The organism is Paenibacillus sp. FSL K6-1122 (genome assembly GCF_037977015.1).
GTDB classification, from domain to species: domain Bacteria; phylum Bacillota; class Bacilli; order Paenibacillales; family Paenibacillaceae; genus Paenibacillus; species Paenibacillus amylolyticus.
Window position 1 is genome coordinate 692056 of sequence record NZ_CP150272.1, and the last position, 57671, is coordinate 749726.

At 44.6% G+C, this 57671-nt stretch carries 56 protein-coding genes (1 of these 56 running past the window's edge); 44 read left to right on the top strand and 12 right to left on the bottom strand.

The genetic code is table 11. From position 1 onward, the window contains the following. The first annotated feature begins 184 nt into the window (after window positions 1–184). From NSQ20_RS03195 to NSQ20_RS03225, 7 genes are all read left to right on the top strand, one after another. Complete coding sequence (locus NSQ20_RS03195) at window positions 185–1930, top strand: methyl-accepting chemotaxis protein (RefSeq protein ID WP_340031797.1); 1746 nt, start codon at window positions 185–187, stop codon at window positions 1928–1930. 211 nt (window positions 1931–2141) lie between these two features. Next, complete coding sequence (locus NSQ20_RS03200) at window positions 2142–2819, top strand: NAD(P)H-dependent oxidoreductase (protein ID WP_036614223.1); 678 nt, start codon at window positions 2142–2144, stop codon at window positions 2817–2819. Between the two features lie 166 nt (window positions 2820–2985). Beyond that, window positions 2986–3429, top strand: a complete 444-nt coding sequence (locus tag NSQ20_RS03205) for a MarR family transcriptional regulator (protein WP_340031798.1) — start codon at window positions 2986–2988, stop codon at window positions 3427–3429. Window positions 3430–3595: 166 nt separating this feature from the next. Further along, window positions 3596–4177: an NAD(P)H-dependent oxidoreductase gene (locus NSQ20_RS03210; RefSeq protein WP_036614218.1), complete on the top strand. Its 582-nt coding sequence runs from the start codon at window positions 3596–3598 to the stop codon at window positions 4175–4177. 114 nt (window positions 4178–4291) lie between these two features. Next, the gene (locus NSQ20_RS03215; protein ID WP_017690814.1) at window positions 4292–4603 is read left to right on the top strand and encodes a helix-turn-helix transcriptional regulator; all 312 of its coding nucleotides are present in this window, start codon (window positions 4292–4294) and stop codon (window positions 4601–4603) included. Window positions 4604–4762: 159 nt separating this feature from the next. Then, window positions 4763–5797 carry an LLM class flavin-dependent oxidoreductase gene (locus tag NSQ20_RS03220; RefSeq protein ID WP_340031799.1) on the top strand — a complete coding sequence of 345 codons (1035 nt, stop codon included), beginning with the start codon at window positions 4763–4765 and terminating at the stop codon, window positions 5795–5797. 309 nt (window positions 5798–6106) lie between these two features. Continuing rightward, the gene (locus NSQ20_RS03225; protein WP_036614215.1) at window positions 6107–7267 is read left to right on the top strand and encodes an AI-2E family transporter; all 1161 of its coding nucleotides are present in this window, start codon (window positions 6107–6109) and stop codon (window positions 7265–7267) included. Between the two features lie 151 nt (window positions 7268–7418). Here the strand turns inward: NSQ20_RS03225 and NSQ20_RS03230 are convergent, their stop codons facing one another. Then, window positions 7419–7790 carry a metalloregulator ArsR/SmtB family transcription factor gene (locus tag NSQ20_RS03230; protein WP_036614212.1) on the bottom strand — a complete coding sequence of 124 codons (372 nt, stop codon included), beginning with the start codon at window positions 7788–7790 and terminating at the stop codon, window positions 7419–7421. A gap of 227 nt (window positions 7791–8017) precedes the next feature. On the opposite strand from NSQ20_RS03230, the gene NSQ20_RS03235 reads away from it, so the two are divergent. Together NSQ20_RS03235 and NSQ20_RS03240 are read left to right on the top strand one after the other, a co-directional pair. Then, on the top strand, window positions 8018–10360 hold the full coding sequence (locus NSQ20_RS03235) for a heavy metal translocating P-type ATPase (RefSeq protein ID WP_340031801.1): 2343 nt from the start codon (window positions 8018–8020) through the stop codon (window positions 10358–10360). 205 nt (window positions 10361–10565) lie between these two features. Next, complete coding sequence (locus NSQ20_RS03240) at window positions 10566–10922, top strand: SdpI family protein (RefSeq protein ID WP_076254810.1); 357 nt, start codon at window positions 10566–10568, stop codon at window positions 10920–10922. Between the two features lie 926 nt (window positions 10923–11848). On the opposite strand, the gene NSQ20_RS03245 is transcribed toward NSQ20_RS03240, so the two are convergent. From NSQ20_RS03245 to NSQ20_RS03260, 4 genes are all read right to left on the bottom strand, one after another. After that, window positions 11849–12853 (bottom strand): LCP family protein, encoded by a 1005-nt coding sequence (locus tag NSQ20_RS03245; RefSeq protein WP_036614202.1) that lies wholly within the window; start codon window positions 12851–12853, stop codon window positions 11849–11851. A gap of 103 nt (window positions 12854–12956) precedes the next feature. Then, window positions 12957–13394 carry a hypothetical protein gene (locus NSQ20_RS03250; protein ID WP_036614199.1) on the bottom strand — a complete coding sequence of 146 codons (438 nt, stop codon included), beginning with the start codon at window positions 13392–13394 and terminating at the stop codon, window positions 12957–12959. Then, on the bottom strand, window positions 13369–15069 hold the full coding sequence (locus tag NSQ20_RS03255) for an ABC transporter ATP-binding protein (protein WP_340031802.1): 1701 nt from the start codon (window positions 15067–15069) through the stop codon (window positions 13369–13371). Before NSQ20_RS03255 ends, NSQ20_RS03250 begins: the two co-directional genes overlap by 26 nt. Window positions 15070–15126: 57 nt before the next feature. After that, a complete protein-coding gene (locus tag NSQ20_RS03260) occupies window positions 15127–15576 on the bottom strand; it encodes a hypothetical protein (RefSeq protein WP_036614193.1) in 450 nt (149 codons plus the stop codon). Window positions 15577–15935: 359 nt separating this feature from the next. Between NSQ20_RS03260 and NSQ20_RS03265 the strand changes: the two genes are divergently transcribed. The 10 genes from NSQ20_RS03265 (at window position 15936) to NSQ20_RS03310 (ending at window position 25753) form a co-directional block, all read left to right on the top strand. Further along, on the top strand, window positions 15936–16565 hold the full coding sequence (locus NSQ20_RS03265; RefSeq protein ID WP_051447352.1) for a winged helix-turn-helix domain-containing protein: 630 nt from the start codon (window positions 15936–15938) through the stop codon (window positions 16563–16565). 385 nt (window positions 16566–16950) lie between these two features. Further along, window positions 16951–17559, top strand: a complete 609-nt coding sequence (locus tag NSQ20_RS03270; protein WP_162158989.1) for a winged helix-turn-helix domain-containing protein — start codon at window positions 16951–16953, stop codon at window positions 17557–17559. Window positions 17560–17585: 26 nt separating this feature from the next. Further along, entirely contained in the window at window positions 17586–18029 is a 444-nt protein-coding gene (locus NSQ20_RS03275; RefSeq protein ID WP_036614191.1) for a hypothetical protein, read from the top strand. A gap of 256 nt (window positions 18030–18285) precedes the next feature. Continuing rightward, window positions 18286–18795: a MauE/DoxX family redox-associated membrane protein gene (locus NSQ20_RS03280; RefSeq protein ID WP_036614188.1), complete on the top strand. Its 510-nt coding sequence runs from the start codon at window positions 18286–18288 to the stop codon at window positions 18793–18795. Beyond that, window positions 18792–19193: a hypothetical protein gene (locus NSQ20_RS03285; RefSeq protein WP_076320219.1), complete on the top strand. Its 402-nt coding sequence runs from the start codon at window positions 18792–18794 to the stop codon at window positions 19191–19193. Before NSQ20_RS03280 ends, NSQ20_RS03285 begins: the two co-directional genes overlap by 4 nt. Before the next feature lie 1444 nt (window positions 19194–20637). Next, window positions 20638–21090: a MerR family transcriptional regulator gene (locus tag NSQ20_RS03290; RefSeq protein ID WP_076329968.1), complete on the top strand. Its 453-nt coding sequence runs from the start codon at window positions 20638–20640 to the stop codon at window positions 21088–21090. Between the two features lie 230 nt (window positions 21091–21320). Beyond that, on the top strand, window positions 21321–22541 hold the full coding sequence (locus tag NSQ20_RS03295; RefSeq protein WP_062837652.1) for an MFS transporter: 1221 nt from the start codon (window positions 21321–21323) through the stop codon (window positions 22539–22541). Between the two features lie 18 nt (window positions 22542–22559). Continuing rightward, window positions 22560–22982 carry a universal stress protein gene (locus tag NSQ20_RS03300; RefSeq protein WP_340031804.1) on the top strand — a complete coding sequence of 141 codons (423 nt, stop codon included), beginning with the start codon at window positions 22560–22562 and terminating at the stop codon, window positions 22980–22982. Between the two features lie 163 nt (window positions 22983–23145). Further along, window positions 23146–24570, top strand: coding sequence for an aldehyde dehydrogenase family protein (locus NSQ20_RS03305; RefSeq protein WP_340031805.1), 1425 nt, complete (start codon window positions 23146–23148; stop codon window positions 24568–24570). A 370-nt stretch (window positions 24571–24940) separates the two neighbouring features. Continuing rightward, on the top strand, window positions 24941–25753 hold the full coding sequence (locus tag NSQ20_RS03310) for a TipAS antibiotic-recognition domain-containing protein (RefSeq protein ID WP_340031807.1): 813 nt from the start codon (window positions 24941–24943) through the stop codon (window positions 25751–25753). A gap of 151 nt (window positions 25754–25904) precedes the next feature. On the opposite strand, the gene NSQ20_RS03315 is transcribed toward NSQ20_RS03310, so the two are convergent. After that, window positions 25905–26402 (bottom strand): GAF domain-containing protein, encoded by a 498-nt coding sequence (locus tag NSQ20_RS03315; RefSeq protein ID WP_076320214.1) that lies wholly within the window; start codon window positions 26400–26402, stop codon window positions 25905–25907. Window positions 26403–26587: 185 nt separating this feature from the next. On the opposite strand from NSQ20_RS03315, the gene NSQ20_RS03320 reads away from it, so the two are divergent. The 3 genes from NSQ20_RS03320 (at window position 26588) to NSQ20_RS03330 (ending at window position 29395) form a co-directional block, all read left to right on the top strand. Beyond that, a complete protein-coding gene (locus NSQ20_RS03320; protein WP_076254765.1) occupies window positions 26588–26884 on the top strand; it encodes a hypothetical protein in 297 nt (98 codons plus the stop codon). Between the two features lie 199 nt (window positions 26885–27083). After that, on the top strand, window positions 27084–27656 hold the full coding sequence (locus NSQ20_RS03325) for a GNAT family protein (protein ID WP_340031808.1): 573 nt from the start codon (window positions 27084–27086) through the stop codon (window positions 27654–27656). Window positions 27657–27889: 233 nt separating this feature from the next. Next, entirely contained in the window at window positions 27890–29395 is a 1506-nt protein-coding gene (locus NSQ20_RS03330) for an MDR family MFS transporter (protein ID WP_340032986.1), read from the top strand. Between the two features lie 412 nt (window positions 29396–29807). Here the strand turns inward: NSQ20_RS03330 and NSQ20_RS03335 are convergent, their stop codons facing one another. Beyond that, window positions 29808–30269 carry a MarR family transcriptional regulator gene (locus tag NSQ20_RS03335; RefSeq protein ID WP_338590645.1) on the bottom strand — a complete coding sequence of 154 codons (462 nt, stop codon included), beginning with the start codon at window positions 30267–30269 and terminating at the stop codon, window positions 29808–29810. 347 nt (window positions 30270–30616) lie between these two features. Here NSQ20_RS03335 and NSQ20_RS03340 point away from each other — a divergent pair, with 347 nt between their 5' ends. From NSQ20_RS03340 to NSQ20_RS03375, 8 genes are all read left to right on the top strand, one after another. After that, entirely contained in the window at window positions 30617–31948 is a 1332-nt protein-coding gene (locus NSQ20_RS03340) for an MFS transporter (protein ID WP_340031809.1), read from the top strand. A gap of 207 nt (window positions 31949–32155) precedes the next feature. After that, entirely contained in the window at window positions 32156–33505 is a 1350-nt protein-coding gene (locus tag NSQ20_RS03345; protein WP_340031810.1) for a hypothetical protein, read from the top strand. Between the two features lie 49 nt (window positions 33506–33554). After that, entirely contained in the window at window positions 33555–34856 is a 1302-nt protein-coding gene (locus NSQ20_RS03350; RefSeq protein ID WP_340031811.1) for a hypothetical protein, read from the top strand. A gap of 148 nt (window positions 34857–35004) precedes the next feature. Continuing rightward, entirely contained in the window at window positions 35005–35268 is a 264-nt protein-coding gene (locus NSQ20_RS03355; RefSeq protein ID WP_315373177.1) for an AbrB family transcriptional regulator, read from the top strand. Window positions 35269–35270: 2 nt separating this feature from the next. Further along, window positions 35271–35438: a hypothetical protein gene (locus NSQ20_RS03360; protein WP_315373176.1), complete on the top strand. Its 168-nt coding sequence runs from the start codon at window positions 35271–35273 to the stop codon at window positions 35436–35438. 96 nt (window positions 35439–35534) lie between these two features. Continuing rightward, entirely contained in the window at window positions 35535–36266 is a 732-nt protein-coding gene (locus tag NSQ20_RS03365) for an ABC transporter ATP-binding protein (protein ID WP_340031812.1), read from the top strand. A gap of 21 nt (window positions 36267–36287) precedes the next feature. Next, the gene (locus NSQ20_RS03370; protein ID WP_340031813.1) at window positions 36288–37535 is read left to right on the top strand and encodes an ABC transporter permease; all 1248 of its coding nucleotides are present in this window, start codon (window positions 36288–36290) and stop codon (window positions 37533–37535) included. A gap of 112 nt (window positions 37536–37647) precedes the next feature. Then, a complete protein-coding gene (locus tag NSQ20_RS03375) occupies window positions 37648–38031 on the top strand; it encodes a hypothetical protein (protein WP_053061432.1) in 384 nt (127 codons plus the stop codon). Between the two features lie 364 nt (window positions 38032–38395). On the opposite strand, the gene NSQ20_RS03380 is transcribed toward NSQ20_RS03375, so the two are convergent. Further along, window positions 38396–39664 (bottom strand): NAD(P)/FAD-dependent oxidoreductase, encoded by a 1269-nt coding sequence (locus NSQ20_RS03380; RefSeq protein WP_338707706.1) that lies wholly within the window; start codon window positions 39662–39664, stop codon window positions 38396–38398. 195 nt (window positions 39665–39859) lie between these two features. On the opposite strand from NSQ20_RS03380, the gene NSQ20_RS03385 reads away from it, so the two are divergent. From NSQ20_RS03385 to nadE, 3 genes are all read left to right on the top strand, one after another. Beyond that, window positions 39860–41554 carry an ATP-binding protein gene (locus NSQ20_RS03385; RefSeq protein ID WP_340031815.1) on the top strand — a complete coding sequence of 565 codons (1695 nt, stop codon included), beginning with the start codon at window positions 39860–39862 and terminating at the stop codon, window positions 41552–41554. Window positions 41555–41776: 222 nt separating this feature from the next. Next, complete coding sequence (locus NSQ20_RS03390) at window positions 41777–42211, top strand: BrxA/BrxB family bacilliredoxin (RefSeq protein ID WP_017690788.1); 435 nt, start codon at window positions 41777–41779, stop codon at window positions 42209–42211. Between the two features lie 139 nt (window positions 42212–42350). Continuing rightward, window positions 42351–43160: an ammonia-dependent NAD(+) synthetase gene (gene nadE, locus NSQ20_RS03395; RefSeq protein WP_036614145.1), complete on the top strand. Its 810-nt coding sequence runs from the start codon at window positions 42351–42353 to the stop codon at window positions 43158–43160. A gap of 162 nt (window positions 43161–43322) precedes the next feature. Here nadE and NSQ20_RS03400 read toward each other — a convergent pair whose 3' ends face one another. Continuing rightward, window positions 43323–44138, bottom strand: coding sequence for an alpha/beta fold hydrolase (locus NSQ20_RS03400; protein ID WP_340031817.1), 816 nt, complete (start codon window positions 44136–44138; stop codon window positions 43323–43325). A 250-nt stretch (window positions 44139–44388) separates the two neighbouring features. Between NSQ20_RS03400 and acpS the strand changes: the two genes are divergently transcribed. Then, window positions 44389–44787, top strand: coding sequence for a holo-ACP synthase (gene acpS, locus NSQ20_RS03405; RefSeq protein WP_340031819.1), 399 nt, complete (start codon window positions 44389–44391; stop codon window positions 44785–44787). A gap of 29 nt (window positions 44788–44816) precedes the next feature. Further along, window positions 44817–46184, top strand: a complete 1368-nt coding sequence (mutY, locus tag NSQ20_RS03410) for an A/G-specific adenine glycosylase (protein WP_340031820.1) — start codon at window positions 44817–44819, stop codon at window positions 46182–46184. Window positions 46185–46494: 310 nt separating this feature from the next. Here the strand turns inward: mutY and NSQ20_RS03415 are convergent, their stop codons facing one another. Beyond that, window positions 46495–47106: a superoxide dismutase gene (locus tag NSQ20_RS03415; protein WP_036614138.1), complete on the bottom strand. Its 612-nt coding sequence runs from the start codon at window positions 47104–47106 to the stop codon at window positions 46495–46497. 420 nt (window positions 47107–47526) lie between these two features. On the opposite strand from NSQ20_RS03415, the gene NSQ20_RS03420 reads away from it, so the two are divergent. The 8 genes from NSQ20_RS03420 (at window position 47527) to NSQ20_RS03455 (ending at window position 54403) form a co-directional block, all read left to right on the top strand. Continuing rightward, window positions 47527–47952, top strand: a complete 426-nt coding sequence (locus NSQ20_RS03420; RefSeq protein ID WP_017690782.1) for a GNAT family N-acetyltransferase — start codon at window positions 47527–47529, stop codon at window positions 47950–47952. A 326-nt stretch (window positions 47953–48278) separates the two neighbouring features. After that, window positions 48279–48884 carry a signal peptidase I gene (lepB, locus tag NSQ20_RS03425; RefSeq protein ID WP_245838469.1) on the top strand — a complete coding sequence of 202 codons (606 nt, stop codon included), beginning with the start codon at window positions 48279–48281 and terminating at the stop codon, window positions 48882–48884. A gap of 171 nt (window positions 48885–49055) precedes the next feature. Next, complete coding sequence (gene queG / locus NSQ20_RS03430; RefSeq protein ID WP_076329857.1) at window positions 49056–50936, top strand: tRNA epoxyqueuosine(34) reductase QueG; 1881 nt, start codon at window positions 49056–49058, stop codon at window positions 50934–50936. A gap of 15 nt (window positions 50937–50951) precedes the next feature. Then, window positions 50952–51983, top strand: a complete 1032-nt coding sequence (locus NSQ20_RS03435) for an HD domain-containing phosphohydrolase (RefSeq protein WP_017690779.1) — start codon at window positions 50952–50954, stop codon at window positions 51981–51983. 165 nt (window positions 51984–52148) lie between these two features. Then, the gene (locus tag NSQ20_RS03440; RefSeq protein WP_017690778.1) at window positions 52149–52412 is read left to right on the top strand and encodes a YneF family protein; all 264 of its coding nucleotides are present in this window, start codon (window positions 52149–52151) and stop codon (window positions 52410–52412) included. A gap of 58 nt (window positions 52413–52470) precedes the next feature. Continuing rightward, window positions 52471–53064, top strand: coding sequence for a GTP cyclohydrolase I FolE (folE, locus tag NSQ20_RS03445; protein WP_036668229.1), 594 nt, complete (start codon window positions 52471–52473; stop codon window positions 53062–53064). Window positions 53065–53253: 189 nt separating this feature from the next. Beyond that, window positions 53254–54108: a lipoate--protein ligase family protein gene (locus tag NSQ20_RS03450; protein ID WP_282319484.1), complete on the top strand. Its 855-nt coding sequence runs from the start codon at window positions 53254–53256 to the stop codon at window positions 54106–54108. A 70-nt stretch (window positions 54109–54178) separates the two neighbouring features. After that, on the top strand, window positions 54179–54403 hold the full coding sequence (locus tag NSQ20_RS03455) for a hypothetical protein (RefSeq protein ID WP_036614132.1): 225 nt from the start codon (window positions 54179–54181) through the stop codon (window positions 54401–54403). A gap of 148 nt (window positions 54404–54551) precedes the next feature. On the opposite strand, the gene NSQ20_RS03460 is transcribed toward NSQ20_RS03455, so the two are convergent. Together NSQ20_RS03460 and NSQ20_RS03465 are read right to left on the bottom strand one after the other, a co-directional pair. Next, window positions 54552–55832, bottom strand: a complete 1281-nt coding sequence (locus NSQ20_RS03460; protein WP_340031823.1) for a Fe-Mn family superoxide dismutase — start codon at window positions 55830–55832, stop codon at window positions 54552–54554. A gap of 148 nt (window positions 55833–55980) precedes the next feature. Then, window positions 55981–57006: an alpha/beta hydrolase gene (locus NSQ20_RS03465; RefSeq protein WP_074093397.1), complete on the bottom strand. Its 1026-nt coding sequence runs from the start codon at window positions 57004–57006 to the stop codon at window positions 55981–55983. Window positions 57007–57365: 359 nt separating this feature from the next. Here NSQ20_RS03465 and NSQ20_RS03470 point away from each other — a divergent pair, with 359 nt between their 5' ends. After that, window positions 57366–57671, top strand: the beginning of a protein-coding gene (locus tag NSQ20_RS03470) for an IclR family transcriptional regulator (protein WP_017690772.1). Its footprint extends 438 nt past the window's final position; the window shows 306 of its 744 coding nt (coding positions 1–306); its start codon is at window positions 57366–57368; its stop codon lies beyond the right edge, outside the window.

A 57671-nucleotide genomic window follows, 5' to 3' on the forward strand; every position in this document is an offset into this window, starting at 1 on the left:
ATCGTTTCATATTCACAGAAAAGCCGCTGGATTATATCCTGGCGGCTTTTCTGTTGTCTCCCATTACTTTTCTCATCAAATGAATAAAGTCGATTTTCCTGAAATGCTAACAAACAATATGGATACATACGATATAGATATAAGATATATAAGGCTATCTACTATTTAAAGTGGGGGAATAATCATGTCAATTCAGTCTAAGCCAAAAAATAAGAAAGGAAATAAACTCAAAAATATGAAATTAACAACAACGATGGTCATCATGACTGTAATTAGTCTAATCGGTTTGTTTACTGTTTTTCTGATTGGGATTTTCGGAATGAACGAAGCAAAAACGGGACAAGGTATCCTCTACAATGACCGCTTCCAGCATCAAACCAATGTTCTTGAATTGAAAAGTAATTTCTATAATATGCGCGCCAATTATACAAAGGTTCTTGATAATGCAGAGTATACCGACAAACAGTACGATCAGGTTCAGAAAGGTAAGAAGAGTATCACGGATGGTTTGAATGAATTTTCAGCAAGAACATTGGATACCAAAGAAAAAGAGATATTTGCAGATTTGGTAGCAAAGATGGATACATATTATCAGGATATTGAGCAAATCATGGATACCAAAAAGATGTCGGGCACCTACGATAGTGAAGAGAGAGGAAGAATTAACAAAAGCAGTACAGCGATTGTGGAGACGATCACCCTTTTGAGTGCGCATAACGAAGAAGAGTCAGCCAAGCTCTATGCGGATACACAGGAAGTAATTCAGCAACGAGCATTGGTACTCGGTTCGGTTCTTTTGTTTTCACTTGCAGCACTCATTCTTATTTCATTTGTAGTGATTCGCAGTATACGTCAACGAATGAAAGCTATCACCCGTTATTGTGAAGAAATAACACAAGGCAACTTAACGGCATCCTTAGATCCGCATCTAACACAGGGAAATAATGAGATAAGTGTCATCGCACGAGCTATTCGTACAATGACCGATTCCACAACAAATGTCATTCGTGGTGTAGTTCAGGAATCTCATCATATCAACCAGGTTAGCGATCTTACCAACCAGAACATGGCTGGTCTGAATGAACGAATTCGTGAAGTATCAGCTACAGTTGAAGAGCTCTCGGCTGCAATGGAAGAGGCTTCAGCCCATACGGAAAATATGAATCATTCGGCTGCGGAGATGAAACAGGGAGCTGAATATATATCGGAACAGACATCTAAACAAGCAGAGTCCGCCTATGTGACCAGCACGAAGGCTGAAAAGTTGAAGCAGGAAGCCCGCGAATCGAGCCGAGCAGCCATAGACATGTATGATCATACGAGTCAGAAGATGTCAGAAGCGCTGGAACGTGCAACAGCTGTAGATCAGATTGGTATATTATCTCAATCCATTTTGGATGTTACGGCGCAGACTAATCTGCTTGCACTCAATGCATCCATTGAAGCTGCAAGGGCTGGAGAAGCAGGTAGAGGTTTTGCGGTTGTTGCAAGCGAGATTCGAAAGTTGGCTGATGATTCCAGACAGGCTGCCGATCAAATTCAGCAGGTCACGGAAGAAGTTATGCAGTCTGTGACCAATCTGTCCTCGAATGCTAAAGAGTTGCTATCCTTTATGTTCAATCAGGTTGGCAAAGATTATAAATTATTGGAGGATACAGCTGAACAGTATTATGTCGATTCCCTTGATCATGCCAATGCAGTTAAAGATCTCAATGCAACCTCACAACAAGTGACTGCAAATATCAAAATACTAGTGGGCTCCATTCACGAAATTGCATCAGCCAGTGAACAATCAGCCGCATCCAGTCAGGAAATTGCAGGACATATGGTTGCCTCTGCTGCGCAATCTGTGGAAGTAGTTAAACAATCTGATCAAGTCAAGGATAGTGCATTAAATTTGAATAAGCTGGTTCAAGATTTCAAGATTTAAAAGGAAAAAGAGTCATAGATAATCCACTAGGGCCATGTATGCCCAGTGGATTATTGCTGTCTTTCATCCAATACTTACTTTTATAAACCAAGAAACAATAATGTGCGTACTTTTAATTTATACATATAGAGCCTAAAATAATACTTGAGATGAAACCACTTAAACATTATTGTTCAACATAAAAAAAGTTATAAAAAGGACGTGGAGCTCCATGGAAGTTACAGCAAAGTCAAAGACAAAGGAAGACATCTTAAAGGCGTATCATTTCCGGCATGCAACAAAGATATTTGATGATACCCGCAAAATCTCGGATGAGGATTTCCAATTTATATTGGAAACAGGCAGATTATCTCCAAGTTCCATTGGCCTTGAACCGTGGAAGTTTCTGATTGTACAAAATCCAAACCTGCGTAAGCGTCTGTCCGAAGTCTCTTCCGGCGCTCAAAAGCAATTGGCTACAGCAAGCCATTTTGTTGTTATTTTGGCCCGATCAGATGCCAGTTATAATTCTCCCTATGCGGAGTACATGTTGAAGGAAACAAAGGGAATGCCTAATAACGTATTTGAGCTAACAAGTGAGGCTTATGGAAAGTTTCAAAATAACCAGAAAATTCTGGATAATCCACGATCATTATTTGACTGGGCATCTAAACAGACTTATATTGCACTTGGCAACATGATGACGGCGGCAGCTCAGATCGAGATTGATTCTTGTCCAATCGAAGGTTTCAGCCGTGAGGGCGTCCACCGTATTATGGAAGAAGAGGGCTTGCTGGAAAATGGCGCATGGGGCGTCTCCATGATGGCAGCCTTCGGTTATCGGGCAGAGGAGCCCCAGCGTGAGAAGTCCCGACAATCCGTTGAGAAAATCACGCAATGGATTAACTGAATTCAGCATGAATCCAACATGAATTCAAAAAACGATTAGCTAAGATCTAACATTATAGATCAGGATCAAAGTAGAATCGAAACAGCCCGATATTTTCCACATGTTAGCAGGATGGAAAATATCGGGCTGTTTTTCTTGTTTATAAAAAGAACTTGAAATTACATAGATGTCTATGTATAATGAGGTCATGCCTAAATACAACGCAATTGCACTGATTGCAAGAATCAGAGACCATGTCAACAAACGGATTGTACACGAATTGGAACAGCATGAGGTAACAGGGATTGTTCCTTCTCATGGAGATGTATTGATGTTCTTGTACCGGGAAGAGACGCTGTCGATCAAGATGTTGGCTGAACGTGTTCAACGCACGCAACCAACGGTAACGGTACTGGTCAACAAGCTGGAGAAGCTTGGCTATGTTGAACGCAGCAAGAGTGCCGAAGATAGCCGAGTGACGATGATTCGCCTAACCGAACAGGGGAAGCGACTCGAACCGATCTTCCATCAGGTATCAGAGCAGATTAATGACATCATCTATAGTGGTTTGTCCAACGAACAGTCGGAGCAATTGGAGAGCTTGCTATCCATTATTGTCCGAAAGTTATAATGAATGAACTCTTCTGTCTGCAACCCTTCCAGATTTGACTGGGGTGGAGGCAGAGGAGCCCAAATATTTTTTACCCATATACATAGATATCTATGTATATGGGAGCGTATCAATGTAACCCCATTTTCGCAACCTAACTTAAACCAAACCTGGAGGGATTCACACTATGAAACATCTTATCGTATATGCTCACCCGCACACAGACAGCTTGAATAACGCAATCCTCAATACTGCTGTAGAAGCTCTCAAAGCTCAAGGCCATGAAGTAGTCGTTCGTGACTTGTACAAACTTGGATTCCAACCCGTACTGACTGAAGCTGACACAGCTTCCATGCGTGCAGGACAGACACCACAGGATATCGCAACAGAGCAACAGTTTGTTACAGATGCAGAAATTATCACATTCATCTATCCGATCTGGTGGACAGGTCTTCCTGCCATTATGAAAGGATATGTTGACCGTGTATTCGCTAATGGTTTTGCATATGCAGCGGGTGAAGCGGGAATCGAGAAATTGCTGACAGGCAAAAAAGGACTCATCATCAACACACATGGTACACCAAGTGAAATTTATGATCAGATTGGCATGACTGCTGGACTGAAATTAACTTCAGACGTAGGTATCTTCGATTTTGTAGGTATTGAAGCCGTAGATCATCTGCTCTTCGGTAGTATTGGATACCTGGATGCACCCGCATATCAAGCCATGTTGGATCAGGTTAAACAGACGATTACAACCAATTTCTAATATGGATGTTGAATCCAGATGAGGATTCCATATAATACCAGACCGACTCGATCATGAGTCGGTTTGTTTGTTCATGTGTTTGCAAAATGGATGAAAGGGGGTATAATCGTACCCATGGAACCTATACTTATATTTAAAGCATTATCGAACGAGACACGTAGACAAATCCTGTTGTGGCTCAAAAACCCGGAGCAACACTTCCCACCGCTGGAACTATCTCAGCATCCGGATGGTGGCAAGAACGGAATCTGTGTTGGCACGATTCAACTGAAGGCTGGACTGGCTCAGTCGGTTATATCCAGTTATCTGCTGACTATGCTCAAGGCAGGGTTGCTGCTCTCCGAGCGCAGAGGACAATGGACGTATTATCGGCGCAACGAGGAGACGATCCGTCAGTTTGCCGAGTACGTACAGAACGAGTTATAAGCCGGATGCCGGAACGGAAGCTAGGATGCATATGCAGGCAGGGATTCCGTCCGGATGTAAACGGCTAGTTTATGAACACATCACCATATCCAGTTGTGATTTAATTAATCTATATATCTGGATATACAAAAATATAATCATCGAGGAGATTAAACGATAATGACTACAGAAAATACGGCTTCATCCCATAAAGAACATATTAATGACGTTAAGCTTTCCATCCTGGATCTGGCTCCCGTCGTTGTGGGTGCAACACCTGCTGATGCTTTGCGCAACAGTCTCGATCTGGCACAGCATGCAGAGCGTTGGGGATATCACCGTTACTGGGTAGCTGAACATCACAACATGCCGGGTATTGCTTCTTCCGCAACTTCGGTTGTTATTGGATATCTGGCTGGTGAAACCAAAACGATTCGTCTGGGTTCAGGAGGCATCATGTTGCCTAACCATGCACCGCTTGTCATCGCTGAGCAGTTTGGTACTCTGGAATCCTTGTATCCTGGCAGAATTGATCTGGGACTGGGTCGCGCACCAGGTAGTGACCGCCGTACATCGCTTGCACTACGCAAAGATCTGAACAGTGGGGAAGATTTCCCTGAACTTTTGGCAGAACTTAGAGCATACTTTGATGCTTCGGCGACGTCTTATCATGCACCTGTTCGCGCAGTTCCTGGAGAAGGGTTGAATATTCCAATTTACCTCTTGGGGTCCAGTGATTTCAGTGCACGTCTGGCAGGTCAGCTGGGATTGCCGTTTGCTTTTGCCAGCCACTTCTCGCCCGATTACACCCGGATTGCATTAGAGACGTATCGAAACAACTTCCAACCATCTGAAAGCTTGAAGGAGCCACATGTGATTGTTGGTGTCAATGCTGTTGTTGCGGATACAGACGAGGAAGCAGCATGGCTGGGTACAACGATGCAACAGCAGTTCCTGAACATTATTCGCGGCACAACGGGATTAGTACAGCCTCCGGCAGAGATGGAAGGCAAATGGACGGATCGTGAGAAAGCTGGTGTTGAGCAGACGCTGAAGGCAGCTGTTAATGGTTCACCAGAAACCGTACGTGGACAGTTGGAATCTTTCATTCGGCAGACGCAGGCAGATGAGCTGATTATTACGTCGATGATCTATGATCATAAGGCACGTCTGCATTCCTATGAGTTAATCGCACAATTAGCGGGGAAAGCTTAATCTTCATTTTTCAGCGTAAAAGCTGGATTAATAGTAGGGTATAGTTACAAATTTACGGTTCGTCTCCCAGTGAGGCGAGCCGTTTTTGAATAGGGAGAATTTGCAAATGATTCGTGTGGGGCAGAAGACTCATTTTGGGGTAAAATGACTTTACCGGTTTAATTTGAAACGGTTAAACAGCACCATACGTATAAATCCAGAGTGTTATACATATGTTGGCTTGTACAAGGTATTTTTTTCGTGTGTGGGCATTTATTTAGCTTTATAGTTTAGTTTTGATTAAGGGTCATAAGAGAGGACGACACGCCTATGGAGCAACCTGAGCAACCCCGCGTTTGGCCGGAGCGGTTCAAACGATTTTTTCTTAACAACAAATTTGTCCTATTTCTACTGATTCTGCTGTTGGTGGGACTGAACGTGATGGTTCTGACCAAAGTATCCTTTGTTCTTCATCCGCTCGCAGTACTCATCAAAACCATTGTCCTACCTATTATTCTGTCAGGCATACTCTATTATCTGCTTAATCCGATTGTGGATGTGATGGAAAGGTGGAAAATCAAGCGCGGCTGGTCCATTCTGATCCTGTATCTTGCGATTGGAGGCATTCTGACCGTCGTAGTGCTGGCAGTCATTCCGGTTGTGCGTAACCAGATTGTGGGGCTGATTGAAAATTTCCCAACCTACAGTGAGACGGTAAAACAGCAGTTTGAGGAGCTTACGGGCAGTAAATTGTTCGGTCAGTTCCAGGAAACGGTGAATCTGAATTCGCAGGACTGGTGGGGAACAATCTCCCAAAAGGCTACTGAAATTCTGAACTCGACCTGGACCAAATTGGGCGGATTCCTCGGAGCTTTCACTGAGACCGTGCTGTCTATCGTAACGGTTCCATTCATTCTGTTCTATCTGCTGAAAGACGGCAAGAAGCTGCCAGCGAAAATTCTGTCTTTCCTGCCGATCAAGAGCCGTACGGGCGCAATGCATGTGCTGGAAGACATCAATCACCAGATCAGTTCATTCATTCGTGGACAGATTATCGTCAGCTTCTGCATCGGTATTCTGCTCTACATCGGTTATATGGTCATTGGTCTGGATTATGCATTGATTCTTGCCATTATCGCATCGTTCACAAGTGTTGTTCCGTATCTGGGACCTGCAATTGCGATTACACCAGCATTGATCGTGGCACTCGTCACTTCTCCGGTGATGCTGCTGAAAATGGTTGCCGTATGGACGATCGTACAGTTAATTGAAGGTAAATTCATCTCACCACAGATCATGGGTAAAACGCTGAAAATCCATCCTATCACGATTATCTTTGTCATTCTGACTTCGGGTAATCTGTTTGGAGTCGTGGGCATTCTGCTCGCTGTTCCAGGATACGCGGTGCTCAAAGTATGTGTATCACATATCTTCAACTGGTTTAAGGACAGATCGGGCCTGTACGACCCGAACAAGAACAATCTTTTATAACCGAAGTGGCAAGCTCCAAGAGATAGTTAATCAGAAGATATAGTCACTTTGTATCCTGTATAAAACGGTACCCTTACCAAGAAGAACCCCCGTCCATCGGCATACAGCCGAGAGGCGGGGGTTCTTCTGCATGAACAAGCTTGGCTGCTGCCTAGCTGTGTTTGATATGCTGGAGCGTTTGCAGGAAAATCTGCTCAATATGAGCATCATCCAGAGAGTAGTACACCGTCTTACCTTCCTTGCGCCGCTTGACGATCCGCATGTTACGGAGTGAACGCAGCTGGTGTGAAATGGCCGACTGTCCCATGTCGAGCAGAACCGTCAGGTCATGAACACATAATTCCTTCTGTAACAGCGCATCAATAATACGTAGACGTGTGGGGTCGCTGAATGCCTTGAACCAATCTGCCATCTCGGAAGAGGTCTCCCGATCTATGAGTGAAGTACGAATCGTCTGCACGTCGGCTTCAGTACCTGAGCAGGCTGCATCACATTCACTTGGTGCTTTAACCGGTTGTTCCATTTCCTATCACCGCCTATGTTAACAACTATAGCTCTATTATATCCAAAACCCGCCTAAAGCGAAATGATTACTATTAGCATAATCTGTATGAAAAATCAACAACGATTGTTGACACTCATGTTTAGGCGTGCATATAATAGGGGTAACCAAACATATGAATGAGTGCTCATATATTGAATACAATTGAAATATAACATCGTTTTTGTACTGCAAAGGGGAGAATTCACATGGGAACCGGACAGGAACAGGTGAAAAGGGAACTGCTACTTGATGGATTGGATTGTGCGAACTGCGCATTAAAGATCGAGAATGGCGTCAAAAAAATTAAGGGCATTAACGAATGCTCTGTCAATTTTGTTACCAAAACATTATCGCTACACACCACTTCCGACATGGATGAACAGGTAGTGGAAGAAGCAAAGCGCAAAGTGCTTCGGCTGGAGCCGCATATTCGCATTTCGGAAAAAGGAAAACACGTGAACGGACATGTGCACACCCATACAGGGAGTGCAGCTGGTGCGCATAACCACAGTCATGACCATGTCGGACATAATCATGGACACTCACATAACAAACACTCGCATACTCAAGATCATGGACATTCGCAGGGCCACGCACATGGTCATGTGCATGAGCACGGAGGTCATGCTGGACATGATCACATCCATACCCATGATGATACCCATGCAGGCCACTCGCATGAACATGGTGCAGGACAGACAAAAGTGTTGCTTGCTCGTCTTGCTGCAGGTTCTGTGCTGCTCGCAGCTGCAATCTGGTCGCCGCTGGAGGGCTGGGCACAGTTTACTCTATATGCGCTTGCTTATCTGATTGCCGGGGGAGATATCGTGCTCCAGGCATCCAAAAACATCATCCGCGGTCAGGTGTTCGATGAATACTTCCTGATGTCCGTCGCTACCTTGGGTGCTTTTGCCATTGGAGAGTATCCGGAAGGGGTAGCGGTTATGCTGTTCTATCAGCTCGGGGAGCTGTTTCAGGGCATGGCGGTTAATCGGTCACGTAAGTCGATTCAGTCACTGATGGACATTCGCCCGGACTATGCGAATATCCTGACGGGTTCGGGTGAAGAGACCCGACGGGTTTCTCCAGAAGACGTACGGATTGGTGATCGAATTGTAGTGAAAGCGGGCGAGCGAGTACCGCTGGACGGTATCGTAAGAATTGGGCGTTCCATGGTGGACACTTCTGCTCTGACAGGGGAATCGGTACCTCGTGAGCTGGAGCCCGGAAGTGATGTACTGAGTGGATTTGTGAACAAAAATGGTATGTTGACGATTGAAGTTACCAAAACGTTTGGTGAATCAACGGTATCCAAGATTTTGGACCTGGTGCAGAACGCGAGCAGCCGGAAAGCGAAAACAGAACATTTTATTAGTAAATTCGCTCGTTATTACACACCGGTTGTTGTTATCCTTGCAGCCTTGATTGCATTTGTTCCCCCATTGATACTTAGTGGTGCAACATTTGCTGACTGGATCTATCGTGCATTGGTCTTCCTGGTTATCTCATGCCCTTGTGCGCTCGTGGTCTCTATTCCACTTGGTTTCTTTGGTGGTATCGGAGCAGCTTCACGTAACGGGATTCTTGTCAAAGGCAGTAACTACCTTGAAGCGTTGAACGATGTGAAAGTTGTTGTTTTTGATAAAACGGGTACACTAACCAAAGGTGTATTCAAAGTAACAGCCATTCGTCCCGAAGGTGGACGCACGGAAGAAGAACTGATGGAGCTTGCAGCCATTGCCGAAGCCAATTCCAATCATCCGATTGCTGAATCCATTCGCGTAGCTTGGGCCAAAGCCATTCCCACGCAAGGTGTTGAAGGTTATGACGAAGTTGCCGGACATGGGATTAAGGTGAGCGTCGATGGTCGGGAAGTGCTGGCAGGCAACGCCAAATTAATGAAGCAGGCGGGTATATCCTATACCACACCAGAGACGGCTGGAACGATAGTCCACGTGGCTGAAGCTGGCACATATGTTGGTCATCTGATCATTGCCGATGAAGTGAAGGATGACGCAGCCGCGGCCATCCAGGCGCTGAAGAAACTCGGCATCCGCAAAACGGTCATGCTGACAGGTGATGCTAAAGCCGTAGGTGAAGCGGTAGGACGTGAGCTGGGTGTGGATGAGGTCTACGCTGAATTGTTACCACAGGACAAAGTCGAGCGACTGGAACAACTGGAAGCTGCCAAATCTCCGAAGGAGAAAATGGTGTTTGTCGGTGACGGTATCAACGATACACCTGTGCTGGCACGCGCCGATGTGGGTGTGGCCATGGGTGGACTTGGTTCAGATGCCGCGATTGAAGCGGCAGATGTGGTCATCATGACCGATGAACCGTCGAAACTAGCGAGTGCAATCCGCATTGCTAAGCGTACACGAATGATTGTGTGGCAAAATATCGCGTTTGCTCTGGGAGTTAAAGCGATCTTCCTGTTACTCGGTGTGTTTGGCGTAGCTACCATGTGGGAAGCGGTATTCTCGGATGTCGGTGTCACGGTGCTAGCTGTCCTGAACGCCATGCGTGTACTTCGTGTGAAGAATATCTAAGTTTACGAAACGATCCAGGCGGCTCTTCGTATATACGTAGAGCCGTTTTTATATTTTTATGTAGATAAGTCTAACCAGACATTTACACGAGAACGGAGAGGACAGAGATGACCTGAAGAAGCGAAGCTACCATCGCAGGTTATTCTGTCATCGGAGTGTCAATGTGAGCAGGTCTATGGAAGACAACAGTGAAGGGGAGAACGTTTTGACAGGAGCAGTAGTAGGGATCATCATTGGAGTGTGTTATTTCATTCTGGGGTTGATGGTGTTCAAAAAACCACCGAAAATGATTAACGGAATATATGGTTATCGGACCCCGCGTGCAATGAGTAATCCCGAGTTATGGGACGAAGCGCAAAGTTATAGCGCCAATCTGATGATGCAATTTGGTGTGATTATTACGATATTCGGCATTATCGGTTTCTGGCTTACAGATGTACGAGCTTTGGTTCTGAGTCTGGTTGCTACAGGATTCTATACGTTCAGATTGTTTACCAGAGTTGAAGGCCGGTTGAAGCAAATGCAGCGTGCTCAACAGCAACAGAATGAGCAGAACGTTTAAGGTAAAGTGAATGAATAGTGTACAGAGGAAGACCTGCGTGTGAAGCGGGTCTTTTTTGTATGTACCAATCACGGGGACTAGTTAAGTGGTGAAAGTTCGCTGTTGGGGGAGTTAAGAACCCATAGGCAAAGAGCAAGGGTATCCATCGCGAGTTGGTATCCGTCGATGAAAGTTTCTAAAACAGTAGGAAGCACAGCTAAACTTCGGAAAGGAGGGATTAACGCAAAAGAAGAGTGCGGAACGCGAAGGATATGGTGGAACGTGCAGTCATGTAAAGATAACCGAAACGGACAGCACCAACGTAAACGATTCATAGGAAAGGCTGCTTGAGAAAATGTTAAAGCAAACACGGCGGAATTCTGTTTGAAGCGTAGAAATACCCAGTCCAAAAATGAACTTTGTACAGCCTATTTTCAGTCCTTATGCGAATGAACGCTAATCTAACTTGGCTAACCATGAAGAGGAAGAGAGTAGGGCTTATTAATAATATAAAGTTCCCATTAGTAACATTATCTCAATCAAATAATAATCAAACAGGATTGCATAAAGTATTGTTTATACAAAAAAAGAATTTATTGTATTATTTAGTATTTTTTTATATATAATTTATGTTATTTTGTATTATGTGGATATATAATACATATTAGAAAGGAGCTGATTTATATGGCGGGATGTCCATCAGGTTGGACTTATACTAGTCAATGTAACGATCAATGGTCTTGTAACCTTAATCAAGTGTGCAGCACCGTACCAGTATTAGAATATACTTGGTACAGACACGAGTATCACAGATGCAGAAATAACAAAACAGGAGCAACTGACTGCTATTGGGCAGATAGTCATTATTCACAATGTTGCTAACGTGAATTAAACTAGTAGGGCTTATGCTCCTACTAGTTTTTTTGCTATTTCAACTAAAAACTCTATTAATCCATATTTTTAGGATGTAGAAGTCCCTCTTCATCAGAACTACCCAGCCAACTTGCAATAAGATCTTGGGCGTATTCTAAATCTTCAGAATCAATGTCATAATACCAAGTCGTTCCTCTCATTTTCCCATTACCTTGAAGCATATAATTTTCAAAGTTAGGAGAGGAATCCTTTAAGTAAACAGTTTCTGCTAAGTTCAGAATAAAATCAGAGTCCATATTAGTTGTGAAATTAGAACCAGCAATATCTATTAATTCTGGAATTTTAGAAATGTTTTTCAATTCCAAAGCTTTATCCATCAAAGCGCTGATAAAAATACGTTGACGTTCGGTACGTTTAAAATCAGAATCTTCACGGTAACGGACATAGGCTAAAGCATCTTGACCATAATAAATTGGCTTATGGGGTTCTATTCTTAATTTTTCATGAATAGGATTTTTGTTTTCAATTAATTCAGTTATCGGTAATTTAACTCCACCTATTGCATCAACAATGTCTTTCATCCCATTGAAATTTACAGCAGCATAGTAATTTACTTTATTTTTCAGAAGATTCTCCACGGTATCTATGGTCATTTTTGCTCCACCATGGGCATATGCAGAGTTTATTTTGGATGTTACATCTCTTCCGATAATATCGGTGTAAGTATCCCTAGGAATGGAGAGTAGTAGTATTTTATCCTCTTTAGGCCGTATTACAGAGTATATTATTGTATCTGACCGACTAGGTTCACCTTCACGTTGGTCGATACCAAGCAACAGTAAGGAAAAAGGTTCGCTCACTTCTACTTTAGGACTTTTGCTTTCATATCCCACGGGTTTGTATGATTTATCTAGCGTTTTTTTTACATCTTTCTTTAACACTGTATTAAACCCAAATACAGATAATTCTTTTCTAAATAAATAGGTTGAACCAGCGAGAAGAATAAGTGCTGTAAGAGTCAGTATAGCCCATTTTTTTTTATTAAATTTTTTATGTTTTTTTTGTTTCCTGGATACCATCAATTATGCCACTCCTTTAATAATGAATACAAATGGAAAGCGGGCTCTAGGAGAAAAATATATTTTCTCAAAGAAAACCCCGCTAAATTATAGATGAGAACAATCAAAAGTCAAAAGCAGTTATCATTTTCATAAATGAATTCACATCGTCAAATTCAGTTGTGCTGATTACTTGATGATTTTGATCAGTGTGATAACAGTAGGGCGTGCTAGGAACTTTATACTTCTCTACGAGCTCTTTTTTTGTAATCGCATATATGGTGAAACTCGAATTATAGTAAGTATCAAGTTCTTTGACTTCTTCAACCGTAGCAACGATATATAGGACTAGATTAATCTTTTCTTTATTGTGCTCTGCTGTACTAGCCTTTTGTATGGCTGTGATGACCTCAATACAATCTTGGCAAGTTAAGGATAAAAAAACAACATTGCTTTTTGGCTGACGGTCATGGTGAGGGAACATTTCTCCTGGTCGAAATGACTCTATTACATTTTCGCTTCCGTGTTGAGCATCCTTAAATAGTTGTTTGAACAAGCCCATTATATTCTTCCTCCATTTTTTGACTCTGATATAAGTTGTAATATGTTCCTCTTGAATTCATGAGTTGATGATGTGTACCAACTTCTACTATTCTCCCATTATCCATAACAATAATTCGATCAAAAAGTTTGCATAAATTTAAACGGTGAGTGATAAAAATTAAATTTTTTCTTCGTTCTTCTTGAATATACGTATTAATAAATTTGAATTCTGACTCCGGATCCAACGCGGAAGTGGCTTCATCTAGGATCATAAATTCGCAATCTTTATATAATGCTCGTGCTAAAGCAACCTTTTGCCACTGACCACCTGAAAGTTGTCTAGAACCTTCATATTCGTATCCCAATACAGTATTCAAATCAATATCAGGAATGAGGTTTGAATATGTTCTTTTAATGCTGAGAATCTTTTCAATATTAGGTTTATCAGAAAGAGAGATATTTTCTTTTAATGTAAAAGGGTATTTCATAAAATCCTGAGTTACCATAGAAAAATTGCTAAAATATGAGGTTGAATCTAACAATTTTATATCTATTCCACCAATAAAGACAGTTTGAGCTTCAATATCGTGTAATCCAGCAATAATTTTAGATAAAGTCGATTTTCCAGATCCATTACTGCCTACAATAGAGATTTTTTCTCCACTTTTAATATTTAGATGAATTCCATTAAGAGTTTTAAATTTTTGGTTAGGATACTGGAAGTTAAGGTTTTGTATGGATAAATCTTTTGATCTTATACTTACACTATCTTTACTTTCTATACCTATATTAGAATATTTTCCAAAAAAATCAACCAATTTCTTAGTTGATATATGATATTGCTTAATTTGTCTGTAATAACTTGCAACACCATAGAATGAGGATTCGATCATTGTAATTGCTGCTAAAAGTGAAATGTAATCTCCGAATGATATTATTTTATTCATTAATGCAAAGACTAGAACAGACTGATTTAACAGCAGGCCCAAGTTAGATTGAAGGCCAAGGATGAGTTTTTTTACAGACTCATGTCTTTTGTATTTTAATGTTTGTATAATTTCTTCTCTATACGATTGATCCCAATGGTTCAGTATAAAAGGCTTAGCAGAAAATATCAGTATTTCTTTAATAGCTAATGGTGTTAAGAGGAGGCTTTGAAGGATTGAACGTTTTCTAGAAACTTCTGTAGTTTGTTCGACAAATTGATAATCTTTCACTGCCAATTTAGATTCAGTGAGCAATTTAGGTAAGTTGAGCAATAATATTATAAAGGGAAGAAACCAAATTTTCTGAAATATAACAACGAAATAGAAAGTTATGGAGAATAAAAGACTAACAAATTGTAGAAAAGATAAAGTTAAACCTGATATAGAATCGAATCCATACTTTGCGATGTTCAATTCATTTTGATACTTAGGCGTTTCTACATTTGTAATAGTTTGTGGATTAATTTTATTTAAGAATATGGTGTCCAGATTAAAGCTCATTTGAATACGTACTTTATCTTGAAAGTATGTATTAATGACTTTGATTAAATTCATGCCAATATACACTGAAAAAAGAAGACCCATCCATAGAACAACTTGTTGGGAATTAATTGAATTACTTACTAACGTATCTGTTAAATGTTTTGTTACTTCTATCTGACTTGTAGAAAGCAATGCAGTTAACAAGCCTAACACAAGAATTGTCACGTACAATCTCCAAGAATTATGATGGATTTCTTTTTTTAATAAATTAAACTTCATAATCTACCTCATAATTTCCAATTGCAAAGGTTCTATCAGATCCTGAAATGAATTCATATCTTGAACAGAATGTGTAGTGACAATTTTCATATTACAATCAATTGCGAAACCAACAGGTAAAAATCTCATTTTCAAGTATTTATTCATGATATGAGGTGGAACTAAATAGAATTGAGCCCTTTCTTTAAAGTGATTGATTAACATTCCGATGCTAGATGGATCGGAGTCTAAAAGAACTACGATATTTAGATCATGATTCTTCTCAGTATACTTATCAATAACTTCTAATGTTTGTTCACACAAGTCGCAATGAGTGCTTGCTAAAAATAGTATTAAATGATCTTCAATTAAGTCATGTAAGTTGGTGTGGTCAGAGAGAGGCATGTTTGGTAAAAAATCATCAATTTTGAGAATATCTAAGTCATATTTTTTCAAGAATTCAGGCTTTTCCATTTAATATCGCTCCTAAGTTTTTAATTATCATCATAAGGAGAAACCAAACATTCTTACATAAATAAGCCCTAAATTTTATATAATATTAATTATTTTGTTGAAAATATAGACTTTATTGTTAATTATGTGTTAATTATTATATATTGATAGAGTATAAACCAGGATTTAGTATATAGCTTCATAATATATGCTAGTACTGATTCCTAAACTTAATCTCTTTGTATGAATTAAAGATAAATATAAAATTTAATTTTTATCCATAAGATAAACAATGTCATCATTGCTGCCTTTCTCTCTTCAAACAAAGAATTGCAGAATCCGCACAGAGTGTCGTGACTACAATCAAAGGAGGGATTTTATTGTCGACACTTATATGGAAGGATTATTCAGTTATATACACCGCACAAATTAACACACTACTATTAGAGACGGGAGGATTCATTATTGTTTCTGATGTTCATTCGTTTCTAAGTGTTGATCAGAACTACATTAGGTGCATCATCCTTGATTGTCCAAATTTCTCAATTAATGATTTCATTTTTCTAAGAAGAAAAGTGAAACAAGGTATAGATATAATTGTTATTGATCAAGACTGGAATAAGGAATTACATAATTTCTTGAAGAATCAGCGTTACCAATTAAAAAAAAGAGAAGCTGCATTTAATGAATTTAATTCTTCATCGTTTTGTTGTGAAGAAATGATTCAAATAAACAAAATGAATAGATCAGTGATTATTCAAGGAAACATCGAAGTTGAAATGACTAAAAAGGAATTTAATCTATTTTATTTTCTATTTGAAAATAAAGGACAGATTATTAATACAGAGGAAATAATAAAAAGAGTTTGGTCAGGGCTAACTTCCGAAGCAAATGTATACATGACTATTCAAAAGATCAGAAACAAGGTCGAAATCAATCCTAAGTCTCCTGAACTATTAGTCACTAAAAAAGGAGGGGGATACATTTTTAATTATCCAAATCAAATTTAGGATAAATTTATAGATTTATACAATTGTTTTTTTATAAACTTATGAATGTAAATGACAGAATAAATGAGAGGAGGTAATAGAATGGCATGTCCTTCTGGATGGACTCGTATTGGAACATGTACTGACTATTCTTGTAGTACATCTTCTTGTGACAATCCCGCTTATGCTGGATTTGTAATCCAATATAAGCATACTTATGACCGTTGCTCTCAAAGTGGAACAACGAAATGCTACTATGTGACTAGTACTTTTGAAGATTGCGAGTGTAGATAATAAAAATTAAGAAAGAACGCCTGCAATATACCGCAGGTGTTCTTTAATTACTAGGATTTTTGGAATGCATGTAAAGCTAATGACTATGTACCAACCGAGAAATGGAGTTCATATGAAAATTTTATTGTGGACCGATAACCTAAGTTTCCTAGCATATGTACAATCATTATTTAATGGAGCGTCTATTATTACTGTTAGTAGCAAAGATGATTTGCAAAAAATTCATTTAGGTGAAATAGAGAAAATAATTCTTCATTTATCAATGGTTAGGAAAGAACATGAATTGCAATATTTAATAAATTTATACTTAGGGGCTATAGCGGATATTTATCTGTATTATGATTCGACTAATTGTGTTGATAAGACATTTAGAATTCTTGGTAAAATTGGAATAAATGTTCAAAAAAATGTTTTGCTGAATACAAAAAAAAGTATTTATGCTTCAAAATTACATTTAGATTTTGACAGAAAAGCTGTCTTAAAAAATAATAAATGTATTGATTTAAGTTCTAGGGAATATCAAGTTCTTCAATTTCTCATTAATCATTGTAATAGTGTTGTTTATACAACCGAACTCTTGAAATCTGTTTGGAAAGGCTTTGGTTGTGAAGCTAATGTTTATATGACTATACAAAAAATAAGAAAAAAAATAGAGGAAAATCCAAAAAAACCTAAATATTTATTAACCAGAAATGGTGGCGGTTATATTCTGAAATTATAAAAATTGAAATAAAGGAAGGATTAATCATGAATTTACCATTTAAAAAAATGAATTATAGACCCTCAGTACTTCAAGTTGGTGAACTGCTGCCTAATGTACTAATTCATGAGAAAACAACATATCTATATGACTTTATTAAAGATGAGTATCTAATGATACTATTATTAAGTGTGTCTTGTAGATCTTGTGAGAGTGCACTCGAGTCTTTGGTTGAATTCAGTAAAGAACATACAGATGCTAACGTCCTTATTTTAATTGATGCTCCAGAACGAGAGAAAGAACTTTTAGAAACCATTTTCAAAAGTTATCAAATCTGTTCCTTCAGCTCAGAAGCAATGAAAGAACAACTTAATACAGGTACCATACCATGGTTATACAGTATTGATAAAGAAGGCTTTATCATAAAAAGCTACGTTTGTGGTCTGGATTATTACAATTTAGCAATACCACCATACTTTGATTATTCATAAACGTAAGGCCTACTTACTGTAACAACGCTCAGTTAATTGGAGTGTTAGTAGAAACAGCTATCTTCATACAATCGTAATACGTATGCTAACAGTAGAGTTTTCCTCTGATTAGCGAAGATTTTTATGATTAGACGCAAAGGCGACTGAATTTCAAGATAAATTGTTTTTTGAAATTTTTCACGTTACAAAATAGAGAATTTTTATGGTGGAACCTAAAATGTATGTTTGTCTTTCGATCTGATTACAGGAGGTCATAATGGGATTAACATTGATTCTTATAGATTATTTTTTTTCTTTTATCTTTTTCGTTTCCTTTTATTTCAAAGCAAGAAATATTTTTAACTTTTCATATGAAATCAAGAGTTACAACATTGTTCCGTCATCTTTAGCTCAAGTGGCTGCTGTCACTGTAATTATATTGGAGTTCCTGTTAGCAATCCTATATGCATTTCACGTTCTTAATCCATATAAAGAAGTTGCAACAATATGTTTATTCATATTTTTCACAATTATTACTTACAGGAAGAAACGTGAAAGCGGAATAGAATCATGTAATTGTTTTGGGAAAGTGAGCTTTCTAAATAAAAACCCAATTTTGCGAAATATATTTTTTATTGTTCTATCGTTAGTTCAAATCATTATTTCAAATCAACAAAGAGACATCAGACATTCACTATATTTATTATTGGCGTACAGTATTTTTATTGTGATTTTTGATATTTGGGATACTTTGAAAAAAATCAAGAAACTGGGGCCAAGTTTATGAAAATTCTAATAATAGGTATTGTTCTAGTTGCATTAATTATTGTTTTGATTTTGATTAATCAAAACTTAAAAGATATGCAGAAGGCGTTATTGTCCAAATGTGTTTCTCAACTTAACCTAAGTAGTACTGATTCTTATAACTTCATTTTTTTAAACTATCGAGCGCAGGAATTCCAAAGTATTGAAGAAAAGTTGGCTATTGGAACATTTCAAAACACAATAGTTATCTTTGATGGTCCTGAATGGTTATTTAAAACAAAACAGAAAAAATTTAAACATATTAATTTATTACATGCCTCTACTGTTATGGTTGAACCGTCAATCTATAAAACTAACGTTGCTTACATTCTAAATGGAAGAAAATTAAAAATAATTGAAAATGCAAATAATTACTTATAAAAGATTTAGATATTATTTATTTCCAAATCTTAAATGTGGAATATAATAGGAATATCCCTAGTATAAGTTTTATATTATTATGATTGGAATACAGGGATATCGTTTCTTTGAATTAATTAAACTATTATTAAGAGGAGGAAATAGAATGGCTGGGTGTCCGAGTGGTTGGTCTTATGTAGGGAAATGTAACCAAAATAGAACATGTGAAGACGGTTGTGATATCTGGGGAATAGGGTATGTTCATAATTATGACCGCTGCAAGAATTCATCCGGAACTACAAATTGTTTTTATGTGAGTTCAGATTATGAAGGCTGTGACTGTAAACATCCTTAAGTCTAGTTTACAAGTTTCGTCGAAATGATCGTTATAAGAGTAGTAGGAGACCTTTTCATCAAGATATAAATCATCTAAATTCTCTTCTCAAGTCAAGTTCTTTTCGAAAGTAAAGGACTTGACTTGCTCTTTGAATCATATAGTAAGTTTCGTCATTTGGAAGTACTACTGATTCCGTCCTTATCTGTTCCATATGTAAATACATACGAATGAGTGTTACAGATTTATAAAGAGTAGTCTATGTTAGAAGATAAATCGTATGGGGCAGTTTTGGGAAGTATGAACAATAGTTAAAAAGCTTTTTGTTATCTAATTATATATTTAAATTATTGAAAGATGAGTAGGAGGTTTAACTATAGAATATTATTATGAAAATTATAGAAATAATTGAAGTTCTCTCGATAAGCGACGAACCTTTTTGTGATTCACCACGAAGCCTTCCTTTCCTAACGCGTTTCGCATACGTCAGTAGCCAGAATAAGGACGAAGCTGGTGAATACCTAAAAAAATATGTGCTTTTATATGTGCATCCCAATCTACTTGTTTTTCTCTTAGGACAACACTCTTCATCCGTTTGTAGTGACCTGCGCGATGAATTTAAGCAATTTTACACACCCAACCACAGTGCCCACTTGTTTATTCCTTGAACGGGCTGGCATTGGGCTTCAAAATCCAGCTTCCCTCTCCGTGCAAATTCGTGTTGAGCTTTTTAGAAATATTCTACCTGCGCTTTCAGATAAGCCGTTTCTTCTTCTGCACTAAAAAGGTTCTTCGTCCAACGTCCACGATAGTTCTCAGAACCCTCTCTGTTTTGGTTATTGCGAACCTAACCTCAGAAAATCTGATTCATATTCTTTTCTGTGTATTTACTGACAACTCAAGACGTAAATTTAAATACGGCCATATGCTGAACAACACGTAGGGTGTTGTGAGAGGTCGGCTATTCAACGAATGGGTAACCTCCTATTCAATTGAAGATAGAGAAGCGAAGAGGATGTTAAACTTGCTAAGACTTCATAACTGAAATCTAACGTTGACGTTAACGTTAATAATATATATAATTATGTACATAACATTGTAGACATATAAAAAGAAGTAGAGGTGAGGGAAATGAGTTTATATAAAATTGACGACGTAGCCAAGGAGTGCGGTTTGACCAAGCGAACCATTCGGTATTATGAAGAGATTGGTGTCATGCCTTCACCTAAGCGGACAGATGGCGGTACGCGGTTGTACACTCGGGAGGATATCGATTATCTGAAAAAGGTGGTTCGCGCCAAAGAGGTACTTGGATTCTCCCTTCAGGAGTTACATACCTATGTGGCAACAGCAGATGCCTTGAACGAACAACGTTTTGACTACCAGCAGACGACCGAAGTAAGAGAACGGATCGAGAAGCTTACCGCGATGGAAACAACGCTGGATGGTCAGCTGCAACTGATTGAGCAGAAACTTCAGAGCATACTTGCCGTACAGACTGAACTGGAAGAGCTGCGTGAACGCGTTCGGAGCGGTATTCAGAAGTTACAGGCACATGATCCGCAGGGTGATGAAGACGGCTAACCGAATTAGCATCTAAAGTTTAATAAACAAAACTGTATACACATAATCGCTACATGGAGTGAGCACCATAGTACCTGTGGCGATCCTGTACAAACACCGGATGTTTCGGTGTCATTTGTGCCGTTTTGTTACCTCTAATTCTGAAAATGTATAGAATGTTTTCATTATTTTCACGGTCGTTTTCAAATATAAAGCTTAACCACATAAATTATTCACAGGAGGAATTACGTATGAAAAGAGAGCCATCATTACCGGATGAATTGCCGTCATCACGTGGGGGCCTGTTATCCCAGCCGCGAGCAGTATGGGCGGTTGCCTTTGCATGTATCATATCCTTTATGGGTCTGGGTCTGGTTGACCCGATCCTGCCCGCGATTGCAGATCAGCTACATGCTTCGAAAAGCCAGGTGTCGCTGCTATTTACCAGTTATAACGCTGTAACCGGTGTAGCGATGCTGATTACGGGTGTCGTATCCAGCCGGATTGGTGTGAAGTGGACGCTGCTCAGCGGCATATTGTTGATTATTATCTTCTCATTCCTCGGCGGTACCTCAGACACGGTAGGTGCACTGGTCGGTTACCGTGGCGGTTGGGGACTAGGGAATGCCTTGTTCATCGCAACGGCGTTATCTGCCATTGTGGGACTGTCCACGTCAGGGACAGCCAAGGCAATTATTTTGTACGAAGCAGCGCTTGGTCTCGGGATTGCGGTTGGACCGCTGCTTGGTGGTGAGCTAGGTTCCATCTCTTGGCGTGGCCCGTTTTATGGGGTGGCTGTTCTGATGGCGATTGCCTTTATAAGCATTACATTTATGTTGCCCAAGATGGCCAAACCGAAAACACGCAGTTCTTTGTCCGATCCGTTTAAAGCATTAAGTTATCCTTCACTGAAAACATTGGCGATTACCGCCTTCCTGTATAACTTTGGTTTCTTTACCTTGATGGCTTATTCACCATATGTCATGAATCTGGATGAGCACGGCTTGGGTTATGTATTCTTTGGCTGGGGACTGATGCTGGCGATTACGTCGGTATTCGTGGCACCAAGATTACAACGCCGATTCGGATCGGTTCCGTCCATGAGTGTCATGCTTACATTGTTCGCGATTGATCTGGTTGTTATGGCAGTAGGTACGGTGATGGGTTCACCAACTACCGTAATTGTTGCAGTCATTGTAGCGGGGATTTTCCTTGGGATTAACAACACATTGATTACAACGGCTGTTATGGAAGCTGCACCTGTGGAGCGTTCTGTTGCTTCTGCTGCATACAGCTTCGTTCGTTTCCTGGGTGGTGCACTTGCTCCATGGCTTGCGGGTAAATTGTCCGAGTGGTTCCTGCCAGAAACACCATTTTATTTTGGCGCATTAATGGTACTGATTGGAGTCGTGGTACTGCTGGTACGCCGTCATCATCTGCGGGATATCGATTCCGCCATTACATCTCATTAATTCACAGGAGGAATTGCAATGCTGAAACGTATATTGGTTGCTGTTGATGGTTCGGATCATGCGCATAAGGCTTTGGAGCAAGCACTGATCCTAGCTGAAAATATGAAACAACCCGCAAGTCTGTTGATCGTGCATGTGAATCCGGCTATCTCTATCAATGAACCTGCATTGGGTGTTGATCTGGAAGCTCGGATTGCCGAAGAAGGGCAACATATTATAGAACCGGTGACTAATCAGTTGTCTGGACGGGACGTTGCGTATGAAACACTGCTGATTGCAGGTGATCCCGTTAATGAGATCTGCCGTGTGGCGCGTAAACGAGATTGTGGAATGATTGTGATGGGTACAGGCGGGAAAGGCATGCTCGCAGAGATGATTGTGGGCAGTGTCAGTCATGGCGTGTTAAAACATGCAGAATGCCCCGTCCTGACGGTTAAATAGGTTGTGAAATCCCTTTATAATGCAATAGCTCAAGATCGCCACAATGGCTCATCAGGTACGTTACAAGCTATGATTGCCGAATACCGTAGTGGGTTGATGGCACGGAAATAGTGTATAAATAGATTAAGTTCAATAGGTTCTAAAAGGATGGAGGATGCAGCATATGAAAAAACAACATCTGTTTATCGGTGGCAAACCCACCGAATCCGTAGATTATAAAACACTTCAAGCACCATACTCCGGGGAAACGCTCGCAGAAGTCTCGTCGGCTTCAGCCGAGGAAGCGGAGGCTGCTATTGCAGCTGCCGTTCAGGCTGGGAAGGCAATGCGCCAGATGCCTGCACATCAGCGTGCAGATATTCTGTACAAGTTGTCCTTCATGCTCGAAGAACGCAAGGAAGAAGCAGCGCGAATCATAGCGCTTGAAGCGGCGAAGCCGATTACCGCAGCACTGGCAGAGGTTGACCGGACGGTGGAAACGTATCGTTTTGCCGCCGAAGAAGCCAAACGACTGACTGGAGAGACGGTTCCGATGGATGCAGCCAAAGGTGGAGAAGGACGTATCGGTTATACGATGCGGCAACCTCTAGGTGTCATCGGTGCGATTACGCCGTTTAATTTTCCAATGAATCTGGTAGCCCACAAGGTAGGTCCAGCGCTGGCAGCGGGCAATACGATCGTACTCAAACCTGCGGAACAGACGCCTCTGTCTTCCTATTACATCGCTAATCTGCTTCAGGAAGCCGGACTGCCGGATGGTGCACTGAACGTGGTGAGTGGTGATGGCAAAACCATTGGTGATGTGCTTGTGGAGCACCCCCGTGTTGCTCATATTACGTTTACAGGCAGTCCAGCGGTAGGGACGAGCATTCGTAGCAAAGCAGGACTAAAACGCGTGACATTGGAGCTAGGGTCGAATGCAGCGGTGATTGTGGATAAGGACGCAGATCTGGACAAAGTGGTTCCTCGATGTGTGACCGGTGCTTTCACGTATCAGGGACAGGTATGTATCTCGCTACAGCGAATCTACGTACAGCGTGACATCTCGGAAGAATTCATCCGGCGTTTCGCTGAAGCGGCTAAACAAGTGGTGGTCGGAGACCCGCTGAGCCCGGATACGGTGGTCTCTGCGCTGATTACCTCCAAGGATGTACAGCGTACACTCGACTGGATTGAAGAAGCCAAACAGGCAGGGGCTGAGGTGGCAGCAGGCGGTCAAGCTGAAGGAGGCATTCTTCGTCCAACGGTATTGATTAACGTTCCGCGTGATGCCAAGGTATCCTGTCAGGAAGTGTTTGCACCCATCGTTGTGATCAATACGGTAGATTCCGTTGAAGAGGGTATTGAACATGTTAACGATTCGATATACGGGCTTCAGGCAGGCGTATTTACAAACGATATCCATACCGCCCTCCAAGCTGTCGATCAGATTGAAGCAGGCGGAGTTATGATTAATGATATTCCGACGTTCCGAGTGGATCACATGCCCTATGGTGGGGTGAAACAGAGTGGTATCGGACGTGAAGGTGTAAAATATGCTGTAGAGGAAATGACGGAATTGAAATTTGTTATGTTTAACAAAGGGTGATTCTCTTCCATTATTTTACTCAATATACCGTATGCCAATGAAAACATAACCACACACTCCTGTGCGAGAATAATGGCACAGGTTTTTTTATATGAAGATCATGGAAAAAGTTTTCAAAAAATACATGCGGATTCTTCGCCGACTGCGGGTTCACATCTGATGAGACGGGTATAACATAGTTAACATACCGCAACATAACTGACCAAACGCCGCTCATATCACTGAAGCATGATGTACCCATCCAGAGCACGAGCGGAATGAAGCGGTACAGCATTGCCGAAAGTCTTATATTCTCTCATTATTCAAATAAAATGCAGTATGAATTAAGCCTGAACTCTGGAGTTGCAGGACAGGCAGGAGGTGTATTCAAATGGCATATTCCATGGTTGACGTATCGGGAATGTCAGGCGTAAGTCTGAACGAGCTGAGCCAGTATGCGGAGACAGGTCTTCTGAATCCGGCATTTGGGGATGTAGATGAGGACATCTATTATGAAAAACAGGAATTGTTGAGACTCCAGCAAATCCTTTTCTGTAAGGAAGTAGGTATGAAGGAGAATGAGATTGCCCCGATGCTCCGGGATAATCCTCAGGATGTCATACGCATCATGAAGCAGCATCGCATTGATATTCTGGAGAAGGCATTGCGTCTGCATGGATTGATTCAGACACTGGACAAAACGATCTCTCATTTGCAAGGTGAACAGGAAATTGATGAACATGATCTTTATATCGGTTTTGTAAATAAGGGGCGTCACCAGTTGCTGAATGAATCGGGTTCTGAAGCTGTAGTCACTAATAATATGAACCATGTGCAGACAGACGGTGCTCAGAGGTCCGACATCCAATCTTCCAATTCATCCACATTACCTGAAAATCAGGAGTTGAAGTCAAAAGAAGATTATCTGGATTCCCAGGCGAAAATTGATCAAGTTCATCTGGACTTGCAACAGGCCATTGAGGACGGATTGGAGCCCGGTAGTGCAAAAGTACAACAGATTATTGGCAGGCATCTTGAATGGATCAAAGGTTATTATACACCCACCGCTGAGATCTATCGGGATTTGGCCAATCTGTATGTAGAGCATAAAAATTTCCGTCAGATGTATGATGGTTACCACCCGAGGCTGGCTGAATTCCTGCGGGATGGGATGATGATTAAAGCGGAACATGAATTATCCTAGATGCATAAAGTAACATGGGCGAGCAAGAACATGGGTGTGAATCATAATGGATAACAAAGAGCGCAGACCTCTGAGAGGACTGCGCTCTTTGTTATTACTGGTTCTTCATCATCGTGTGTGATGAGACTCCGATCACCTTATTCATCATTTCCTAAAGGGGTATGGTTGCTTCCAACTGCTCTGTGAGCAGGCTTACGGCTTTCTCCAGGAAGACGCGGTCTTCGTCGTCAAAACGGTTTTTGATCGGGCTGTCGATATCCAGCACCCCGTACAGCTCGCCGTTTTTGATAATCGGTACGACAATCTCACTGTTCGATGCTGCATCGCAGGCAATGTGGCCTGGGAAGGCATGAACATCATCAACGACCATGGTACGTTTTTCGGCAGCAGATGTGCCGCATACACCACGTCCCAATGGAATTCGGATACAGGCAGGCAGTCCTTGGAATGGCCCGAGGACCAGTTCTTTTCCATCATACAGATAGAAGCCGACCCAATTGGTGTCGGTCATAAATACATTGAGCAGCGCAGCAGCGTTCGCCAGATTGGCAATCGCACTAGGTTCATCGCGGATCAGAGCACTTAACTGTCCCAGGACGGCGGTGTGCTGCTCACTTCGTGTTCCTTCATAGGAAACAGCTTGAAACATGGTAAATCACCCTCCCGAGCAAAATGGTACTTATTTTCAAGATAGTGCAGAGGATGCGGTTAGTCAAGCGGAGGATTTCGGAAAGGGAAGGGAATACCTGAAGAATCCTCCTGTTTCTCAGCTTCTTACGTGGGGTAATTACTTAGCAACCACGGAGGGCTATAACCCGGGAAGGAGCTTGGCTTATGCATGCAGAGGTACAGAATCTTTTTGTACGGATTCATCTACTACATTTCGCGCAAAATCAGGATTTGAACGTTAGCGAGGCACTACCCCTATTGGAAGAACGGGGATATCGCGTTGGAGAGCGGGAGATCAAGCAGGAGCTTGAACACCTGACACAGGAGAACTTCCTGACCGCCCACGGGGACCAATGGAGCCTGACCGGGACTGGCATCGAAGAATTCAAGGAAATCACGGCTGTGTTTGGCCGGGTTAGCGATGAATTACTGGGGAAGGGCAAGAAAACGTCCAAAGCTTAAAATTTATTTGGACAAGGCATGATTCCGTAATTCACTCAAACTTGAATGGATCCATACGTACAACAAGACCGGGAGCGAAATTGGCCCGGTTTTTTGACGTATGTGCATGACTGAACAGTTGCCATTCGGCGCAGGTTATGATTAGATGACTAGTGAATATTATGGTCTGCGGAGATAGATCGGATCGGGGTGTCTTTATATGTATAAATGCAAAGGAAGAATTCCCGAAATGGAGACTGCGCGGCTTCGTCTGCGTAAAATGCGTCGCCGGGATGCGGCCCAGATGTTCGCATGTTGGTCAGATCGCGAGGTGACCCGTTACATGAATCTTGCACCCATGATTGGGACAAGCGAAGCGGCGGACATGATTGGACTGCTCAACCAAATGGCAGGAGAAGAGGATGCGATCCGCTGGGGGATCGAACTTAAAGAAACAGGCAAGCTCATCGGTAGCTGTGGCTTTAACACATGGCAGCTTGAAGGCGCATTCCGGGGTGAGATCGGTTATGAGCTGGGACGTAATTATTGGCGCCATGGTTATATGACGGAGGCTTTCTCCGCATTGCTGCCCTTTGGATATGAGACCATGGGTCTTAATCGAATTGAAGCGCTGGTTGATCCACGTAATCTGGCTTCCGGCGAGTTCCTGACAAACCGCGGTTTCACGCGGGAAGGATTGCTGCGACAGGTGCAACATACGTCCACTGGATACAAGGATATGGTGATGTATTCCATGTTGTATGATGAGTTTCTTCGTAAGAAAGGTAAATAAAAGAGACAATATATAATTGCTTTTAAATTTACACGTAAACGAAGAAACAGAACAAAGCTGGAGAAGCGAAGCGATCGCCTTTATCAACGGATTTCTCCTTTAGAGAGGAGAAGAAAAAATCTGGGGATAACAGCGATTGGAAGCTTGTTCTGGTTCGTAGTAGAGGTGTAAATTAACGTACCAATTATATAGAGAATGAAGAGAGAAGGGTTTGTGTGAATGCAACCGGAGGTTTGAAGCGCAGTTTCATCTTGACAGGGCTGTTGCTCGCGACATTTCTGTCAGCGATTGAAGGCACCGTAATTGGTCCGGCAGGGCCGACCATTGTCAGTGAGCTGGGGAGTGTACAGCTGCTGAGCTGGATTTTCACCGCATACCTGTTGACGATGGCTGTGAGTACGCCCATTTTCGGTAAAATCAGTGACCTGTATGGACGAAAGCCTGTATTTCTGATTGGCTGTGCCTTATTTTTACTGGGTTCACTCTTGTGCTGTCTGTCGCAGAACATGGAGCAATTGATTATTTTCCGTGCTATTCAAGGGATTGGTGCGGGTGCGGTAGTTCCTGTTACATTTACGATTATTGGGGACATTTATGCCATTGAAGAACGTGGCAAAATCCAGGGCTGGATTAGCTCCGTGTGGGGCATTTCATCTCTGGCGGGACCGCTGCTTGGCGGTTATTTTGTAGATAATCTGGGCTGGCAGTGGATCTTTGGTTTTAATGTGCCATTTGGTTTGCTTGCGATGTGGTTTGTATTTCGTTATCTGAAGGAAGATATCTCGCCGCGTACAGCCAAAATTGACTATGTCGGTGCGCTGACCTTCACGGTGGGCATTACTGCATTGTTATTTGTCCTGTCGGCGGGTGGGCAGTATTATGCCTGGAGTTCTCCGTTGATTGTTGTGCTGAGTGTGGTCGCCGCTCTGTTTATTATATTATTTTTTGTGGTGGAAAAAAGAGCTCAGGCCCCCATGGTTCCACTACATTTGTTCCGAATTCGGGACATCCGTGTGGCGAATATCGCCGGACTCCTGACCAGTACTTTGATGATCGGCCTGACCAGTTATTTGCCGCTCTGGGTGCAGGGGGTTCGGGGAGGTAATGCGACGGAATCCGGGCTGTTGCTCGCGCCGATGTCGGTGGGTTGGCTCATTGGTAGTGTGATGGCAGGCCGCCTGTTGATGAAAATTGGATCACGTATGACTGCATTGATTGGGTTAACCGGTATTGCGATTGGATCGGGTGGACTCTTTCTGGTGGGCGGGACATCCCCGCAGGCTGTGCTATTTATACTGACCTTTATATATGGTCTCGGTTTCGGGTTTGCGTTTACGATCTTCACCATTATTGCGCAGTCTTCAGTAGGGTATAAGGAGCGTGGCTCCTCTACGGCACTGCACACATTCATGCGTACGTTGGGACAGACGATTGGTGCAGCGGCTTTTGGCACGTGGTTGAACTATCGGATCTCCACGTTATCCAGTGAACAGAATCTGGCGGAGGCTGGAATTTCGGAGAATGATCTGAATGAACTGCTCGCACCACATACGGATGCAGCGCTATCTGATGACAAATGGGCGCTACTGCGTAACGTGCTGGAAGGAAGCCTGCATTCCCTGTTTGTCATTATGTTTGTCATTGCACTGGTCTCGTGGGTAACGACGCTTGCTCTACGCAAACGTTTAATTGTACCCGAAGATGCAGATGCTCCCCCGCAGCCACAAGGCTCAAAGTAAAAGTGGATGTATACGAAAAACCGGATTCGCCGATGTCAGGCAAATCCGGTTATTTTTGTTGGCACATGTGCGTGGACTAGAGTGTATCTTCAAACTCAGGCAAGCGATACGTTGGGGGATGTCCGGGTCTAAAGCATTTTGAAGTACAGGCTGGCTGATCCTGGTGAATCGTCCAGACGAATTTCTAAGGAACGGAGGACGTCTTATTTGACCTTCTGCTCCTCTTTCTCAATTGTAAGGAACATGAGACAACTTATTTCCCGAAATCACCTGAAAAACACGTTGTAAACGGCTGTTTATTCAAAGATAGCGTGTGTCAGATTCCTTAAAATGCTGCAAGCGCTTCAAACCCCTGAATAAGACGTCAAAGGTTCGTTAGCGCTCCCGCTTTCGACAGGTTTAAAGATACGCTCTAGTTGCTCGCTGATAAACGGTCTGCGGAATGTGCAAGCCTTCCCAAGAGTTCGGACAGCAATTCCTTGTCTTCCTCACTTAGTCCACTTACCGCCCGATCAATCTTCAACGCATAGCCTGGATAGATGTCATCCATGGTGCGCTGTCCTTCTTCGGTCAGTTCCACAAAGATGATACGTCTGTCTTGCGGACAATGTTTGCGGTGTAACAATCCTTTTTGCTCCAGCTTATCGATCACATAGGTCACATTACCACTTTGCAGCAGAAGTTGTGCGCCAACCTGTTGAATCGGCTGAGCTCCTTTCATATATAACACTTCGAGCACCCCGTATGCGGTGGGGTTGAAGCCATGCACTTTGCTTCCGGATACAGCGTGTTCATTCACGCTCTTGAATGTCTGGGCCAAGGTGCGGTACAGATGAAGTGAACGTTCGGTTCCGATTTCTTGTAATTCCAGCATGCTGATCCCGCCTTTTCAGATTAGTTTTATAAGTTGAAATGATGAAGAGGGGTCCTCTCCGTTATGCTGTTCATGTAAAAGATAATTTCAACTTATATGAGTTGGTTAGTTATGTTTGACGATTCAGGTTGTCGCCATGGTTTAATTGTAAACTTCTATTTCTACGAAAAACATGCGATATGTCACAAGATTTGCATTTTTAGCATTTAAAATTTGATCATTCATCATGCTGAAAAATCATCCTTCAGATGTCGCTTTTTCTCCGCCTCTGGCAGGAGGTCGAGTTAAGGGCTGCTCTATATAATGAGTTCATACTATGAATTGGAATATAATGGAGGAGAAGAAGGATGACAAGTGATTTAACGTTTGAAGGACAACGACCGCTGAAGAATAACCGATCTTTTGTAACATTGATGGTGGCACAGGCTATTTCCAATCTGGGTGATTGGCTGCATCTGCTCGCAATTCTGACCCTCGTGGGTATCCGCTGGAATGCAACGCCTTGGGAGATTACATTTGTCACACTTTCCGCAGCACTACCCATTCTGTTGACAGGGCCATTCGCAGGCACACTTGCAGATCGCCTGAACCGAAAATGGCTGATGATTGTCGCCGATGGTGCACGGGTTATCATCGTGGGTGCGTTAATTTTTGCTGATCAGATCTGGCACGTCTACATACTGCTTGTCCTCAAATCCTTGTTCGATGTCATGTTCTCTCCGGCCAAAAACGGAAAGCTGAAGGAAATTGTACCTCGGGAACAGCTTGCCCAAGCTGTATCCATCAGCTCGGTGATCGAACAGATGTCCAAAATTATTGGTCCGGCGCTTGGCGGACTTTTGGTAGCCGCTTTTGGCATTACCTGGTGTTTTGTTCTCGATTCAGCGTCTTTTCTGATCTCCGGCATCATTTTATTGTGGATTCCTGGAACTCGGGTGATCCAAACCGCAATTCATAACGTAACAGAAGTAGAGGAAGAGCCAGCTGGGGATGTTCGCAACCGCTCAAAAGGCTCTTTTTGGAAAGAAACACTGGAGGGTATCCGCATGCTTGCATCTCTCCCTCATGTAGGAACGTCTCTGATTTTGCTTGCTTCAGCCATACTTTTTCTGCAATTTGCCGATTCACAGACTGTGGTGTTATTCAGACAACTTCCCGGAATTTCAACTGATCTGCTGGGATGGTGCGTGGCAGCAAGTGGCGCAGGTACATTAATTGCAGCGATGAGTGTACGGAAGTGGAAGCATGCAGGGCATGTTTTGAAAATGGGTCTGGGTACCACACTTATGGGTCTGGTTATCGGCGGAGCCGGAGTTATTGTTGGGATTTGGCCGCACGCCGGGCTAGGTGCCAATCTGTTGTTAGTATCCCTCTTTGCCCTGGCAGGTGTCGGAATTGGGTTTGCGATTGTCCCCTTTCAGATCCTGTTGCAGGAACAAACACCTGAGGCGATGACAGGCAGGGTATTTGGAACGGTAGGCAGCGTGATGACAGCCAGTAACATTATGGGCCCGGTGGTAGGCGGATTCATGGTCACTTCATTTGGTGTAGTGCCGGCTTTTGTCTGTTCAGGCATTTTGCTGACCCTGCTTGGTTTGATTTATTTGATGAAACGTAGCGGGGAAAAAGCCGATCTGACTGGCTCCATTGAAGCCAAGACCATGATTGCAGGCGACTGAAAACAGGCCGGATCTGCTCAGGTTAGAACAGTTAAAATGAAGGTTTGAATTTACTTCAAATTTTAAGTTTATGATTAAAAAGCGTTTGAGTAAACGCCTTCACGTTTAATGAGGAACAGGCAGAAATCCCTGTATTCTAATTATTCCTAGGGGAAAACTCATATGCCTTGTCCCACCAACGCATTAGCGGAAAGGGGGTGAAGCAACTTGAATGTAAAGTTACCAAAATCGATTGTGCGTCTTGGAAGCATACCACTGGCAATACTTGCCGGGACTTTGATGCTGGGGTTTGGATCGTCACATGTATACGCAGACGAGGCTCAGGTATCTTCTGAAAAACCTTCCAGCGGATTGTCGCTCAGTTTGTTTTCACGTGATTCGGATGGCGGGTTGAACCTGACTCCGTCAGTATCGGTATCCACACCACTGCTGGATGTTGAAGTTCCGTCGATCAAAGCGAATGAATCGACAGGTAAGCTGAGTGTATCTGAGCTGAAAGTAGATACACCGCTTGGATCGGCCGGAACATCAGAGATTGGGATTGATGCGAAGAAGGGAACCGTCGAACTGCCGTCTGTACAGGCGGATACACCGGTGATCAAAGCCGATGTATCAAGCAGTCAGGTGAACCTCAACGAAGGTACAGCTTCCTTGCCTGGCGTTACCGCAGAGGTACCCGAGGTGATCAAGGCAGAGACGTCTGCTGTGAAAACAGATCTTCGGCAGGGCAAGGTTGAATTACCTTCCGTGAAGGTGGATGTACCTGAAGTTACTTCGGTCAATATCTCTTCATCCCGTGTGGATCTGAGTAAGGGAAATGTCCAGCTGCCATCTGTGGAAGCAGAAGTTCCAGTTGTAGACGTATCCGCTGAGCTCAATCCTGATCAGGAAAAGGTGGAGATTCCAAGTGTGAAGCCGGAACCGCCTGTAATCACTCCGGAAAAGCCGACGCTCGTCAAAACACCGAATGTTGAAACTTCCAATACGAGTGCACTCGCAGATCCTGTTTCACCACAGAACAACGAGGAAGGACAGGACGCAGTACAGGTTACGGGCAAAGTGGTGGAGGTCACCACGGAACTAGAAGTACGTCCAGAACAACCTGCTGTCCCGCAGGCATTATCTGTGGAAGGAACCGATCTGACGCAGGATTCGGATGTTAATGCAGGTTTGCCAGGTAACGAGTTATTCCTCGTAGATGAGACATCTGCTGCCCCAGCTGTCACTGAACAAGTGCAGAGTAACCAGGAAGCCGATCTGAAACAAGATGATGATGATGCAACATCTCCATTGCAGCCTCGCACAGAACGACCAACCAGTTGGTCTGTTGCAGTAACTTCTCCCGGAGCAGCTAATGCTTCCGCAGGGACAAGCTCCGGTTCGTCCGGTGTAACTGGAGGTGGAGCAACCGCTCCAGCCGCTGCACTTCCGGGAGCAACAACGGGTCTGGTTACGCCAGATTACGATTTTGCCTTCCGAATGGAACGGCTCGATGGGTTCAGTCAATGGTCACAGGCACCGCCGGGGCGGCCGCCGCAATATACCTCTTTCTCTTAGGCAACAATGGCGTTAATTCAACCAAAATTGAGAAGGAGTGTATATAATCATGAAAAAAGTGAATCGTTGGGTAAAATTGTCGGTATTGTCGGGTACGTTGGTGGCTGGATTGCTGGGAGCTTCGCAGGCAACTTACGCAGATAGCTATAGCAATAATAGCAGTGGTAATCTGGATCTGAATGCAGGTTTGCGTCTGGAGTTGGGATCTCTTCTGTCAGGACACCGTGACACAGGTTACGGTAACAATGGTAGCTACGGAGGTTCATCCAGTGCAACTGGAGCATTGAATCTGGATCTTGGCCTTAACGCCGGCTTATCTTCCGAGAGTATGAACCGTTACAATGATCGTTCTTCCGACCACACAGTTGAGCGTAGCAGTTCTGGCACGCTGGGCCTTGGCCTGAATGCCAATGTGTCGGGAGAAGGTACAACGATGAGCGACTATTCACGAGGCGGCGATGATCGGAACGTAAACAGCAGCTATGCGAGTGAAAGTCGTGGAGCGCTGGATCTCGGTCTGAACGTGAATGCCGAAGGTGAGAGTGCAACGATGGCTCAATCCGAACGCAGCAACAGCGTGAATGACCGTGAGCGTAACGTGAACAGCAGTTACGCGAGCGAAAGCCGCGGAGCGCTGGATCTCGGTCTGAACGTGAATGCCGAAGGTGAGAGTGCAACATGGACTCAATCTGAACGCAATAACAGCGTGAAAGACAGCGAGCGTAACACGAACAGCAGCTATGCGAGTGAAAGCCGTGGCGCACTGGATCTCGGTCTGAATGCAAAAGTCGAAGGAGAGAGTGCAACGATGACTCAATCTGAACGCAATAACAGCGTGAAAGACGGCGAGCGTAATGTGAACAGTAGCTATGCGAGCGAAAGCCGTGGAGCGCTGGATCTGGGTCTGAACGCGAAAGCTGAAGGTGAGAGTGCTACAGTAGCTCAAACTGAACGCAACAACAGCGTGAAAGACAGAGAGCGTAACACGAACAGCAGCTATGCGAGCGAAAGCCGCGGTGTACTAGATCTGGGTCTGAACGCGAAAGCAGAAGGAGAGAGTGCGACATGGACTCAATCCGAACGCAACAATAGCGTGAATGACCGTGAGCGTAACGTAAACAGTAGCACTGCGAGCGAAAGCCGTGGAGCACTGGATCTAGGTCTGAACGCGAATGCCGAAGGAGAGAGTGCAACGATGGCTCAATCTGAACGCAACAACAGCGTGAAAGACGGCGAGCGTAACACGAACAGTAGCTATGAGAGTGAAAGCCGTGGAGCACTAGATCTGGGTCTGAACGCGAAAGCAGATGCAGAGAATGAAACTACTCTTGTGGTGGAGACAAATCGGTAATATGAGATTTTCATTGTAATATGAAGAAGCAGGGGCTCCGGAACCCCTGCTTCTTTTTTATATAAAATTTGAAATAATATGCAAATAGACAAAAGTTTCAGTGTTATTGTTATAACAGTTGAATGGTACAACTAGTGGGGATTAATGAATGAATAGGGTGAGTGAGATGGAACGAAAAGTAACTAAATTCGGTAATAGTCTTGGATTAAAAATGACGGATGCCTTCAAACAAATTGGTCTTGAGCAAGGCGATATGGTTCAAATCGAAGTAAATCAGTCCAATGGGGAGATTATTATTAAAAAGTCTGCAAAAGTTAATTTGCCTAACGGAATCAGTAGTGATTTTATGGATACATTGGCTGATGTGATGGGTGAATATGATCAAACCTTGAAAGGTCTCAAGGACAGATGATCATGACCCGGTATTTGAGTATTCAAGAGGTTATTGCGATCAACGTCGCTATGATTAAGCGTTACAGTCCTGGAGAGCAGATTGGAGTTAAAGATTCTGATCTGCTTGAATCTGCGGTTGTAAGAGCACAATCACCAGCTTTTGGTAACGAAGCCTACCCATCTATATAGAAATGCTCAAAATGATCAAACATACAACCCGCAACTCGATTACAATAAAACATAAAGATTGAAATAAACGCCTGATCAGAACAGGGAGTGAATGATATGGGAACGGAATATAACAGTACAGCCATACAGGAGTCCATATTGGACGTACATATTACAGAGGCAGGATACGAGCCGGGACAATCAACCATACGCAATATTCGAATGAATGTGGCGCGAGGAGAATTGGTAGGTATTATCGGACCCAATGGTGCGGGCAAAAGTACCACAATCAAAACGCTTCTTGGTCTGCTGGAACATGCGAACTATGAAGTAACGATTGGGGGAGATGGTCGTTATGCCTATATCCCGGAGCAACCGGTTTTTTATGAATATATGACACTATGGGAACATCTTGATCTGGCCGCAGCGGCGTATGAAATGGAGGAAGAAGCTTTTGTTGCCCGAGCGGAGGAACTGTTGGTTCGTTTCGGTATGGACCACGTTCGGAATGATCTTCCAGCCAGTTTCTCAAAGGGCATGCGGCAGAAAATGATGTTGATGATCGGATTTCTGTCTTCACCGGATATCTATATTGTGGACGAGCCGTTCATCGGACTGGACCCTCGTGCAACCAAGGATTTTCTAAAATTACTTGATGATGAACGTCGCCGCGGCGCGGGTGTGCTTATGTCTACGCATGTACTGGATACCGCTGAACGAATCTGCGACCGGTTTATTCTGATTGCTTCGGGCAGATCGGCTGCCGAGGGAACATTGGATGAGATCCGTGAAGCGGCAGGATTGCCGGAAGCCTCTTTGTTTGACTGTTTCGATGTATTGACGTCTTAGATAGAGAAAGGGTGAGAGAGAATGGAAACTTCCCAGCGTTATACCCCACTTCGTTTATACAGACGAAGACGCAAAGAGCATTTCAAGGAACAGATGAAAAATCTCAGACTCGTCGTGGATTGGACAGTGTGGGTATACCTGCTTGTTCCGGGTCTGCTCTATCTGATTGGATGGTACACGAGTCTGTGGACCAAATCACTGCCTGCATGGGCGACAGGATTACCGCTCCCCGTACTGACTGGGCTGATTGACGTCGTTATGCTTACCGGTGGTGTGTTGATATTTGTGGAGGAAGCGGATGTATTGTTTTTGAAATCAAGACCGTTGTGGATGCGAACGCTAATGAGGCAAGGGCTCTACCGGTCCTGTCTGCAACATCTGGGCAAAATGATCCTGATTACAGCGCTGACCGCACCCCTGTGGTCCCGTGTCTATGAGATGTCGAATCTCCAGATTGCACTTATGGCTGTCTGGTTTGGTGCGGTAGCTTCATTCCAAGCCATAACACTACATATGACGAAGGTTCGACATACAGGATGGCGACGCTGGATTCAGATGATCCCTCTCGTCATAGGCATAGGTTATATGACCATTAATGCGACATCATGGATGCAGGGACAGACGTGGAAAATCAGTTTTGGAATCGTAATTAGCATGCTTCTTCTAATTACAGTTGGACAGATGAGGCTATTGATGAAGGGAACGTTTGAAGGGGATGTGCGGGAGGATCTGCGGAGCAGGCTGCAACTTACAGCTCTAATGTTAAGTCGGGCGGTGAGCAAGCCGAAAGCCCCACGAACACGGTCCATCATCTTCCGCAAACCGCGTAAACTGTTACGCAATCGTTCCATCGCGAATCGGACAGCAGAGATTGCGTTCAAGGCATTTTTCAGGAACTCGGGCACGATGAAATTGTATCTGCAGCTTGGCGGACTATCCATCGCAGCAGTTGCCTTACCACCTTTTCCGGTCAATATCATCGTGTGTGCATTATTGATTATCATGTTAACGGTGATGTTTTATCGCTCCTGGGATGTGTTTGCAGCGTCCGACTACGTTCAGCTTATAACATATGACTCGGAGGCGCTGCATCTTGCAGGTTCAATGATGGTTCGGATGTTGTTTGTCCCGATTGGTATTCTTATGGGATTCACGCTGGGATTGGCTTGGCTCGGCTGGATCGTCGGTATTCTGACAGCTGCAGGTGCGGTGGCCTTCGGACTATGTGTGTTATCAATTGCCGGATGGGTTCGGCTGACCAAGGCCTAAAGGAATTCCTTTCTAATTCGGAGCATATCGTGCGCTATATCTGCCCATGCTATAGAAGAAGAATCTCATCTATGGATGATGAGAGATTAGCTGTAGCAAGGAGGAAGAGACGATGATGGATAATAGCGAACTACAGGTGCACTTTTCAGACGATTCAGCGTTGAATGCCGCCAGGGCAACCTTGGAGGAATTGGGATATAAGCCGTATCAGTCCGGCCCGCTGGAACTGTACATCCCCACAGATCGCCAAGATCCTCAGTCTGCCGTAGAGATTGTACAATCTCATGGAGGAAGTGCCGTATTTGCCTCACAAACGGAAGAGCTGGATCAGTTTCAGAATATATCGATTCCGGCTCATCTCGTGAATGAAGACTGGCATGAGGGTTATGCGAGCCAAAACCAGGGAAGCCAGACGGAGCAAGGTAGACATAACTATAGCGATGACCCGACATACGATGATTCGGCTGATGGATTTTCAGGCAGTGTGAAAGCATAGAAGCATCACAAGTTAAGAGCAGTTGGAGCCAATTTTTCTAAAATGGAACAATGCCCAAAAACCCCGATCGTCCACAATAGTGGATATCGGGTTTTTGGGCATCTGAGCTAATTCATTATCGGGTTAAAAGGTGTAATACCTAGTAGTGAGAGTTCAAAAAGTTCGGTTTTCAGTACCGAGAAGATGGAATGAAGCTAGAAATGGAGTAGCGGAGCGTAGGGAAAACTACGTGAGCAACTACAATGTTTCTGAAGGAAACATACTTCGTAAGCATCAACCTATTTCGGCTGAATTTCATATTCGATGCTGATGATGCCATTAGGCATGATTCGTAATCAAAAGCGGACTTTTTGAACAACCTCTATTACGATGTAACGTGTTTATATTCAGCCGCATGCATGCCAGCCGTATATCCCGTGGAGAAAGCAGCAGTGATATTATACCCTCCGGTGTAACCGTGAATATCCAAAACTTCACCGCAAAAGAATAGTCCAGGCAGCAGCTTGGATTCCATTGTTTTTGGGTATATCTCCTTTAAGTGGATTCCTCCCCCAGTAACAAAGGCTTCTTTGAGCGATCTCGTTCCGTCAGCACGGAAGGTAAAAGCTTTCATTAGCCCACACAAGTTGCTTAACATACCTTTGGGAAAATGGTGGAACGTGAGGTCATCGCTGATCTCTGCCCGTTTCATCATTAAGGGAATCATACGTTCAGGAACCCATGTTTTTAAAATGTTTTTGACAGCCTTGCGGGATTCTTGTTCCAATACTTGTTGCACCTGTGCTTCCAATGCACCTGGGGACAGCTCCGGGAACAGATCAATGCTCATAATGACCTGTGGGTTTCCAGACTTCATCTGAACCTTGCGGATAAATTGGCTGCAGCGCAGTGCGACGGGTCCGGACACTCCAAAATGCGTGAAGATCATATCCCCGCGATGGGAGATGACTGTTTTTCCTTTGGCATCCACTACGGATAGAGCGATATCCCTCAAAGACAAACCTTGCAGTTCTTTGGACTGAATCCAACTCTCTCCAGACACAATGGGCACTTCGGTCGGATATAACTCCGTTATCGTGTGGCCCGCAGCCTCAGCCCAAGGATAACCATCTCCGGTAGATCCGGTTTGAGGTACGGACTTGCCGCCGGTAGCGATGATGACAGAGCGCCCAAGAATGGTTTTACCGGATATCAATTTAACACCCTGTATCTGCTGACCGTTCTGAATAATTTCCTTGACCGGTTCTTTGGTGCGAATCTCAACGCCGAGGGAGACAATCTTGCCTACCAGCGCATCCACAACTGTTTTCGCTTTATCGGTTACAGGGAACATTCTGCCGTTGTCTTCTTCTTTCAGGGCAATTCCGAGATTCTCGAAGAAACGCATGATTCCCTGGTTGTCCAGATTTTGAAACGAACTATATAAAAAGCGTCCATTACCCGGAATATGTCGGATGAGTTCATCCGTTTCCTTGGCATTGGTTACATTGCATCGACCTCCGCCAGAGATACCTAGTTTACGACCCAGTTGATCTCCTTTATCCAGCAGAAGCACGGAGGCTCCATGCTCGGCAGCAGCAACGCAAGCCATCAGGCCCGCAGATCCACCACCAATTACAATGACATCATACATATGTTATTACCCTCTTTTTTCATTGATTTTGTCTGTTTTACGTAAAATGTGTCTACTCCTGGCTTTTTCTGAAATATAATGGAGTTATGAGCAGTTCTATTGTGCAGTCTTAAGGGATATATTGTAATATACTGTCGCCTATGTTTTAATCAGAAATACATGAGGGAATGTGCAGGCAGAGGAGGAGATGGCATTGTGGTTGCGTTAAAGGACATGCTTTTACAAGTACTGCTGGCAGGGTCGGCGGTATTTCTGATTCCCTTATTCCGTCTGGTACTCTCCAAGCGGGTTATTGCCAGAATGGAACATGCCGGAATCGTTCATACCAGTTTTGCTGTGACAAGTGTCGCGAGCATGTTATTGTGTCTGCTGTTTGCGCTCTATGCAAGCCCGGTGGCCGTACCCATATCATTAAGCATCGTACCTGTGATACTTGTTATTTTGTATTGTAAGTCCGCTATAGGCGTAACGCTGTCCATTCTACATATTCTCTTCTATTTTCTTTTTGCGCATCCCTATGATCTGTACGGATTTCTCCTTCATACGGGCATTCTTCTCTATCCTATTGTATGGTTGTCTGCCAAACGATTCAAGCATAATACACCTTCACGCAAAATGGCGATCCTCATCATCCTGATTACAATGGAACTGGTTGTAACGAGTCTGTTATGGATCGCATCCCTCCAGAATGAATCCACATACTCTGCGACCTACATGATACTTACAGCACTTGGATATACCGCTGGAGCCATTGTTGCGGGTAGTCTGAGTCTGCTATGGCTGGAACGGATGAAGCACTATCGCGGGCTGGAACAGCATCTCTCGGAAGTCCACCACCGATACATAGCCGAAACGGAGAAACTTCATCAGATTCTGAACGCAGTGCCTCTCTCCATTGCTACCGTAGATAAACAAGGCACAGTGATGTTTGTCAATGAGATGATGGAGCAAACGGCAAGGGAGCAACTACCTTGTACCTCCACGCCTGATCTCATTGGACAGCCTGCCAGTCAATTTGTTGAACAAGGTCAGGCGGACAAGATGGATAAAAGCATTCGCAGAGCCGTCGTTCATGGTGAGATTAGTGGGTTGACCGTTCGTTACGGTGCATACGTATTTCAATCCCGAACGGTACCGATTTATGCCTTTTCAACAGAGTCTGCGAGAGAAGTTACAGGAGCCATGCTGATCATCCAGGATATCACGGAGCTTGAGATGTTGCGAAGTGAACTGGATAATGTGGATCGTCTCAGTCTGGTGGGGCAGATGGCTGCAAGCATTACGCATGAGGTGCGTAATCCAATGGCGGTTGTGCGGGGTTTTCTTCAACTCATGCAGGAAAAGAGTCCTGATTCCCTCGATCACTATTACCGGATCGTTCTGGAAGAGCTGGACCGAGCCAACAGTATCATTAATGATTTCTTGTCTTTGGCTCAGAATCGTATTGCCGAGAAAGAAGAATCCCAGCTGCACGACATCATCCATGAACTCAGTCCGTTGTTATGGGCGGATGCGAACCTGCGTGGTCAGAGTATTGAACTCATGTTGGCCCATAATGTGCCAAAGCTGCATCTCAATTCTAAGGAAATCAAACAGGTGGTGTTGAACCTGGCCCGTAACGGGATGGAAGCCATGAATGAGAAGGGTGTGCTTACGCTGGAGACGCGGATAGTGGATGATAAGGTGGAACTGTGTGTACGTGACACAGGACCTGGTCTACCCAGTGTGAAGAAGGAAAAGCTGTTTGAACCTTTCTATACGACAAAAGCCAAGGGAACCGGACTTGGATTGTCCATGTGCCTGAGTATTGTGGAACGACATAATGGAACCATTACTGTGGAATCGGAGGAAGGCCAGGGCACAACCTTCAAAGTGGCATTTGAACGTTAGTCATTCAGCATATTTTGCCAGACATTGAGACATAATATTATGGAAGAAGCCTTTCCGCAGGCGGTTTCTGAATCTTGCTTTCATTGCTTATGGATGTATAATAGGAATAGCACATCATTACATCCATAATGTTCGATATGAATGTAACGTTGTTTTGGAGAGTTTATTGGCCTTTAATTCTATCGAGATCATAGAACAACTATTTATAAGGAGTGAAACCGAATGTCGATGTCATTTGATCAATACATGAAAGATATGGTTCAACCGATGCGGGATGATTTAACTCGTCTAGGAATCCAGGAGTTGCGTACTCCTGAAGAAGTGGAAGCAAGTCTTCCGGATGCAAAAGGAACAGCGCTGGTTGTCATTAACTCTGTATGCGGATGTGCCGCAGGTCAATGTCGCCCAGGTGTGTCCCAAGCACTGCAGCACGATATTACACCGGATCATCTGTACACTGTATTTGCTGGTCAGGACAAAGAAGCAACTGCAAAAGCACGTGAATTCTTTGCACCGTATCCTCCATCTTCACCGTCCATCGCTCTGATGAAAGACGGAGAACTCGTTCACTTTATCGAGCGTCATCAAGTGGAAGACCGTTCTGCAGAGGATATTGCGGCTGATCTCAAAAGTGCATTTGACCGTTACTGCCGTTAATTCGCTCCAATAGAACGCCCCGCCCTTCGGATCACCGATGCCGGGGCGTTTCATTTTGGATAGATAAGGTTATTGATCCATTCGGACCTTTCAAGCTGGACATCAAATTTCATTCATTTAGAAACGGGGTGTGTGAACGATGAGTTTGCAACAACAGATCATCGCTGAATTGAAGGTTAAACCAAGCATTAATGAAGAAGAGGAAGTACGCAAGCGTGTTGATTTTCTGAAGACGTATGTGAAAAATGCGGGTGCCAAGGGTTTGCTGATTGCGATCAGCGGCGGTATTGACAGTGCAGTGGCTACGGCGCTTTGCAAAAGAGCGACGGACGAGCTCACGCAAGAGAACAACCAAGAGTACAAAACGCTTGGTGTGTTCCAACCTTATGGTGAACAATCCGATATCGACCACAGCTACGCTGTAGCCAAAGCATACGATCTGAAGCATGTCGTGGAAACCAATATCGAAGATGCAGTGAACGAGATTGCGCTGGAAGTGGAGCAAGGTTTCAAATCCTTGGGCAGCCCACGTCATATGACTCACCAAGGCAAAGGTAATGTCAAAGCGAGAACTCGTATGGTTATGCAATATGCGCTTTCGTTTGAAGAAAACCTGCTCGTTGTAGGTACGGATCATGCATCCGAAGCCATCACAGGTTTCTATACCAAATGGGGCGATGGCGCTGTGGATATCACACCACTGAGCACCCTGAACAAACGTCAGGTACGCCAGCTTGCAGCATATCTGAACGTTCCACAGGCTGTTTTGGACAAAGCACCATCGGCAGGGCTATGGGAAGGTCAGACGGACGAAGATGAGCTGGGAATTTCGTATGAAGCGAACAGCGACTATCTCGAAGGCAAACAGATTGATCCGGCTGCACAAGAGCGCCTCGAAGCGTTCTATACGCGTACACATCACAAACGCAATGCCATTCCTGGTATCTAATACGGATGAATGAGCATGATTGATATAGGCTGTTAACACCAACATTGAAATAACGTCCCTCTTAGGGAATGCAAAAAGAGTCACTGCCGTGAGCAGTGACTCTTTTTGTTATGTGGAACGAGAAATTGCAAAAATCCAGGTGACTACTATATTAAAGATGAGTTACTTACTCCAGTCTTGGATCTGTTGCAGGGTTTGGGTAATGGCTTGCTCCAGTTGCGGAGTGTTTTCTTTAAATGGATGTACCGTATTAAAGGTGTGATTCCCTTCAGGTATCTGGTGCCATGGGATATCAGGGCGTGCTTGCACAAGTGCGGCAGAACCGTCCCGCAGACGCTGTGGATCTTCTGTTCCCTGAATGAGTGCGACTCGCACAGGTGAAGAAGCCAAGCGGTCAATGATAGCGTAACGTTTGCTATGCTTGTCCAGGTCTTCCAGAATAGCCACGTCCAGTGGCATCTGCTGGCCTGTTCGTCCGTTAACGACATGGCTGCGGCCATGCGTACGCATTTCTTCTTTTTGCTCCGCTGTGAAGAGATCCAGATTGGTTACGCCATTCCAGGAGATGACACCTGCCACCTGCTCGGGGTGATCCAGTGCATAGACGAGACTTACGCCCGCACCGCGGCTATGACCAACCAGGTATACAGGAAGTCCAGTGAGTTCAGGTTGTGTAGCCACATGTTCCAGTACCAGGGCCAGATCGGCAAGCTCCCGGCTGTAGGTATTCACTGCGAACTTTTCAAGTTCAGAGAATTGCTCCAGATATTCGCCGATACCGTTGTGAGAGAAATTAAAGGTCAGCACATGATGAGTCTGGCTTAGCTGTGAAGCTGCATAGGGGAACATGCCCCAGTCTTTGAAGCCTTTGTATCCGTGAGACAGAACGATGACACCTTGAGCGGGTTGTTGTGCAGGGAAAAAGTCTCCGCGAATGATCGCATCTACGTCAGTGGGCAATTCAAAAGTTATGAGCATTATTCAGACCTCCTAAGAATTTCAGACGATTCCTGATTCATATTTTAGCATATATGGTAATGCGGATAGGTACTCGCTTCTGATCGTCCCTCCTGCTACAATAGAATACGTGTTCGGAGAGTTACGGATCATGTGATTGAATGGAGATCTTTTACAATGAAGGTTCAAAAAGAGCGGTTTTCAGTACCGAGAAGATAGGACTTTTTGAATAACCTCTTACAGTATAAAAGATTAAGCGGGTGAAGCGTTGATGATATATGGCATAGGTAATGATGTGCTGGAGATTGGACGTATGCGGAAGTTATTGTCCGATCGCCATGCGGAAGCTTTCATAAAACGAATTTTAACGCCAGCAGAGCGGGAGATCGCAGTTCGTCGAGGGAAGCGGATGACGGAGTTTGTATCCGGTCGATTTGCAGCGAAAGAAGCGGTGTCTAAGGCATTTGGTTGCGGTATTGGTGGCGTAATGGGCTTCACTGACATTGAAGTGCTGCCTGATGGGACAGGACGTCCAGTGGCCTCGCTGTCCAGTCAAGCCTGGGAACGTCTGCAGCTGCCATATGATAAGCAATATGACATTCATTTGAGTATTACACATCAGACGGAATTGGCAGCGGCCTTTGCGATCGTGGAACAGATGGAAAAGTAGTTAGCTTGGCAATAGGAGAGGACGGAAATATGGGTTTACAGGAACAGAAACAACATTTCAGCGTGAATTTGCTGGACTGGTATATGGTCAACAGACGGGATTTGCCGTGGCGTCGCCACAACAATCCGTATTTCACATGGGTATCGGAGATTATGCTTCAGCAGACTCGAGTCGATACGGTAATTCCGTATTTCAATCGTTTTATCGGGAATTTCCCGACCGTGCAAGCGTTAGCGGAGGCACCCGAAGAGGATGTGTTGAAAAATTGGGAGGGACTTGGTTATTACTCCCGTGCACGTAATCTTCAGACAGCCGCGAGACAAGTCATGGAGCTGCACGGAGGCGAGATGCCGCAGGACAAGCCGGCTGTCTTTGCATTAAAAGGGGTGGGCCCGTATACTGCCGGGGCCATTCTCAGCATTGCTTTCAACCAGCCGCAGCCTGCGGTAGATGGCAATGTCATGCGGGTACTGTCCCGATACTTCCTCATCAATGAGGACATTATGAAGGGCAGCACCCGGGTGTTGATGGAAGAGCTCGCAGGAGAGCTCATTCCGGAAGGGCGGGCGCGTGATTTCAATCAGGCGCTGATGGAGCTTGGCGCGCTGGTATGTACCCCCAAAGCGCCGCACTGCCTGACTTGCCCGGTCATGGAGCAATGTTCCGGCCGCATCGCCGGAAGAGAGCTTACACTGCCGGTCAAGACCAAGGCGAAGCCGCCGCGCCCTGAGCAGCGGCTGGTCGCGATTGTGGAGGGCCGCGGTGCTCATCGCGGCCAAGTGCTTGTGCGCCAGCGCCCAGACACGGGCCTATTGGCCCGCATGTGGGAGCTGCCGCATGTGCTCGCGGCGCCTGCCGCAGCAAGCAAGAAGGCGGCGCCGCTGGCGGATGAGCCGGCCATGGCATTGCTGGCCGGCAGTCTGTGGGCGGAAGGCTTCGCTGCCCGCCCGGAAGGGCTGGCTACCCATGCGGAGCATGTGTTCAGCCACATTGTCTGGAGCCTGCAGGTGTACAAGTGTACCGAGCAGGACCAGAGCAGTGAGCTTCCGCTGATCGCAGCGGAAGCCAGAGCCGCCTACGATGCACAGGCGGCAACAAGGGAGGGCGCAGCTTCATCATCAGCTGTGTCACCTGAGTCAGACACGACGCATTCATCGGAGCCAGGCACGCCTAATGCGCAGAACATCTCAACATCGCTTAACGATGGAGAGATGTTGATGTCATCATCTGATGTTAGTGACCTAGCGCTGAGCACTCCGACACTGACAGGTAAAGGCGATGGCTTGACCTACCGCTGGATCGGTCCGGAAGATATGGATAAGATGGCATTCCCGAATATCTTCCTGAAGCTGATCAGCAGTTATTTTGCTGGTGCGTATGATCAAGTGAATGATTAAATGGGGGAGCTAACGAACTCCAGAGGTCTTATCATGTGGATATACCACAATTATAAATTCTAACGAACCTGAGTGACGTTATCATAGACAAATCAACCCAAAAGTGCGTATCAAAGCCCGTATCTGGGGAAATAGCTACTCTGAGATTCGTTAGGTTCGCGATACGATGAAATATCGAGCAATAACGTGTCCTGGGTTCGTTAGAAACAAAACCCCCATTAACTATAGTGATAGCAAAAAGAGAGCCTGATCACGGTCATGATGACCGAATCAGGCTCTCTTTTATGTTAACTGTTGCATGCTAACAGTCTTATTTTGCAGAAGCGTAACGTTTGTTTACTTCATCCCAGTTGATTACATTCCAGAAAGCGGCGATGTAGTCAGGACGTTTGTTTTGGTAGTTCAGGTAGTAAGCGTGCTCCCATACATCCAGACCCAGAACCGGAGTCAGACCTTCGAAGAGAGGGCTGTCTTGGTTAGGTGTGCTAGTGATGGACAACTTGCCATCTTTACCAACTACGAGCCAAGCCCAGCCGGAACCGAAGCGAGTTGTAGCTGCTTTAGCGAAATCTTCTTTGAATTTATCAAAGCCACCCAGTTCGCTATCGATAGCTGCTGCGATATCGCCTGTAGGAGCGCCGCCGCCGTTAGGTCCGATGATTTCCCAGAACAAGCTGTGGTTAGCATGTCCACCACCATTGTTGCGAACCGCTGTGCGGATGCCTTCAGGTACGCTGTCAAGGTTAGCAATCAGATCTTCCAAGCTTTTTTCTTGCAGTTCAGGAGCGCTTTCCAGCGCTGCGTTCAAGTTAGTTACATAAGTATTGTGATGGCGATCGTGGTGGATTTCCATCGTTTTTGCATCGATATGTGGTTCCAGTGCGTCGTTAGCGTAAGGAAGTGCTGGTAATTGAAAAGTCATAATGAAATACCTCCTGAGATTTTAGGTTTTTTTGAAAACAGGTACATATGTAATAATACCCTTGCCACTAATATTAAACCGCATTCGAGCTAATTAAGCAACATTTTTGTTTATTAAGTCCCCCGAGGCGTTGATCTAATGATGGGCCAGAGATAACAAACATATTTTACCCTTTATGCAACTATTTATGTGTTTTCAGACGTTTAAATGGATGAAAAGTTTAATATTCGCATGTAAACGGTTACAATTAAGCGCTTTCAAAAGAAAATGCGTGTTTTATGGAGAAAAGTATGGTTTAATTGACGAAGAAGCGGTATTTTCTCGTTTTTTGTCATTATATGAACATTGGGTTTTTGGTAAAAAGGGATTCCCTTTTTGTAAAAAACCTCATCTAAGCTAACGAAAAGGGAGATTTAAGACATGCACGTTCGTTCCTTTCAGTTGAGTGATGCAAGCCAGATGACGGAGCTTCTCCAGGTTGCACTATCGGAAGAGTGTTATGAGAACACGATGGGCCCGTTTGCCCGTCAATTGTCATGGGATTCTGACCTGATCATGGTTGCGGAAGAAGAGGGAGACCTCGTCGGCGCTTTGATCGGTACGATTGATCACAACCAGGGTTGTATCTACCGTATTGCGGTACATCCAGACTATCGTCGCCGTGGAGTCGGCAAAACACTTGTCGAGGCTATGGAACAGCGGTTCCAGCAGCGTAAAGTCAGCCAAGTATGGGTGGCGGGTGATGAGCACAACAAAGTAGCCATGCCTCTATATGAAGCAATGGGTTACGGTGCCAATCAGATTATGAGCGCTTTCCAGACTCTTAGTATTTTGTCCAAAGCTTAGTTTGCATGTTTAAAAAGAAATAAAAAAAAGATTTTCATTTCATATTAGGCATATCTCTTTAACGTGTAAGAACGTGAGGGATGTGCCTTTCTATTTATATGAGTGTTCTTCACGTCATATTCCTCTGGTTTCCTCATTTTCTGAACATGCTTCGGAGTCCCTGAATTCTATTTAAATCACCCTGACTATCCCGGCTGTATTCACGATAACCAAGGTATTGGTGCTCATAACCAATTGTTTCACTCTCCCAAATGGAGTAGACTGAAAGGGAGTATGGTTACCATGTTACAAGTTTAATTCAACTATTTAATAAATGAGGTGTCCCTTTGAATTCCAATAATCATTCAATGGAACATGTGACTTCCGAGCAACGAAATGAACCGTCAAAGCCTGAACAACCGGGGAAATCTTGGGTTGTCGAGCTGTGGGACTGGGTCAAAACGATTGTTGTTGCTTTTGTAATTATGATGCTGCTGAACCTGTTTGTGTTTAATCTGTCAATGGTCAAGGGACAGTCCATGCAGCCGACACTGGTTGAGCGAGATCGCCTTTTCGTCAACAAAATCGTATACCATCTGGGTAATCCTTCCCGATCAGATGTGATCGTACTTCGTGATCCAAGCGAAGGTGTGGAGAAGAAGGATTTTCTGGTGAAACGAATCGTTGGACTTCCGGGAGATACTATTGAAGTTAGGGATCACCATCTATATGTGAACGGCGATCAACAAGCGGAAACGTACACCGATATTGAGGTGCAGGACCCTGATTTTGGCCCAATCACACTAGAGCCGGATCATTTCTTCGTGATGGGGGATAATCGTCATGAAGGCAAAAGTAAGGATAGCCGAGTGTTTGGCAGTATTACATCCGACCAGATTGTAGGCAAGGCTGAATTTATTTTCTGGCCGTTTTCTGAATTGAAGAAATTGTAAAATGCTCACAGGACAACAACTTCAGATTGCATTTTGCGTTAAACCATATAGACTCGTTCCGTTTGAATTCAAGTATGCAAGGCATATATAGAAATTAACGCCTGTCCTCTTACCGTGAGGCGGGCGTTCACTATTTACGGAATAAGTGTTGGAAGAAGAGAGGGAAGAGAAATGACGAGCGTACAGACCGGGGCAGCACAGGATGCCTCCGTATGGGAAAAGTTAAAACAGGAGATCAAGGCAGCTGGCCCCGGACTGGGCATTGATGATATCGGTTTTGCTTCGGCTGATCCCTTTGTTTCCCTGAAGTCGCTACTGGAGCAGTCGCGGGATAAAGGGTATGCTTCAGGTTTTGAAGAGCCGGATATTGAAAAAAGGGTGCACCCCGCCTTAAAAGATGGCGAGCCCGCTTCACTTATTGCAATAGCCGTGGCATACCCATCCAAAATGGTGAATCCGCCGAAATCGGAGCCTGGTGCGTATCGAGGCATTTTTGCCCGTTCGGCTTGGGGTCAGGATTATCATCAGGTCCTGCGTGCAGCGATGGACAAGTTGGTCAATTTTATAAAGGAACGCGTACCTGAAGCCATGATCGAAAGCATGGTAGACACCGGAGCATTGGTGGATCGTGCGGTGTCCCAGCGTGCGGGGATTGGTTTTAGTGCCAAAAACTGTGCCATTATATCACCCAAATTTGGTTCATGGATTTTTCTCGGAGAACTGGTAACGAATATTCCTTTTCAACCAGACACACCTGTGACCGAAGACTGCGGTGAATGTACAAAATGTATCGATGCCTGTCCTACAGGAGCATTAGTGGGGCCGGGGCAGTTGAATGCACAGCGTTGTATTTCTTTTGTAACCCAGACAAAAGGGTTCGTGGATGAAGAATTTATGCTGAAAATAGGCAACCGTCTGTACGGTTGTGATACGTGTCAGATTGTTTGTCCGAAGAACCGGGGCAAGAACTGGGATCACCATCCCGAATTTCACCCCGATCCGGAGATTGTGAAGCCACTCCTACTGCCGCTGCTGGACATCGGTAACCGGGAATTCAAGGAACGTTTTGGTCAGAGTTCCGCCGCTTGGCGGGGCAAGAAGCCGATTCAACGCAACGCCGTTATTGCCCTGGGCAATTTCAAAGACAAAAGTGCTGTACCCAAACTTACAGAAGTATTAAAACGTGATCCGCGCCCCGAGTTGCGGGGAACCGCAGCCTGGGCGTTAAGCAGAATTGGAGGAGAAGACGCCATGAGAGCAATTGGGGAAGCTGCCGCTAACGAACAAGATGGGAACGTACTAAGCATGCTGCAGAAGGCCGAGGAGCGACTGAGTTCGTCCGAGACCTTACCCAAACAGCCACAGGCTGGACAAGTGAGTGAGAAGCAGCCAGAGGAACAGAACAACGAGAACAATGCCTTACGTGCGTTACAACAGGATTTGAAAATGGAAGCTGGGATTGAACCGGGTAGTGAGCAGTCTGCACAGCCTGACAAACCGGAAGCCGCAGCGTGGAAACCTTCAGCCGTTACAGGTCTTCATGGCAAGCCCGTATACTACGATGAGGTACTGACACCGATTGGTACTCTTACGTTATGCGCGACGGATGAAGGGCTGTGTCACATTGATTTTGGCGCCTTTCACGTACGCGAAGCTCATCTGCAACAATGGGCACGCATCTGGATTGGCGAGTATCGATATGAGAAGAATGAAGAGAAGCTCAGCGAAGCTGCAAAGCAGTTAAAGGAGTATTTTGCAGGGGAGAGAAAAACGTTCGACTTGCAGCTTGATCGGCTTGGAACACCATTCCAGCTACAAGTATGGCAAGTTCTGTCCGATATATCTTATGGAGAGGCCTCATCACACCAACAGGTTGCGGAAATCATCGGCAGACCCAAGGCTGTTCGTGCAGTTCTGGACGCCATTAGCAAGAATCCGATTCCGATTATTATTCCCTGTCACCGTATCAGTGGTAAAGACGGTACCCTGGTGGGTTATGTAGGCGGTCTGCAAACCAAGGAGCAATTGCTCGCATTGGAGCAGCTATCGTAAGAGCGGGGGACGTTCATGAAGTATGTAAACGTGGAGAGCGTGGAAGCGGGGGAGCTTCTGGGCAAGACGGTATATTCCAGTAACGGCACGGTACTGCTGTCTGCCGGAGTCCAGCTCACCGTATACATGGTCAATACGTTGAAGCGTATTGGCGTGACCATGTTATACATCCAGGATGAAGCGTATAAAGATGTGGATGCAGAAGACATTCTGGATGAAACCACGAAACGGGCAATAATTAATGAAATGAGTGTCACACTCGAATCCATTCGATCCGGGAAAGACTGGAGTCCGAGAAAAGTTGCCCTCAGTATAGAGAAGTTGCTGAATGATGTACTGAACGGGCGTGAAATGCTTGTGCAGCTCACCGATATTCGTACCAAAGACAATGCACAGTATGTTCATGCGATGAATGTATGTTTGTTGTCTTCGGTCATCGGACTGAATATGGGACTCAATTATAATCAACTGAAGGACCTTGCTGTGGGGGCATTATTGCATGATATTGGCAAAGTGGGGGAACCTCCTGGCAGTGGCTCTGCTGCAAATTCTTCGCTGCACCATACATGGCGTGGATTTGAAGTGATTAAGAACAAACGGGAGTTCAGTCTGTTGGTCGCCCATACGGCCCTGCAACATCATGAGCATGTAGATGGTACAGGCATGCCGAGAGGGATCAAGGGGAGTGACATTCATCTGTTTGCGAGAATCGTTAGTGTGGCTAATATCTATGATAATCTCATTAATGGTTTATCCAAGGACAGTTTGATGCCACATGAGGCCTGTGAAGAGATGATGGCGTTGTCTGGTACAAAGCTGGATCGGGACATTCTGATTGAGTTCAATAAGAGTGTATCCGTGTATCCCAATGGTACAGCGGTACGACTGTCTACCAAAGAGACTGGAGTCATTGTGCGTCAACATCGGGGATTACCCGGCAGACCTGTAATCAGGGTGGCGCGCGGAAGTACGCGTTATTCTCTGGATGTGGTTGAAATCGATCTGGCTCAGCATACAACCGTTTTCATTGAAGCTGTCATGACGTAGCTTGTGTGCGGTTCAACTGGAAAATCCGTTTGCTCAAGGCGTGCGGAAATGCTATGATACTTTCAGGAAATCCGCTCTGTGTCAGGTTTGCAACATGTGTGTCAAACATCATGAAGTGACACAGATTATCAGGCTTTTTAGAATGCATACAGAGGTGTCTAAGAGATGGATATTGTTATACCGATTATTACATTGATTGTTGGTCTGGTCGGGGGATTTTTCATCGGGGTGTTCTACTTGCGTAAACAACTTGAGAAAATGCAAAGCAATCCGGACATGCTTCAGAAAATGGCGAAGCAAATGGGCTACAACCTGAATGGCAAGCAAATGCAGCGTGCCCAGCAGATGATGAAGAATCAGCAGCCAGGAGCGAAAATGCCTCAGCCGCAACAGCATCCTGCGCGTAAAAGTTCGGGCCGCCGAAAATAATAGCAGTGAAGTGAAATAACTGCTTACCTTATTGTGGTTCGAAAGGAGGCGTTTGGCAGTGGCTGGCGTTAAAGATTATTTGAATTCAAAAGTATCCGACAATCGGGAGAAGATCGAGTATCATGTAGAGCAGATCCTGAAATTGATCGGAGAAGATAGTACACGTGAAGGGTTGCTTGAAACGCCTGCACGTGTGACCCGAATGTATGAAGAAATTTTTGGCGGATATGAAGTAGACCCGCGCGATGTGCTCGGTGTCACGTTTGACGAGAATCATGAAGAACTGGTTATCGTCAAGGATATTGTCTACTACAGTCAGTGTGAGCACCACATGGCGCCGTTCTTCGGCAAGGTGCACATTGGGTATGTACCAAGCGGCAAGATCGTTGGTCTGAGCAAAATGGCTCGTCTGGTCGAAGCAGTAACACGTCGCCTTCAAGTTCAGGAACGTATTACTTCACAGATCGCTGACATTCTGACAGAGGCCGTTGAACCTCATGGAGTTATGGTCGTTGTGGAAGGCGAGCACTTGTGCATGTGTTCCCGCGGCGTGAAGAAACCGGGAAGCAAGACGGTGACGTCTGCTGTACGTGGTTCTTTCCGTGAGAATCCGGCACAACGTGCAGAGTTCTTGTCTTTGGTAAAAGATTAAGATCAGGTATGTCCACTCGCTGGACAAGCCGGATGAGTAAGTTCCTTTGGTTTTGGAAGCAGCAGTTTCTAAGCCATAGGATATGATATAAATAAGCCGTGTTCCCTGGGAACCGGCTTATTTATATATGCGTTGTCATTCCTATATACTGGATACATATGAATTCGTTAAGCCGGAGGTAATGGAACGATGAGTGTACCTTCCCATTCAGATCAACCGGTTCAGCCGGAAAAGGGACTACAGGCAGATCAACAGGCTACATTGCGTCTGCAAATCTGGGAGACACCACTCATGCGACAAGGGAGTAGTGTACTCGAAGCTTTTGCTTGGGAAGAAGTTATGTGCAGGCGGGTTGGGGCAGGGCATCTACCTGTTGCACATATATGGAGACACCCAGATGCCTTTGTAGCGGGTCTGCGTGACCGCAGGTTGCCACAGGCTGTAGAAGCGATGGAACAGATTAGAAGCCAAGGGACAGCGGTCTGTGTTCGGCCTTCGGGTGGAGCGGCAGTACCCTTAACCCCAGGGGTAGTTAATGTGTCGCTGATTCTGCCTAATCCCGGACATGCCATCAATATTCATGATGATTTCCGGGAGATGGCTTCGATTATTGCCGAGTCGCTAACGCCGTGGTCGAATCAGGCGCAGACAGGCGAGGTTCAGGGTGCTTTTTGCCCGGGAGATTATGATGTCAGTGTAGGTGGCCTAAAATTCTGTGGTATTGCCCAGCGCAGGCAGGCAAAGGCGTATATCATTACGGCTTTTATCATCGTGGACGGTCAGGGTGATCAATTGGCAGCAGATGTGCGACAATTCTATCAGCATGCAGCAGGCGGGGCGAGTGAAGGATATCCCGATGTTCAGCCTGGCACGATGGCAAGTCTGAAAGAATTGGCAGGTGTACCTTCGGCTGCGGCATATACTGCGGCTTTGGTTCGGACACTGCGAGATCGCTATCCACTTGCGGAGACCAGCAGGGTGCTTAGCGTTGGCTCTGAAGAAGTACGCCTGACAGCTGAGCAGATGAAGCTGCGCTACGATTAACACTTTTTACTAGGGCTTGGAATTGGTTAATAGAGATGATATGATGTGATTTCGGAAGGAGAGTGTTAGGATGGACACATTGAGATATACGTATTTATATGAGGTTGTATCAACAGGCGAAAAATCCGAGTTCAGCCAAATGGCAACAAGCAAGGAAGAGGCTGCTGCACTGATCGTTGCACGTATAGCCGATCTGGAGTTTACAGATGAGTCTGATATCAAGCTGGGCGATCTGATCTCCATTAGCAAACAGGTTGGCGACAACTATGTGGCTTGCGAGGGCTGTGCTTCTTAAGTGAACATTTAGAAATAGGAAGTCTCTCAAAATACAAGCAAGTCTCTTTTTACAGGAGGCTTGCTTTTTTGTATACACCAAAAGAGATATCGTTCAGTCATTCGGCTGGAGATATCTCTTTTTTTCTCTAAACCATCTAACCCCAAGCTTAATAAGGCGGCCACAACAACTTGCGTGCCGTTTCGTAACGCTCGGCCACAGCGGGCCAGTAGACAACGTTCCACCAATCCTCGATATACTTTTTGCGTTCATTCTGATGTTTCAGATAGTAGGCATGTTCCCACACATCCAGTGGCAGGAGTGGTACGATATCGGACTGGGACAGGTTCTGGTGTTTTTCCGCCTGCAAAATCTCCAAACGATGTGCTCTCGGGCTCCAGACAAGCATCGCCCAGCCACTGCCTTCCACCTTGTTCGCGGCTTCTGTGAATTGATTCTTAAACGCTTCATAACTCCCGAAATCTCGCTTGATCTGCTCTGCGAGCATACCGGAAGGTTTGCCGCCGCCAGCAGGGTTCATAATTGTCCAGAAGATCGTATGCAGGTAGTGGCCTGCCCCGTTGAAGGCAAGTTCACGTTCCCAATGTTTGATGAGTTCAAAGTTATTCTTTTTTCGCGATTCCGCCAGCTTCTTCTCTGCTACATTTAGTCCGTCCACATAAGATTGATGGTGTTTGTCATGATGGATACGCATCGTCAGCTCATCAATATGTGGCTCCAGTGCATTGTACGCATAGGGAAGGGGAGGCAGTGTGTGTCCTCCAATGGGAACCGGCTTTTCTTTTACAGGAGGTGCTGTAGAGCTGGGTGTGGCTTGTGTTGTTCCGGTAGAAGGTGGTTGAATGGTTGCGGATTGGATATGAGCTGAACCGGCAGGTGCATTTACATTTCCCTCTGGAGAAGTTGGAGCTTCTGAAGCTTGGCGATGGATGCTTCCTGACTCTGACGTATGCAACGCATTTTCCAGAAAAAGTGATGGCTCCGAATCCGTTTCGCGTAAGATGCCAGGTTGGCCAAGCGTATCCAATACGCCCAGAAAATACTCCGACTCGCGGATAAAGTGCAGAATGAGTACTTTGGCAAGCGGAACAGCTTGCACAGCAGCACTTTGCTCCAGAAGAACATACAGCTGTTTGATGAACTCTCTCGATTGCTGCCGAGCTGCCAACACAAGTTGATCGATACAACGAACGATGTAGGGAGCAGGCGGATGGGTTGCGGGCAATAGTTGTTTTAAAAGCTGATTGGCTACTCGCTCACTGTTTGCAAAGGTAACCTCCCATTCCTCCAGTAGCTTGACGTATGGGGGCTCCAGATCAGGAACCAGGGCACGAATGACGAGTGTATGTTCTTTCTCCTGCTCTTTCCAGAAACGGATTTCCTCCAATGTCCGCAGAGGCAGCAGGTGACCATATCCATACCAGTTCATCTATGTTGAACCTCCTTCAGATGAAATTCATTGCATGCAGACCGTCTGTTCATGCGTCCCAAGAGTATATTCCGCGAGCTTGTTGTCCTATGAGTGCAAAAAAAGAGCCCCTGAGGGCTCTGGAATAAATTCGATGATTGAAATTTGGTTATTCTCCATTATTCGTGTTTTGCACATCGTCACTGCTTGTTTTCGTTACATGACTCAGGAAAGTTGAGACACGGCGCAGATATTCCTTTGGATGCTCCCGGAAGATCAACTCATGATGCGCATCCTGGACAATCCATACATCGGAGTACGGATTGGTCTGGTTGGCGGCGAGTTGCTCCGCAATTGGATAAGGCGCCTTCTCGTCCTCTGTACCATGGATGAAGAAAATCGGGAACGGATAATCTTTCTTTTTCACTTCCTGGTATGGAATCTGTTGTAATCCGGTACCATTCAGAACAGGGAACAACAGTTTCATGATCTCCAGTGTAGGCTGACGTGGCAAATCGATCTGGTTGTGAATGTTGTGGTACAGCGTATCTGGCTCCAGCAGGAACGCACTGTCCAGAATCATTGCATCCACTTCCTTCGTAATCAGTCCGGTTTGAAGCGCCGTACCGGCACCCATCGAGAAGCCCCAGACAACCAGTTCCTGCGCACCGCGCTGCTTGGCGAACTGGATGGCACCCAGCAATTGCTGTGACTCAGCTTTGCCACCTGTGGCTACAGCTTTGTTCACTTGAGAAGCGAAGCCGTAATCGAACATCACCACGTTGAACCCAAGTTGATGGGCATAGTGTGCCAGGTCATACATGGGTACCCATGTTTCTTCACGATTGGCACCATAGCCGTGACTGAAAATAATCGTTTTGCTTGCAGCATTGTCAGCAGGTATATACCATCCCTGCATCGTCCGGCTGCCATCTGCTGCCGGGAACGTGATGTCTTCGTACTTCATGTTCTTGGCCTGCATCGGATTGGAGAAGACCGGCGCTACAGTAGGATTGGATAATACCCATGCGATATAACCATGCAGTGCGATAAAACAAAACAGTAGAAAAAATACAACGGAGAGCAGCAACGCTACGATAATATGTTTGAACCGAATCAGCCTCGGTGATAGGGAAGAGGGCAGATCGGACACTTTTGTTTGCAGCGGGGCTTCGCTCTGGGATGATTGATACATGAATGCCCCTCCTTTGAAGTTCAGTTGAAGATAACAACGACATGAAAAGAGAATTGCGTCGATTTCAGAGCCTGCTTCAGAGCGATATCTTAATGTAATATATCTTTATCGTATGTTCCAATATAGTCAAAGTCAATTGATTGAGGGCATTTGTTACGCAATTGTTATATAGTTCTTAAGATATATGGGTAAAATTACCTTAGTGTGTAAATTACAGGGGATTAAGTCTTATAAAAAGGAAAAATTTACACGTTTGCCTATTTTGATTTTGGCTCTTTTTGGTTTACAGATGAGACCGTTTCTCATATAATTTATGTAACCAAGTTTCATGTGATGAAACATGAGGAGGGCATTATGCCATGGAAGATCGCAAGTTAACCGTCCGGGCTGTGGAACGGGCGCTGGATATATTATTATGTTTTACCACACGCAGTGATCTGGGACTCACCGAAATTGCCAGCCAGATCGGCCTGCACAAAAGTACAGTCCACCGTTTGATGGCTACGCTGGAGGATCGAGGGTTCGTGATCCGCGATGCAGCAACAGAGAAGTACCGACTTGGCATCCGAATCTGGGAGCTGTCAGCTCATATGTCCCGCAGTGATGATCCCGCTATTCTGCTGTTGCCTGCGATGGAGCGACTGAGAGATCGATTGGGGGAGACC

Excerpts from the sequence above, each read along its gene's own strand:
- NSQ20_RS03195 (WP_340031797.1), top strand. The coding sequence starts at position 185 with ATGTCAATTCAGTCTAAGCCAAAAAATAAGAAAGGAAATAAACTCAAA.
- NSQ20_RS03200 (WP_036614223.1), top strand. The coding sequence starts at position 2,142 with ATGGAAGTTACAGCAAAGTCAAAGACAAAGGAAGACATCTTAAAGGCG.
- NSQ20_RS03205 (WP_340031798.1), top strand. The coding sequence starts at position 2,986 with ATGTCTATGTATAATGAGGTCATGCCTAAATACAACGCAATTGCACTG.
- NSQ20_RS03210 (WP_036614218.1), top strand. The coding sequence starts at position 3,596 with ATGAAACATCTTATCGTATATGCTCACCCGCACACAGACAGCTTGAAT.
- NSQ20_RS03215 (WP_017690814.1), top strand. The coding sequence starts at position 4,292 with ATGGAACCTATACTTATATTTAAAGCATTATCGAACGAGACACGTAGA.
- NSQ20_RS03220 (WP_340031799.1), top strand. The coding sequence starts at position 4,763 with ATGACTACAGAAAATACGGCTTCATCCCATAAAGAACATATTAATGAC.
- NSQ20_RS03225 (WP_036614215.1), top strand. The coding sequence starts at position 6,107 with ATGGAGCAACCTGAGCAACCCCGCGTTTGGCCGGAGCGGTTCAAACGA.
- NSQ20_RS03230 (WP_036614212.1), bottom strand. The coding sequence starts at position 7,790 with ATGGAACAACCGGTTAAAGCACCAAGTGAATGTGATGCAGCCTGCTCA.
- NSQ20_RS03235 (WP_340031801.1), top strand. The coding sequence starts at position 8,018 with ATGGGAACCGGACAGGAACAGGTGAAAAGGGAACTGCTACTTGATGGA.
- NSQ20_RS03245 (WP_036614202.1), bottom strand. The coding sequence starts at position 12,853 with ATGGTATCCAGGAAACAAAAAAAACATAAAAAATTTAATAAAAAAAAA.
- NSQ20_RS03250 (WP_036614199.1), bottom strand. The coding sequence starts at position 13,394 with ATGGGCTTGTTCAAACAACTATTTAAGGATGCTCAACACGGAAGCGAA.
- NSQ20_RS03260 (WP_036614193.1), bottom strand. The coding sequence starts at position 15,576 with ATGGAAAAGCCTGAATTCTTGAAAAAATATGACTTAGATATTCTCAAA.
- NSQ20_RS03270 (WP_162158989.1), top strand. The coding sequence starts at position 16,951 with ATGAAAATTTTATTGTGGACCGATAACCTAAGTTTCCTAGCATATGTA.
- NSQ20_RS03275 (WP_036614191.1), top strand. The coding sequence starts at position 17,586 with ATGAATTTACCATTTAAAAAAATGAATTATAGACCCTCAGTACTTCAA.
- NSQ20_RS03280 (WP_036614188.1), top strand. The coding sequence starts at position 18,286 with ATGGGATTAACATTGATTCTTATAGATTATTTTTTTTCTTTTATCTTT.
- NSQ20_RS03285 (WP_076320219.1), top strand. The coding sequence starts at position 18,792 with ATGAAAATTCTAATAATAGGTATTGTTCTAGTTGCATTAATTATTGTT.
- NSQ20_RS03290 (WP_076329968.1), top strand. The coding sequence starts at position 20,638 with ATGAGTTTATATAAAATTGACGACGTAGCCAAGGAGTGCGGTTTGACC.
- NSQ20_RS03295 (WP_062837652.1), top strand. The coding sequence starts at position 21,321 with ATGAAAAGAGAGCCATCATTACCGGATGAATTGCCGTCATCACGTGGG.
- NSQ20_RS03300 (WP_340031804.1), top strand. The coding sequence starts at position 22,560 with ATGCTGAAACGTATATTGGTTGCTGTTGATGGTTCGGATCATGCGCAT.
- NSQ20_RS03305 (WP_340031805.1), top strand. The coding sequence starts at position 23,146 with ATGAAAAAACAACATCTGTTTATCGGTGGCAAACCCACCGAATCCGTA.
- NSQ20_RS03310 (WP_340031807.1), top strand. The coding sequence starts at position 24,941 with ATGGCATATTCCATGGTTGACGTATCGGGAATGTCAGGCGTAAGTCTG.
- NSQ20_RS03315 (WP_076320214.1), bottom strand. The coding sequence starts at position 26,402 with ATGTTTCAAGCTGTTTCCTATGAAGGAACACGAAGTGAGCAGCACACC.
- NSQ20_RS03320 (WP_076254765.1), top strand. The coding sequence starts at position 26,588 with ATGCATGCAGAGGTACAGAATCTTTTTGTACGGATTCATCTACTACAT.
- NSQ20_RS03325 (WP_340031808.1), top strand. The coding sequence starts at position 27,084 with ATGTATAAATGCAAAGGAAGAATTCCCGAAATGGAGACTGCGCGGCTT.
- NSQ20_RS03335 (WP_338590645.1), bottom strand. The coding sequence starts at position 30,269 with ATGCTGGAATTACAAGAAATCGGAACCGAACGTTCACTTCATCTGTAC.
- NSQ20_RS03340 (WP_340031809.1), top strand. The coding sequence starts at position 30,617 with ATGACAAGTGATTTAACGTTTGAAGGACAACGACCGCTGAAGAATAAC.
- NSQ20_RS03350 (WP_340031811.1), top strand. The coding sequence starts at position 33,555 with ATGAAAAAAGTGAATCGTTGGGTAAAATTGTCGGTATTGTCGGGTACG.
- NSQ20_RS03355 (WP_315373177.1), top strand. The coding sequence starts at position 35,005 with ATGAATAGGGTGAGTGAGATGGAACGAAAAGTAACTAAATTCGGTAAT.
- NSQ20_RS03360 (WP_315373176.1), top strand. The coding sequence starts at position 35,271 with ATGACCCGGTATTTGAGTATTCAAGAGGTTATTGCGATCAACGTCGCT.
- NSQ20_RS03365 (WP_340031812.1), top strand. The coding sequence starts at position 35,535 with ATGGGAACGGAATATAACAGTACAGCCATACAGGAGTCCATATTGGAC.
- NSQ20_RS03370 (WP_340031813.1), top strand. The coding sequence starts at position 36,288 with ATGGAAACTTCCCAGCGTTATACCCCACTTCGTTTATACAGACGAAGA.
- NSQ20_RS03375 (WP_053061432.1), top strand. The coding sequence starts at position 37,648 with ATGATGGATAATAGCGAACTACAGGTGCACTTTTCAGACGATTCAGCG.
- NSQ20_RS03380 (WP_338707706.1), bottom strand. The coding sequence starts at position 39,664 with ATGTATGATGTCATTGTAATTGGTGGTGGATCTGCGGGCCTGATGGCT.
- NSQ20_RS03390 (WP_017690788.1), top strand. The coding sequence starts at position 41,777 with ATGTCGATGTCATTTGATCAATACATGAAAGATATGGTTCAACCGATG.
- nadE (WP_036614145.1), top strand. The coding sequence starts at position 42,351 with ATGAGTTTGCAACAACAGATCATCGCTGAATTGAAGGTTAAACCAAGC.
- NSQ20_RS03400 (WP_340031817.1), bottom strand. The coding sequence starts at position 44,138 with ATGCTCATAACTTTTGAATTGCCCACTGACGTAGATGCGATCATTCGC.
- acpS (WP_340031819.1), top strand. The coding sequence starts at position 44,389 with ATGATATATGGCATAGGTAATGATGTGCTGGAGATTGGACGTATGCGG.
- mutY (WP_340031820.1), top strand. The coding sequence starts at position 44,817 with ATGGGTTTACAGGAACAGAAACAACATTTCAGCGTGAATTTGCTGGAC.
- NSQ20_RS03415 (WP_036614138.1), bottom strand. The coding sequence starts at position 47,106 with ATGACTTTTCAATTACCAGCACTTCCTTACGCTAACGACGCACTGGAA.
- NSQ20_RS03420 (WP_017690782.1), top strand. The coding sequence starts at position 47,527 with ATGCACGTTCGTTCCTTTCAGTTGAGTGATGCAAGCCAGATGACGGAG.
- queG (WP_076329857.1), top strand. The coding sequence starts at position 49,056 with ATGACGAGCGTACAGACCGGGGCAGCACAGGATGCCTCCGTATGGGAA.
- NSQ20_RS03435 (WP_017690779.1), top strand. The coding sequence starts at position 50,952 with ATGAAGTATGTAAACGTGGAGAGCGTGGAAGCGGGGGAGCTTCTGGGC.
- NSQ20_RS03440 (WP_017690778.1), top strand. The coding sequence starts at position 52,149 with ATGGATATTGTTATACCGATTATTACATTGATTGTTGGTCTGGTCGGG.
- NSQ20_RS03450 (WP_282319484.1), top strand. The coding sequence starts at position 53,254 with ATGAGTGTACCTTCCCATTCAGATCAACCGGTTCAGCCGGAAAAGGGA.
- NSQ20_RS03455 (WP_036614132.1), top strand. The coding sequence starts at position 54,179 with ATGGACACATTGAGATATACGTATTTATATGAGGTTGTATCAACAGGC.
- NSQ20_RS03460 (WP_340031823.1), bottom strand. The coding sequence starts at position 55,832 with ATGAACTGGTATGGATATGGTCACCTGCTGCCTCTGCGGACATTGGAG.
- NSQ20_RS03465 (WP_074093397.1), bottom strand. The coding sequence starts at position 57,006 with ATGTATCAATCATCCCAGAGCGAAGCCCCGCTGCAAACAAAAGTGTCC.